At 67.3% G+C, this 56,159-nt stretch carries 49 protein-coding genes and 1 pseudogene (1 of these 50 cut by a window edge); 29 read left to right on the top strand and 21 right to left on the bottom strand.

Annotated elements, in window-relative coordinates; genetic code table 11:
- The 5 genes from DAEP_RS0119675 to DAEP_RS0119655 all read left to right on the top strand — a co-directional run.
- Positions 1–270, top strand: the 3' portion of a protein-coding gene (locus DAEP_RS0119675; RefSeq protein WP_027245883.1) for a Lon protease family protein. 2,166 nt of this gene lie to the left of the window's left edge; 270 of the gene's 2,436 nt are visible here — the last part of the coding sequence; its start codon lies beyond the left edge, outside the window; the stop codon is at positions 268–270.
- Positions 260–1,000, top strand: coding sequence for a hypothetical protein (locus DAEP_RS0119670; RefSeq protein WP_154665099.1), 741 nt, complete (start codon positions 260–262; stop codon positions 998–1,000). Before DAEP_RS0119675 ends, DAEP_RS0119670 begins: the two co-directional genes overlap by 11 nt.
- 77 nt (positions 1,001–1,077) lie before the next feature.
- Positions 1,078–1,587: a hydrolase gene (locus tag DAEP_RS0119665; protein ID WP_008558681.1), complete on the top strand. Its 510-nt coding sequence runs from the start codon at positions 1,078–1,080 to the stop codon at positions 1,585–1,587.
- 24 nt (positions 1,588–1,611) lie between these two features.
- Positions 1,612–1,983 carry a hypothetical protein gene (locus DAEP_RS0119660; protein WP_008558676.1) on the top strand — a complete coding sequence of 124 codons (372 nt, stop codon included), beginning with the start codon at positions 1,612–1,614 and terminating at the stop codon, positions 1,981–1,983.
- Positions 1,984–2,035: 52 nt separating this feature from the next.
- Entirely contained in the window at positions 2,036–2,983 is a 948-nt protein-coding gene (locus DAEP_RS0119655) for a 1-phosphofructokinase family hexose kinase (protein ID WP_027245881.1), read from the top strand.
- On the opposite strand, the gene ppsA is transcribed toward DAEP_RS0119655, so the two are convergent.
- From ppsA to DAEP_RS0119635, 4 genes are all read right to left on the bottom strand, one after another.
- Positions 2,980–5,361 (bottom strand): phosphoenolpyruvate synthase, encoded by a 2,382-nt coding sequence (gene ppsA, locus DAEP_RS0119650; RefSeq protein ID WP_027245880.1) that lies wholly within the window; start codon positions 5,359–5,361, stop codon positions 2,980–2,982. The two genes, DAEP_RS0119655 and ppsA, sit on opposite strands and share 4 nt — an antisense overlap.
- 133 nt (positions 5,362–5,494) lie before the next feature.
- Entirely contained in the window at positions 5,495–5,884 is a 390-nt protein-coding gene (locus DAEP_RS0119645; RefSeq protein WP_036760909.1) for a c-type cytochrome, read from the bottom strand.
- 158 nt (positions 5,885–6,042) lie between these two features.
- On the bottom strand, positions 6,043–7,665 hold the full coding sequence (locus DAEP_RS0119640; protein WP_036761309.1) for a Na/Pi cotransporter family protein: 1,623 nt from the start codon (positions 7,663–7,665) through the stop codon (positions 6,043–6,045).
- Positions 7,666–7,936: 271 nt separating this feature from the next.
- Complete coding sequence (locus tag DAEP_RS0119635) at positions 7,937–9,505, bottom strand: 4-hydroxyphenylacetate 3-hydroxylase N-terminal domain-containing protein (RefSeq protein ID WP_027245878.1); 1,569 nt, start codon at positions 9,503–9,505, stop codon at positions 7,937–7,939.
- Positions 9,506–9,686: 181 nt separating this feature from the next.
- Here DAEP_RS0119635 and DAEP_RS0119630 point away from each other — a divergent pair, with 181 nt between their 5' ends.
- The 5 genes from DAEP_RS0119630 to DAEP_RS0119610 all read left to right on the top strand — a co-directional run bounded on the left by DAEP_RS0119630 (position 9,687) and on the right by DAEP_RS0119610 (position 13,878).
- Positions 9,687–10,253, top strand: a complete 567-nt coding sequence (locus tag DAEP_RS0119630) for a riboflavin kinase (protein WP_027245877.1) — start codon at positions 9,687–9,689, stop codon at positions 10,251–10,253.
- Entirely contained in the window at positions 10,250–10,771 is a 522-nt protein-coding gene (locus DAEP_RS0119625; protein ID WP_027245876.1) for a flavin reductase family protein, read from the top strand. Before DAEP_RS0119630 ends, DAEP_RS0119625 begins: the two co-directional genes overlap by 4 nt.
- 33 nt (positions 10,772–10,804) lie before the next feature.
- On the top strand, positions 10,805–11,674 hold the full coding sequence (locus tag DAEP_RS0119620) for a dioxygenase family protein (protein WP_027245875.1): 870 nt from the start codon (positions 10,805–10,807) through the stop codon (positions 11,672–11,674).
- A 71-nt stretch (positions 11,675–11,745) separates the two neighbouring features.
- Entirely contained in the window at positions 11,746–12,924 is a 1,179-nt protein-coding gene (locus DAEP_RS0119615) for a muconate/chloromuconate family cycloisomerase (protein ID WP_027245874.1), read from the top strand.
- Between the two features lie 51 nt (positions 12,925–12,975).
- Positions 12,976–13,878: a LysR family transcriptional regulator gene (locus DAEP_RS0119610; RefSeq protein ID WP_008558684.1), complete on the top strand. Its 903-nt coding sequence runs from the start codon at positions 12,976–12,978 to the stop codon at positions 13,876–13,878.
- Positions 13,879–13,906: 28 nt separating this feature from the next.
- On the opposite strand, the gene DAEP_RS0119605 is transcribed toward DAEP_RS0119610, so the two are convergent.
- From DAEP_RS0119605 to DAEP_RS0119595, 3 genes are read right to left on the bottom strand one after another with little or no spacing between them, the layout of a single operon-like run.
- Positions 13,907–14,749: a 3-oxoadipate:acetyl-CoA acetyltransferase gene (locus DAEP_RS0119605; RefSeq protein ID WP_027245873.1), complete on the bottom strand. Its 843-nt coding sequence runs from the start codon at positions 14,747–14,749 to the stop codon at positions 13,907–13,909.
- Positions 14,746–15,603 carry an alpha/beta fold hydrolase gene (locus tag DAEP_RS0119600; RefSeq protein ID WP_027245872.1) on the bottom strand — a complete coding sequence of 286 codons (858 nt, stop codon included), beginning with the start codon at positions 15,601–15,603 and terminating at the stop codon, positions 14,746–14,748. Before DAEP_RS0119600 ends, DAEP_RS0119605 begins: the two co-directional genes overlap by 4 nt.
- Positions 15,600–16,118, bottom strand: a complete 519-nt coding sequence (locus DAEP_RS0119595; RefSeq protein ID WP_342665826.1) for a hypothetical protein — start codon at positions 16,116–16,118, stop codon at positions 15,600–15,602. The genes DAEP_RS0119600 and DAEP_RS0119595 overlap by 4 nt, the downstream gene beginning before the upstream one ends.
- Positions 16,119–16,332: 214 nt before the next feature.
- Here DAEP_RS0119595 and DAEP_RS0119590 point away from each other — a divergent pair, with 214 nt between their 5' ends.
- Both DAEP_RS0119590 and DAEP_RS0119585 read left to right on the top strand, forming a co-directional pair.
- Positions 16,333–17,406 carry a hypothetical protein gene (locus DAEP_RS0119590; RefSeq protein WP_027245870.1) on the top strand — a complete coding sequence of 358 codons (1,074 nt, stop codon included), beginning with the start codon at positions 16,333–16,335 and terminating at the stop codon, positions 17,404–17,406.
- Between the two features lie 585 nt (positions 17,407–17,991).
- Positions 17,992–18,441, top strand: coding sequence for a hypothetical protein (locus DAEP_RS0119585; RefSeq protein ID WP_208855462.1), 450 nt, complete (start codon positions 17,992–17,994; stop codon positions 18,439–18,441).
- Positions 18,442–18,495: 54 nt separating this feature from the next.
- On the opposite strand, the gene DAEP_RS0119580 is transcribed toward DAEP_RS0119585, so the two are convergent.
- Together DAEP_RS0119580 and DAEP_RS0119575 are read right to left on the bottom strand one after the other, a co-directional pair.
- On the bottom strand, positions 18,496–21,045 hold the full coding sequence (locus tag DAEP_RS0119580; RefSeq protein WP_027245868.1) for a DUF3131 domain-containing protein: 2,550 nt from the start codon (positions 21,043–21,045) through the stop codon (positions 18,496–18,498).
- Complete coding sequence (locus tag DAEP_RS0119575) at positions 21,042–24,464, bottom strand: trifunctional glycoside hydrolase family 18/polysaccharide deacetylase/glycosyltransferase family 2 protein (RefSeq protein WP_027245867.1); 3,423 nt, start codon at positions 24,462–24,464, stop codon at positions 21,042–21,044. The genes DAEP_RS0119580 and DAEP_RS0119575 overlap by 4 nt, the downstream gene beginning before the upstream one ends.
- A gap of 671 nt (positions 24,465–25,135) precedes the next feature.
- Between DAEP_RS0119575 and DAEP_RS0119570 the strand changes: the two genes are divergently transcribed.
- The 3 genes from DAEP_RS0119570 (at position 25,136) to DAEP_RS0119560 (ending at position 27,412) form a co-directional block, all read left to right on the top strand.
- Positions 25,136–26,047: a calcium-binding protein gene (locus tag DAEP_RS0119570; RefSeq protein ID WP_027245866.1), complete on the top strand. Its 912-nt coding sequence runs from the start codon at positions 25,136–25,138 to the stop codon at positions 26,045–26,047.
- 140 nt (positions 26,048–26,187) lie between these two features.
- Positions 26,188–26,691: a DUF995 domain-containing protein gene (locus DAEP_RS0119565; protein WP_008558622.1), complete on the top strand. Its 504-nt coding sequence runs from the start codon at positions 26,188–26,190 to the stop codon at positions 26,689–26,691.
- Between the two features lie 274 nt (positions 26,692–26,965).
- Positions 26,966–27,412, top strand: coding sequence for a hypothetical protein (locus DAEP_RS0119560; RefSeq protein ID WP_008558634.1), 447 nt, complete (start codon positions 26,966–26,968; stop codon positions 27,410–27,412).
- Positions 27,413–27,474: 62 nt separating this feature from the next.
- On the opposite strand, the gene DAEP_RS0119555 is transcribed toward DAEP_RS0119560, so the two are convergent.
- Positions 27,475–28,317, bottom strand: coding sequence for a universal stress protein (locus DAEP_RS0119555; protein ID WP_008558664.1), 843 nt, complete (start codon positions 28,315–28,317; stop codon positions 27,475–27,477).
- A 226-nt stretch (positions 28,318–28,543) separates the two neighbouring features.
- Here DAEP_RS0119555 and DAEP_RS23065 point away from each other — a divergent pair, with 226 nt between their 5' ends.
- Together DAEP_RS23065 and DAEP_RS0119545 are read left to right on the top strand one after the other, a co-directional pair.
- Positions 28,544–29,098, top strand: coding sequence for an Hsp20/alpha crystallin family protein (locus DAEP_RS23065; protein ID WP_008558636.1), 555 nt, complete (start codon positions 28,544–28,546; stop codon positions 29,096–29,098).
- A 54-nt stretch (positions 29,099–29,152) separates the two neighbouring features.
- Positions 29,153–29,569, top strand: a complete 417-nt coding sequence (locus tag DAEP_RS0119545; protein WP_027245865.1) for a CBS domain-containing protein — start codon at positions 29,153–29,155, stop codon at positions 29,567–29,569.
- Between the two features lie 11 nt (positions 29,570–29,580).
- Here the strand turns inward: DAEP_RS0119545 and DAEP_RS0119540 are convergent, their stop codons facing one another.
- Positions 29,581–30,333: a Crp/Fnr family transcriptional regulator gene (locus tag DAEP_RS0119540; RefSeq protein WP_027245864.1), complete on the bottom strand. Its 753-nt coding sequence runs from the start codon at positions 30,331–30,333 to the stop codon at positions 29,581–29,583.
- 370 nt (positions 30,334–30,703) lie between these two features.
- Here DAEP_RS0119540 and DAEP_RS0119535 point away from each other — a divergent pair, with 370 nt between their 5' ends.
- Entirely contained in the window at positions 30,704–31,129 is a 426-nt protein-coding gene (locus DAEP_RS0119535; RefSeq protein ID WP_008558646.1) for a DUF2267 domain-containing protein, read from the top strand.
- 39 nt (positions 31,130–31,168) lie between these two features.
- On the opposite strand, the gene DAEP_RS0119530 is transcribed toward DAEP_RS0119535, so the two are convergent.
- Positions 31,169–31,696 (bottom strand): universal stress protein, encoded by a 528-nt coding sequence (locus DAEP_RS0119530; protein ID WP_027245863.1) that lies wholly within the window; start codon positions 31,694–31,696, stop codon positions 31,169–31,171.
- A gap of 243 nt (positions 31,697–31,939) precedes the next feature.
- Between DAEP_RS0119530 and DAEP_RS0119525 the strand changes: the two genes are divergently transcribed.
- Complete coding sequence (locus DAEP_RS0119525) at positions 31,940–33,655, top strand: SulP family inorganic anion transporter (protein WP_027245862.1); 1,716 nt, start codon at positions 31,940–31,942, stop codon at positions 33,653–33,655.
- Between the two features lie 51 nt (positions 33,656–33,706).
- Here the strand turns inward: DAEP_RS0119525 and DAEP_RS0119520 are convergent, their stop codons facing one another.
- From DAEP_RS0119520 to DAEP_RS23060, 4 genes are read right to left on the bottom strand one after another with little or no spacing between them, the layout of a single operon-like run.
- Entirely contained in the window at positions 33,707–35,089 is a 1,383-nt protein-coding gene (locus DAEP_RS0119520) for an MBL fold metallo-hydrolase RNA specificity domain-containing protein (protein WP_027245861.1), read from the bottom strand.
- Positions 35,090–35,113: 24 nt separating this feature from the next.
- Positions 35,114–35,944: a universal stress protein gene (locus DAEP_RS0119515; RefSeq protein ID WP_027245860.1), complete on the bottom strand. Its 831-nt coding sequence runs from the start codon at positions 35,942–35,944 to the stop codon at positions 35,114–35,116.
- A gap of 28 nt (positions 35,945–35,972) precedes the next feature.
- Positions 35,973–36,326, bottom strand: a complete 354-nt coding sequence (locus DAEP_RS0119510; RefSeq protein WP_027245859.1) for a hypothetical protein — start codon at positions 36,324–36,326, stop codon at positions 35,973–35,975.
- Positions 36,326–37,594 carry a sulfite oxidase gene (locus tag DAEP_RS23060; RefSeq protein WP_084204475.1) on the bottom strand — a complete coding sequence of 423 codons (1,269 nt, stop codon included), beginning with the start codon at positions 37,592–37,594 and terminating at the stop codon, positions 36,326–36,328. The genes DAEP_RS0119510 and DAEP_RS23060 overlap by 1 nt, the downstream gene beginning before the upstream one ends.
- 248 nt (positions 37,595–37,842) lie before the next feature.
- On the opposite strand from DAEP_RS23060, the gene DAEP_RS0119500 reads away from it, so the two are divergent.
- Genes DAEP_RS0119500 through DAEP_RS0119490 form a run of 3 tightly spaced genes read left to right on the top strand, consistent with a single transcriptional unit; the run spans position 37,843 to position 42,656 of the window.
- Complete coding sequence (locus DAEP_RS0119500; protein WP_027245858.1) at positions 37,843–38,838, top strand: HlyD family secretion protein; 996 nt, start codon at positions 37,843–37,845, stop codon at positions 38,836–38,838.
- On the top strand, positions 38,835–41,531 hold the full coding sequence (gene rbbA, locus DAEP_RS0119495; protein ID WP_027245857.1) for a ribosome-associated ATPase/putative transporter RbbA: 2,697 nt from the start codon (positions 38,835–38,837) through the stop codon (positions 41,529–41,531). Before DAEP_RS0119500 ends, rbbA begins: the two co-directional genes overlap by 4 nt.
- Positions 41,532–42,656, top strand: coding sequence for an ABC transporter permease (locus DAEP_RS0119490; protein WP_027245856.1), 1,125 nt, complete (start codon positions 41,532–41,534; stop codon positions 42,654–42,656).
- Here the strand turns inward: DAEP_RS0119490 and DAEP_RS0119485 are convergent.
- The gene (locus tag DAEP_RS0119485; RefSeq protein WP_008558683.1) at positions 42,653–43,060 is read right to left on the bottom strand and encodes a universal stress protein; all 408 of its coding nucleotides are present in this window, start codon (positions 43,058–43,060) and stop codon (positions 42,653–42,655) included. The two genes, DAEP_RS0119490 and DAEP_RS0119485, sit on opposite strands and share 4 nt — an antisense overlap.
- 104 nt (positions 43,061–43,164) lie before the next feature.
- The gene (locus DAEP_RS23055; protein WP_036760903.1) at positions 43,165–44,691 is read right to left on the bottom strand and encodes a bifunctional aminoglycoside phosphotransferase/ATP-binding protein; all 1,527 of its coding nucleotides are present in this window, start codon (positions 44,689–44,691) and stop codon (positions 43,165–43,167) included.
- A gap of 135 nt (positions 44,692–44,826) precedes the next feature.
- Here DAEP_RS23055 and DAEP_RS23050 point away from each other — a divergent pair, with 135 nt between their 5' ends.
- From DAEP_RS23050 to DAEP_RS0119450, 6 genes are all read left to right on the top strand, one after another.
- Complete coding sequence (locus DAEP_RS23050; RefSeq protein ID WP_051337470.1) at positions 44,827–45,921, top strand: thiamine pyrophosphate-dependent enzyme; 1,095 nt, start codon at positions 44,827–44,829, stop codon at positions 45,919–45,921.
- Positions 45,914–46,894 (top strand): alpha-ketoacid dehydrogenase subunit beta, encoded by a 981-nt coding sequence (locus DAEP_RS0119470; protein ID WP_027245855.1) that lies wholly within the window; start codon positions 45,914–45,916, stop codon positions 46,892–46,894. Before DAEP_RS23050 ends, DAEP_RS0119470 begins: the two co-directional genes overlap by 8 nt.
- Positions 46,885–48,003, top strand: a complete 1,119-nt coding sequence (locus DAEP_RS0119465; protein WP_036760901.1) for a dihydrolipoamide acetyltransferase family protein — start codon at positions 46,885–46,887, stop codon at positions 48,001–48,003. Before DAEP_RS0119470 ends, DAEP_RS0119465 begins: the two co-directional genes overlap by 10 nt.
- 63 nt (positions 48,004–48,066) lie before the next feature.
- Complete coding sequence (locus tag DAEP_RS0119460; protein ID WP_027245853.1) at positions 48,067–49,170, top strand: Glu/Leu/Phe/Val family dehydrogenase; 1,104 nt, start codon at positions 48,067–48,069, stop codon at positions 49,168–49,170.
- Between the two features lie 93 nt (positions 49,171–49,263).
- The gene (locus tag DAEP_RS0119455) at positions 49,264–49,698 is read left to right on the top strand and encodes a DUF4405 domain-containing protein (protein ID WP_051337469.1); all 435 of its coding nucleotides are present in this window, start codon (positions 49,264–49,266) and stop codon (positions 49,696–49,698) included.
- A 118-nt stretch (positions 49,699–49,816) separates the two neighbouring features.
- The gene (locus DAEP_RS0119450; RefSeq protein WP_027245851.1) at positions 49,817–50,662 is read left to right on the top strand and encodes a universal stress protein; all 846 of its coding nucleotides are present in this window, start codon (positions 49,817–49,819) and stop codon (positions 50,660–50,662) included.
- Between the two features lie 7 nt (positions 50,663–50,669).
- Here the strand turns inward: DAEP_RS0119450 and DAEP_RS23045 are convergent, their stop codons facing one another.
- The 3 genes from DAEP_RS23045 to DAEP_RS0119435 form a co-directional block, all read right to left on the bottom strand.
- Positions 50,670–53,288 (bottom strand): cation-translocating P-type ATPase, encoded by a 2,619-nt coding sequence (locus DAEP_RS23045; RefSeq protein ID WP_036760898.1) that lies wholly within the window; start codon positions 53,286–53,288, stop codon positions 50,670–50,672.
- Between the two features lie 141 nt (positions 53,289–53,429).
- Positions 53,430–54,740 (bottom strand): type II toxin-antitoxin system HipA family toxin, encoded by a 1,311-nt coding sequence (locus DAEP_RS0119440; RefSeq protein ID WP_008558635.1) that lies wholly within the window; start codon positions 54,738–54,740, stop codon positions 53,430–53,432.
- The gene (locus tag DAEP_RS0119435; protein ID WP_027245850.1) at positions 54,740–54,991 is read right to left on the bottom strand and encodes a helix-turn-helix domain-containing protein; all 252 of its coding nucleotides are present in this window, start codon (positions 54,989–54,991) and stop codon (positions 54,740–54,742) included. Before DAEP_RS0119435 ends, DAEP_RS0119440 begins: the two co-directional genes overlap by 1 nt.
- Before the next feature lie 178 nt (positions 54,992–55,169).
- Between DAEP_RS0119435 and DAEP_RS0119430 the strand changes: the two are divergent.
- A pseudogene (locus DAEP_RS0119430) lies at positions 55,170–56,159 on the top strand (mechanosensitive ion channel family protein); the annotation flags it as partial.

The raw sequence follows: 56,159 nt of genomic DNA, 5'->3' as shown, positions 1-56,159 counted from the left end.
CAGGGGGTGCTGATCCCGGCCGCCAATGTGCGCAACCTGATGCTGCGCCAGCGGGTTGTCGATGCGGTGGAGGCGGGCCGGTTCCGGGTCATTCCGATGACCAGCGTGACCGACGGGCTGACGGTGCTGACCGGGCTGGAGGCGGGCGTGCGGGGGGCGGACGGGACCTATCCGGAGGGCAGCCTGAACCGGCGGGTGGAGGACCGGCTGCAAGCCTTTGCCGACATCCGCAAGTCCTTTGCAAAGGAGGCTGGCGGCGATGCGAAGTGATGCGGAAAAGGCGGGGCAGGGGGGGCGTCTGAGGGTGATCCTGGGCGCCAGCTGCTATCCGGATGCGGAGGCGGCGCTGGCGCTGGCGCTGGATCTGGCGCGCCAGACGGGGGCGGAGCTGCACGGGGTGTTTGTCCGCGAGACGGCGCTTCTGGCCGCGGGATATGCGCATTCGCGGGTGGTGTCCTACTCGGGGCAGCGGGAGACCGGGCTGACCGCGGGCGCGCTGGCCCGGGCGTTCCAGGCGGATGCCCGGCGGTTCGAGGGGCTGCTGGCGCGGCGGGCCAAGGCGGCGGCGCTGGTCAGCTCGTTCAGCGAGGCGGAGGGGCATCTGCAGGAGGAGCTGCGCCGCTTTGCGGCGGCGGGTGATATCCTGATTTCCGGGTTCAAGCCGATCCTGCCCGCGTCAGGCTGCATTGCCGTGATCCTGGCGGAAGGGCAGGCGGTGCCGGGCTTTGCGCTGCGGCTGGCGCGCAGCGCCCGCAAGCCGCTGGTGGCGCTGGTGGCCTGCGCGCCGGAGGCGCAGCCCGGCCCGGCCGCCGCGCCTGCCTGGCCGCCGGGCGATGTGGCGGAAACCCGGCTGTGCGCAAGGCCGGAGGTGCTGCTGCGGCAGCTTGAGCATATGAGCCCGGTTGCGGTGATCGTGGCGGCGCCGCTGGCGGGGCTGCCGCCGCCGGCCCGCATCCAGGAGGCGGCGCGCTGCCCGCTGGTCCTGCGCAGCGGCGGCTGAGGATTGATGCAAATCATTTCGGCGCGCCGCAGCGGCCCTAGACTGGCGGCGGCACGGGAGACCGGGAGGAGAGAGGCATGGAGACCAATTGCCTGCCAAAGATGGACATGAGCGACAACACCACCGGCTGCTGCCCCAGATTCAAGCCGCAGGGGTGGGACGGCCGCCACCTGCATTTCGAGAAAAAGCCGTTTGTGCGCGCGAAAACGCGCAGCCTGCTGCATATCCCGCTGAACATGGGAACGGTCTTTGCGCGGGTGCAGAAGCATATCGACGACGCCGGCGCGCAGGACCCCGAGGGCTATCTGGTCCTCAGCCGGGATCTGTCGCAGGCGGAAGCGGAGCATTTCTTTGCGGTGACCGGAAGGGTGCCCGGCGAAGAAATGAAGGAGATCACCGGCGACTTCCTGACCCGGGTGTTCGAAGGCCCGTACCGCCGGGCCAGAGACTGGATGCATGACATGGAGGTTGCCGCCGAAGCGGACGGCAAGATCGCGGGGCGCATCTACATGTTTTACACGACCTGCCCCAGATGCGCCCGGGCCTATGGAAAGAATTATGTCATCGGCGTCGCCGAGATCATTTAACGCGTCACGCAACGGGAGGTTGTTATGCAAGACCCGGAACTGGAAATCCTGATCGGCCGGCTGGAGAGCCAGCCGGATCTGACCCTGGCGGATTTCGACGGCGTGCTGCATGCGCTGGCGTTTCTGCTGCCGGATGCGGTGCCGGACGATGAGCACGCGGCGCAGCGGATCAGCACCGCGGACGGGGCGATGCATGTGGCCGACGACGCCTTTCCGGATTGGGACGTGCATATCCGCGGCCGCGCCTATGGCAAGCACGGGCGCTGGCATTGCACCTTGCGGGAGAACGACGCCCGCGACAATGATGCGGCGATCGGGGTGGGCCAGTCGCCGGTTCTGTCGCAGGCGATCCTGGCGGCGGTGCTGCGGCTGGCGATGATCCTGAAGACGGAATGACCATGCGCGGCCCGGTTCGGCGGCCCTGCGTGCTGCCAGGGAAAGGAAGCGGATGTCCCGGATTCTGACGATCACATTGAACCCGGCGGTCGATCTGGCGACCTCGATCGAGCGGGTGGTGGCGGGCCCCAAGCTGTATTGCAAGGCACCGCGGGTGGATCCCGGCGGCGGCGGGGTGAACGCGGCCCGCGCGATCCGCAGGCTGGGCGGCGAGGTGACGGCGCTGGTCGCGGTCGGCGGCGCCATGGGCGAGCAGCTGTTGCAGCTGCTGGTGGCGGAGGACGTGCTGGCGGTGGCGGTCCATGTGCCGGGCGAAACCCGCCAAAGCTTTGCCGTGACCGATGAGACCACCGGCGAGCAATACCGCTTCAGCGTTCCGGGCGAGACGATGACGGCGGAGGACGGCGCCCGGCTGCTAAGCGCGATTGCGCAGGCCGCGCCGCAGGGGGGCTATGTGGTGCTGAGCGGCGGCGTGACGCCGGGGCTGGCCGATGATTTCCCGTATCAGGTGCTGGAGGCGGTTGCGCCGCGCACGGGCAGGCTGGTGGTCGATACCTCCAAGGCGGCGCTGGCGCATCTGCTGGCCGCGCCCGGCAGGCCGGTGCATCTGCTGCGGCTTGACCAGCGGGAGGCGGAGCAGGCGGCGGGGCACCCGCTGGCGTCGGTTGCGGACAGCCTGGCGTTTGCCCAGGACCTGATCGCGCGCGGCGTGGCGGAGATCGTGGTGGGCGGGCGCGGGGCCGAAGGCTCGGTTCTGGCCACACGGGAGCAGCGGTTTTTCTGCCGCGCGCCTTTGGTCGAGGTGCAAAGCAAGATCGGGGCAGGGGATGCCTTTACCGGGGCGCTGACGCTGGCGCTGTCGCGCGGCGCGGCGCTGGATCAGGCGCTGCGCTGGGGGGTGGCCGCGGCCAGCGCCACGGTTGCGACCGAAGGCACCGCGCTGTTTGAGCGCGGTGCGGTGGAGGCGCTGCTGCCGCAGTGCGAGGTACAGGCGGTCTAGCCTGCGTCCTCGGCCTTGGCGGCGTTGCGCAGGACCTGGACGAAGCTGTCGGGGGTGACCGAGATGCTGTCGATGCCGAACGCCACCAGGCGGCGGGCATAGTCCGGGTTGTTGCTGGGCGCCTGGCCACAGAAGCCGACCTTGGACCCCGCCTTGTGCGCCTCGCGGATCACCGTTTCGATCATCCACAGCACTGCCGGGTCGTCCTCGCGGAACAGGTCTGCCAGCGCGCCGGAGTCGCGGTCGATGCCGAGTGTGAGCTGGGTCAGGTCGTTGGAGCCGATGGAGAAGCCGTCGAAGCGTTCGGCGAACTCCGCCGCGCGCAGGACGTTGGAGGGGATTTCGCACATGACGTAGACCTCCAGCCCGTCCTGGCCGCGTTTCAGGCCGTGCTCTGCCATCACCGCCAGCACCTTGTCGGCTTCTTCCGGGGTGCGGCAGAACGGAATCATCACGATCACGTTCCTGAACCCCATCTGGCCGCGCAGCCGGGCAATTGCCTGGCATTCCAGCGCGAAGCCGTCGCGGTACTCATCTGAGTAGTAGCGGCAGGCGCCGCGGAAGCCGATCATCGGGTTCTCCTCTGCGGGCTCGAAGGCTTGACCGCCCAGGAGGTCGGCATATTCGTTGGTTTTGAAATCGCTCATCCGGATGATCACCGGCTTGGGGTGGCAGAAGGCGGCGATGCGCGACAGGCCGCGGGCGAGGCGGTCAACGAAGTATCCGGTCCTGGGGTTGTAGCCTGCGGTCAGCGCCTCGATGGCGGCGCGGGTTTTTGGGTCGGTCACCTGATCGAAGCGGGCCAGCGCCATCGGGTGGACGCGCACCGCGTTGCTGATCACGAATTCCATCCGCGCCAGCCCGACGCCGTCCACCGGCAGCCGCCACCAGCGCAGCGCGGCGCCGGGGTTCGCGAGGTTGAGCATGATCTGGGTCTTGGGGCGGGGCAGGCCGGCCAGCGACTCCTCGGTGACGGCGATCTGCGACAGGCCTTCGGTCACCACGCCCTGTTCGCCGCCGGCGCAGGAGACGGTGACGTCCTGCTGGTCGTGCAGAACCTCGGTGGCGTTGCCGCAGCCGACGATGGCGGGCAGGCCCAGCTCGCGGCTGATGATGGCGGCGTGGGAGGTGCGGCCGCCGTGGTCGGTCACGATGGCGGCGGCGCGTTTCATCACCGGCACCCAGTCCGGATCGGTGGTGCCGGTCACCAGCACCGAGCCGTCCACGAAGCGGCCTATGTCATCGGCGCTTTCGATGATCGACACCCGGCCCGCGACCGCGCCGCTGCCGACGCTGAGCCCGGTCAGCAGCACCGGCCCCGGATCCGTCACCGCGTAGGAGCGCAGGGTGCCGGGGGCGGCGCGCGACTGCACGGTTTCGGGGCGGGCCTGGACGATGAAGATCGGGCCGCCGGCGCCGTCGCGGGCCCATTCCATGTCCATCGGGCAGCCATAGTGGTCCTCGATCACCTTGGCCTGGCGGGCGAGGGTCAGGATTTCCGCGTCGCTGAGCACGTATTGCGCCCGCTCGGCCTTGGAGGCGGGCACGTTGCGCGGGCTGCCGTCGCGGTCCTGGATCATCTTGACGGCCTTGGCGCCCAGCCGTTTTTCCAGGATCGGGGTCAGGCCGGGGGTGCCGAGAAAGGGTTTGAAGACCTGGTATTCGTCCGGGTCCACGGCACCCTGCACCACGTTTTCACCCAGGCCCCAGGCGGCGTTGATCAGGACCGCATCGGGAAAGCCGGATTCGGTGTCGATCGAGAACATCACCCCGGCGCCGCCGGTATCGGCGCGCACCATCTGCTGAACCCCGACCGACAGCGCCACCTGCATGTGGTCGAAGCCGTGGATCCGGCGGTAGGAGATCGCCCGGTCGGTGAACAGCGAGGCAAAGCATTTGCGGCAGGCCTCCAGCAGCGCCTGTTCGCCGCGCACGTTCAGGAAGGTCTCCTGCTGGCCTGCGAAACTGGCCTCCGGCAGATCCTCGGCGGTGGCGCTGGAGCGCACGGCGACCGGCAGGTCCGGCTGTCCCGCCGCGGCGCTGAGGCTGCGGTATTGAGCGAGGATCGCCTGCGCGGTGCGGGCGGGCCAGTTTCCGGCCAGGATCAGCGAGCGGATCGCCTTGCCCGCCTTGGGCAAGTCCGTCCGGCCTGCGTCCAGCGCGCCGAGCTGCTGGCGGATCCGGGCCTCCAGCTTATTGGCGGACAGGTAATCGCGGTAGGCCGCGGCGGTGGTGGCGAACCCCGGCGGCACGCGGATGCCCTTGGCGCCGAGCGCCTGGATCATCTCGCCCAGAGAGGCGTTCTTGCCGCCGACCAGGCCGGTATCGGCGCGGTTCACCTGGTCGAAGCTGATCACGGGCGGGGCGGGGTGGGGCATCTGGTGTCTCCGGTCCTGTGCGGGCCGGTCCATAATGCCATGAATCGCTGCGCACCGATTGATGCCGCTCAATCGGCGCGGGGCTGGCAAGGCCCGGCGCCGCATCATCCGCGGGAGTGCGGACAGGTCCGGGTTATTCGGTCTGCACCGATTGCAGATAGGTGATGAGATTGGCCAGCGGCAGGCCGGTCATCATCGGCTGGCCGCTGGGCAAGGCCAGCGCGACCTGCTGGTCGGAGTCCAGAACCGGGCCGAACAGCGGCATCTCGCCGCCGTGGGCGAGCACCGGCGCGCGGCCATCGACCTGGCGGGCGACGGCCTCCAGCGGGAAGGTGCCGCCGTTGCGGGCCGCCAGGCGGGTGAGGTCCGGTGTTTCGATGGCCAGCATCTCTGCCATCGGGCCGTTTCCGGTGGCCTCGCGGCCATGGCACTGCCAGCAATAGGTCCGGTACAGATCCCGCCCGTCCTTCGGGTCCGGCTCCTGCGCGCTGGCGGTGCCAGCGGCTGCACATATCAAGATCATCGCGCGAAAGAACACTGCTTTTCTCCTTCTCTGCCGCCCCGTGGCTGCCTCTGTGGCTGGGGCGAGTATAGCGGGCTGCGGCAGGGCGCGGCTTTAATCTGCCTCAAGTTCCTGCGCCGCCGCCAGGCGGCGGACCGGTGCGGGCCTCGGTGCGGGTCTCAGTCCAGGCCTGCATCCAGCCGCGCCTCGTCGCCGCGCGCGGTGCCGAGGTCCGCGGCTGCATTGCTGTCCAGCAGGTTCAGATGCACCCTCATGCGCCACAGGTGATAGGCCACCCGGTGCAGCCAGCGGACCGCATCGAGCCGCGTCCAGGCGATGTCGTCGGGCAGGGTGCCGTCCGCGGCCTCGGAAATCAGCCGGTCGCGTTGCGACTGCTGCTGGGCCCGCATGAGGCGGCGGAGGCGGTTCAGGGTGGTTTCGCAATGCTCGGGGCGGGTGACGTCCTCGAAGCCGGCGGTGGCCAGGGCCAGCACCCGCGTCAGCCGCCGCAGCCGCCGGTCCTTCGCCAGCTCGCTGATCCGTTCGGTCTGGGTGCAGCGGTAGAGCAGCCGGTCCAGATGGTCGAGGATGTGGTACATGCCCTTGATTGCGCCAAACTCGGGACTGGTGCTGGCGGGCAGATCGATCCTGTCGAGATAGGCACGGGTGTCCGACACGGCGGCGGCGAGGCGGTCGCGCCGGGCGCTGCTGGCGCCCGCGGCAGCGCCGCCGGTGAGGGATCGGAGATAGTCGACGGCTGCCTTGGCAAGACGGTCGACCGTGGCCTTGGCGGCGGCGGTGGCGGCGGCCGGGTCCTGCAGGATCAGGTGGTCCAGCGATTGCGTCAGCGCCGCGCCGCGGTCCGGGATCAGAACCTCGATCAGCCGCGCGAAGGGGCGCGCGAAGGGCAGGATCAGGATCACGCCCACGAGGTTGAAGAGGCTGTGGAAGGCGACCAGGGCGGTCAGCGGCTGTGCGGTCCCGTGCCAATACGCCACCGCGGCGGCAAACGGCCCGAGCAGGAAGAACGCCATGGCGCCGGTCATCAGGTTGTAGACCACATGCGCAACGCCGGTGCGCCGGGCCATGGTGCCGCCGCCCAGCGTCGCCAGAACCGCGGTGAAGGTGGTGCCGACGTCCATCCCGATGACCAGCGCCGCCGCCTGCGGGAAATTCACCGCCCCGGCGCTGAGCGCGGCCAGGGCGGTGGCGACCCCCGCGCTGGAGGATTGGGTGACCAGGGTGATCAGCACGCCGAGGGCCACCAGTTTCAGGCGGCCTGCCCAGCTGTCGGGGGGAAAATCGGCGGGGGTGACGATGCCCTGAAACGCGTCGAGGCCGGATTTCATCTGCTCGATGCCGATGAAGATCAGGCTGAAGCCCGCCAGCGCCTGGCCGAGATAGGAGACCTTGCGTCTGCCGGACAGCGCGAGCAGGGCGCCCAGCAGGACCACCGGCAGCATTGCCTGGCCGAGGTCGAGCTTGAAGCCCAGGATGGCGACCAGCCAGCCGGTCATCGTGGTGCCGATGTTGGCACCGAAGATGATCCCCAGCGCCTGCGGAAAGGTCAGCAGCCCGGCGGCGACAAAGCCGACGGCGGCGACGGTGGTGGCGCTGGAGGACTGGATCGCCGCGGTGGTCACCGCGCCGGTTGCCGCGCCGGTGGCGGGGGTGGAGGTGAAGCGGCCGAGAATGCTGCGCAGGCGGGCCCCGGCAAGTGTCTTGAGACCGCCGGTCAGCAGCAGCATTCCGATCAGAAAGAGGCCGATGCCGCCAAGCGCCGGCAACACATCCCAGTACATCTGCACCAGAGTGCCAGAATTGCGGCGGCTCAGCAATTCCGGCGCCTGCCGCCCGGTTGATGCGGGGTTGAACGGTGCGCCCGCTGCCGGGCGTAAAGGTTTCGGGCGAAGGATGCAGGGTGGAAGCTGCGAGCCTCGAAATCGCGAAACCCGCCATGCCATCCTGCGGCGCAAGGCCGAGGCCCCGCGGAGGCTGTCCGGCGGCACCAGGTTCTGTTGGATGGAGAAAGGGCCGCCTCTGTCTGCGGGGCGGCCCTTTGACCTGTGGAAATCAGCCGAAGCCCTGAAGCATTCCGCGTCCGACGAGGCTGATGTCGTCGGGGTTGATCAGGTCCTTGCCGGTCCAGCCGGACAGGTCGTATTCGCCCATGCATTGCGACACGAAGCCCTGCAGGTTGGCGAGATCGCCGTTGGCGGTGGCGTTCAGCAGGGTTTCGATGCGGATATTTTCGTAGTTGCCCGCGTAGTTGCGCTCGTAGAGCTCATGCCGCCCGCCGAACTCGGTGCCTATGGCGTCCCAGAGCAGCTTGAGCAGCTTGACCCGGTCGATGGCCGCGTAGCCATTCGAGCCGCGCACGAAACGGTCGAGGTAGGGGCGGATCGCATCGCTTTCGAAATCGGCGGCCGAGGAGGGCAGATAGATCAGTCCAGAGGCCACATGCCGTTCGATCAGCTCCTTGATCCGCCCATAGGCCATCGGCGCGAAGACGCGGTAGGCGAGGCCGACGTTGGTGTTGGGCAGATTGTAGCCGTCCGTGCCCTCCCAGGGGACCGGCGATTTCACCATGGCGTCGGACAGCCCGTGGAACAGATTGCGCCAGGCCAGCACCTCGCCCACCGCGGTTTGCACGCCGCGGAAATCCTTCGACCCCGTCGCCTCGACCGCCATGGAAAACAGCCCGGCGATGAAATCGAGCTTCACAGACAGCCGCGTCAGCCCGTGCAGGGTAAAGCGCGGCACGAAGCCCGAGGCGGGGAAGAACTGGTTGATCTTATCGGTGTCGCCATAGACGAAGATGTTCTCCCAGGGGACCAGCACCTTGTCGAAGACCAGGATCGAGTCGTTTTCATCCATCCGCGAGGACAGCGGGTAGTCGAACGGCGATCCGGTTGCGGCGGCGTTGAATTCATAGGACGACCGGGCAATCAGCTTGACCCCTTCGGCGTCCATCGGCGCGGTGAAGATCAGCGCGAATTCCTTGTCCTTCACCGGAATGCCGTAGTGGGCGATGAAGTTGTAATGGGTCAGCGCCGACCCGGTGGCAACCACCTTTGCCCCCGAGACGATCAGCCCGGCGTCAGTTTCCTTTTCCACATGCATGAACACGTCGCGGACCTCCTCGATCGCGCGGTCGCGGTCGATCGGCGGGTTGACGATGGCGTGGTTCCAGTAGTCCAGCCGGTTCTGGGTCTTGTTGTACCAGTTCAGCGCATTGCCGGCGTATTCGCCGTAAAAGCCGCTGTTGGCGCCCAGGGTGCCGAGGAAGGCAGCCTTGTAATCAGGCGACCGGCCCATCCAGCCGTAGGAGACCTTTTGCAGCTCGGCCACGGCGTCGCGGCTTTTTATCAGGTCCCCGCTTGTCTTCGAACCCAGGAAGAAAGGGTGCGTGACATTGCCCGAGCCGTTGTCGGCCTGCACGCCGATCACATCCTTGCGTTCGTGGAACTTGTCGTACCAGCGCGCCACCATGCGGGCGGAATTGCGGAAGGCGGGGTGCTTGGTCACGTCCTTCACACGTTCGCCATAGATATAGATTTCGCGGCTGTCCTGGATGCTTTCCAAGAACTCCTGTCCGGTGAAAACCTCGGTCCTGGAACCGGGAAGGGCGTCTTTGGGCATGGTCTTTTTCCTCCGATGAAGCGACGGAACGGCCAGTGTGCCATCCGCCGGGATGGCCCTGATCCTGCGTTTCTCATGGCCGGTGCGGCTAGGTATGACAGCATACCGGTGCGGGTATCGCGTCCGGCCGCCCGGCGCCGCTAAGGTCAGGCCAACCGGCAGACCGGAGGAGGAGGCCGCCATGTTTGACCAACCCGACCTGACGCACTGGCATCGCGATGTGCCGTCACTTGGCGCAAGCGTCGTTACGCTGGGTGCGTTCGACGGCGTGCATTCCGGCCACCAGGCGCTGATCGCCGGCACGGTGAGGAGAGCCCGCGCCCTGGGCGTGCCATCGGTGGTCTGCACCTTCGATCCGCCGCCCAAGGTCTTTTTCGGCCGTGCCGCGCAGCTTTGCCCGCTGGCGGAAAAACTGGCCCGCATCTCGGCGCTCGGCCCCGATCACGTCGTGGTCTTTTCCTTCGGCGAGGCGCTGCGGTCCCTGTCCCCCGAAGCCTTCATGGCCCGGCTGGCCCGCCTGCGGCCGCAGGAGATCCGCGTCGGCGGCGATTTCCGCTTTGGCGCGAAACAGGCGGGCGGCGTCAGCCTGCTGGCGCGCCGCTTCGACGTTCATATCCAGCCGCCGGTGCGCTGCGCCGCGGGCGAGGTGGTATCCTCGACCCGTATCCGCGGCCTGCTGGAACAAGGCCTCACCGCCGCTGCGGCAGCGCTTCTGCGCCCCGGCCTCAACCCGGAGACACCCGCATGACCCGGCCTGACCCCCGCCAGCTTCGCGATGCCTGCGGCCTGTTCGGCACCGGCGTCAACGTCATCGCCACGCGCCATGCCGATGGCGACCACGGGATGACCGCCAATGCCTTCATGTCGGTGTCGCTTGATCCGCCGCTGATTTGCGTCTCCATCGGGGAACGCGCGAAGATCCTGCCGCACCTGCAACAGACCGGGCGCTTCTCGGTCAGCACGCTGTCTGAAAACTCCGAGCGGCTGGCCTGGCACTTCGCGGGACGCCCGGTCGAGGGGCTGTCCAATCCATTCGAAGATCTCGACCGCCTGCCGGTGATCCGCGGCGCGCTGGCGGCCTATGCCTGCGACATCGTCAACGAGGTGCAGGCGGGCGATCACACGATCTTTATCGGCCGCGTCCGGAAGCTGGCAACCGATCCCGGGGCGCGGCCGCTGATCTTCTACAAGGGCAGTTTCGGCGCCATCGCCGGCCAGGCTCCGGCACCAGAGCTTTGCGACCCTATCGCCGAGGCGATCTGGTAACGCCCAAGACACACGCAAAAGAGGAGAGAACCGATGCGCAACATCACCCTGGACAACATCACCGAGGCCGTCACAAACGCGATGAAACCCGATATCCCAGCCCGCAACCGCGAGATCATGACCTCGGCGCTGAAGCATTTCCATGCCTTCGCCAAGGAAGTGAACCTGACCCACGGCGAATGGCTCGAGGGCTGCGAATGGATGCGCCGGGCGGGCGAGATTTCGAGCGATGCGCGCAATGAATTCATCCTGATCTGCGACATCCTCGGGGTCGAGGTGCTGGTCGACATGCTCGGCAATCAGGTCACCGAGGGCGAAAGCGAAAGCACCGTGCTGGGCCCGTTCTACCGTGAGAACCCGCCGGTTCTTCCCAAAGGCGCCAGCATTGTGCAGAAGGACTTCGAGGGTCAGCAAACCGTGCGCGTGTCGGGCCGCGTGCTGGATACCGGCGGCAATCCGATCGAAGGCGTGCAGATCGACGTCTGGGAGGATGCGCCGAACGGGCTTTATGAACAGCAGGACCCCGATCAGCCGGATTACAACCTGCGCGGCCGTTTCCTGACCGGCGCCGATGGCTCCTACGACTTCGTGGGCCTGCGCCCCGAGCCCTATCCCATCCCCTATGACGGCGCGGCGGGCGAGTTGCTGAACTACATGGGCCACCATCCGATGCGCCCCGGGCATATCCACTTCATGATCACCAAGCCCGGCTACAAGCCCCTGATCAGCCAGATCTACGACAGCGAGACCGAGTATCTCGACAACGACGCGGTCTTTGCCGTCAAGGAGAGCTTGATCGGCGACATGAAACCCGCGCCCGACGGGGCCGGCACCGACCTGGTGATGAGCTTCGATTTCCGCCTCAAGCCCGAGGCCGGGGCCCGCGCCGCGGCGGCGAAGTAACCCGTGCCTTCCCCTGGGGCGCCCGCGGGGCGTCCCTCGGGGCTTCTGCATCCATTACCAAGGAGAACCCAATGGCGTATTCCGCCGCCGAAGGTGCCGGCACCCTGCCGCAGGGGCAGGATCTGAACCGAGAGACCGCGATCCGCGAGATCCGGGCCCAGATCGTCACCCTGCCCAGCATTCGCGCGCACCGCCTGTCCAACACCGAGTTCAGCACCCGCGAGTTTGTCCTGGTCCGGGTGCGGCTGGCGAACGGCATCGAAGGCATCGGCGAGGCGGCGGTTCTGGGCGGGCCGCGATGGGCCGAGGAATCGGTGGAATCGATCCAGTCTGTGATCACCCGCTACCTTGCGCCCGCGCTGGCCGGCTGTCCCGCCGCGCAGCCCGCCGCGGTGGCGGCGCGCATGGCCCGGGCCGCCTTTCGCAACAATTCCGCCAAGGGGGCCATCGAGGCCGCGGTCTTTGATGCCCTCGCGCGCACGCTCGGGGTGCCGGCGGCAACGTTCTTCGGCGGAGCGGTTCGCGACCGGGTGCCGGTGCTTTGGGCGCTGGCCTCGGGCGATGCCGACCAGGAGGCCGAGGAGGCCCGCGCCAAGCTGGCCGCCCGTGAACACCGTGATTTCAAGATCAAGCTGGGCTTTGACAGCCCCGAGGCCGACCTGCGCCGTCTGCAGAAGCTGCGCGAGGAGGTGCCGGGCATGCGCCGCCTGATCGTCGACGTGAATCAGGCCTGGAGCGAGGCGGACTGCCGCCGCTACCTGCCTGCCTTGCAGGAACTGCAGGTCGACCTGATCGAACAGCCGCTGCCCGGCGACGATTTCGAGGGCATGGCGCGGGTGGCCGCGCGCAGCCCGATCCCGCTGATGGTTGACGAGGCGGCCTTTACCCACCGGGAAATCACCCGGGCCGGCACCATGGGCTGCGGCAGCGTCTATTCGCTCAAACTGGTCAAGAGCGGCGGGCTTATGGCGCTGTCCCAGGCGGCGAGGGTCGCGGAAAGCAGCGGTATGGAGCTTTACGGCGGCTGTCTCCTGGAAGGCTCGATCGGGGCGGCCGCGCATCTGGCGGTGTTTGCCGCATTGCCCCGCCTGCCCTGGGGGTGCGAGCATTTCGGCCCGCGCCTGCATGTCTCCGAGATCGTGCGCGACCCGCTGGTGATCGAGGATTTCCACTTGCGCGTGCCGCAGGGGCCGGGCCTTGGCGTGCATCTCGACGAAGACCGCCTGCGCGACGCCCTGCGGACATCTTAGAGCTTGTCCTGCGCGGTCGGGCGGCAAATGATGACCGAGGGGAGGAAGGCCATGGATTTCAGGCGATTGAGTTATTTCGTGGCAGTGGCTGAAGAGCTGCATTTCGGCCGCGCCGCCACCCGGCTGGGCATCGCGCAGCCGCCTCTCAGCCGCCAGATCGCGCAGCTTGAGTCCGATCTGGGCGTGCTGCTCTTCGACCGGTCGCGCAGCCAGATCCGCAGGACCCAGGCCGGGGATGCCCTGCTTAAGCGCGGGCGTGACATCATGGATCTGGTGGAGCGCGCCGAACGCGAAGTGCGCCGCATCGGCGAAGGCGCTGCGGGCCGGTTGCGCATCGCCTTTGTCGGCACCGCGAGCCACGGAGTCTTGCCCGAACTGATCCGCGAGTTCCGCAATGCGTATCCCGACATCGAACTGGCGCTGTCGGCGATGAACAATGCCGAGCTGAAGACCGCCCTGATCGCGCGCCACATCGACGTGGCCTTCGCCCGCCCGGCGCTGAGCGACGAAGAGATCCGCTGTTTTCCGTTCCACGAAGAGCCGCTGATTCTGGCTGTTCCCGCCGAGTCCGGACTGGCCCGCGCCGGGGAATTGCGCTTGGCCGGGCTGAAGCGCGAGACCTTCGTGCTCTATCCGCGCCGTCCCCGGCCCAGCTTTGCCGACCAGATCCTCGACGTGTGCAAGAAGGAAGGCTTCATTCCTGCCAAGGAGGTCCTGGCGCAGGATTTCCAATCAGCGATTTCGCTGGTCTCGGTGGGGGTCGGCATTGCGCTGGTGCCGCGCTCGGTGTCGTTGTCGCCGCGCCACGGAGTCGTGTACCGCGACTACACCGGGCACAATCCGGGCACGACGATTTCCCTTGCCGTGCGGCAGGACAACCAGGGGGTGCATACCCAGAACTTCACCTCCCTGGCCAAGAACTTTGCCCGCAGGATCCAGAAGGAAGGCCGGTGACCGCCGGCGCAGAGCGCGCCTGGCGTTTTCAAGCCGCGGCCGTTTGATGCAGGCCGAGGATGGCGCGGGTCTCGGCTGGGGTTGCCACCGGACGCTGATGCCGGGCGCAGAGCGCCGCCGCCCGGGCCACCAGTGCGGCATTGGACGGCGCCAGGGTATCGCGGTCCAGCCGCACGTTGTCTTCGAGCCCGGTGCGGACATGGCCCCCCGCCCGGATCGCCCAGTCGTTCAGCTCGATCTGGTGCCGTCCGATGCCGGCGGCGCACCACGGCGCATCCGTGCCGAACAGGCGGTGCATGGTCTGCACGTAATAGTTAAACACCTCCCGGTCGGCGGGCATGGCGTTCTGCACCCCCATCACGAATTGCACGTAGGGCCGGTCGCGCAGGCGGCCGTCCTGCCACATCCGGTGTGCCATCAGGATATGCGACAGGTCGAAGGCCTCGATTTCGGGCCGTATCCCGTATGCGGCCATTTCCGCCGCCAGCCAGTCGACCAGCTGAGGCGGGTTTTCGTAGACCCTGGCCGGGAAATTGTTGGATCCGACCGAAAGCGAGGCCATGTCCGGCTTCAGCGGCAGCATCCTGCCGCGGTCCCGGCCGGCGCCCGACCGGCCGCCGGTAGAGAACTGGACCACGATGTCCGGGCAGTGCTTGCGCAGCCCCTCCAGCAGGCGTGCAAAACGCTCCGGGCTGGAACTTGGGGTGCCGTCGGGATTGCGCACATGGACATGGACGATGCTGGCCCCCGCCTCATGCGCCGCCTGGGTGCTTTCCACCTGCTCCCCGATCGAGACCGGCACAGCCGGATTGTCGGATTTCTGCGGCAGGGACCCGGTGATGGCCACACAGATGATGCAAGGGCTGCTCATGCAACCGCCTCCCGCTCTGCCGTCATCCGCGCGAGGGCGTCGATGAAGAAGGGCCGGAACCCCTCGGGATGTTCGCTCATCGGGAAGTGGCCGAGTTCGTCCATGACCGTGCAGGTCGCGCCCGGGATCGCCGCGGCAGTGCGTTCCGCGTCTGCCGGCGTGCAGGTCAGGTCATAGGCGCCCACCAGCAGATGCACCGGGGTGCGGGCCGTATCAATCCGGTCCAGCCGTCCGGTCAGGCTGTCGTCGCGGGTGTAGAAGCTCAGGTCCCCGCGGAACACACCCGGGCCGCTCGCCATGAACATCCAGAGCGTATTCCAGCGCTCGGTCTCGGGCGCGTAGGGCGAGATATTGGCCGAAACCAGCGCCGCGCCCATCTGCCCGCCATGCGCGTCGGGCCGGTCGAACCAGTCGATGTCATACCAGGCGGGCTGGAAATCAGAGGCCTCGATGGCGATGAATCCGGAAAACCGTTCGGGATGAAGCGCCGCCAGTTGCAGGGCGATCCGTCCGCCCATGGAGCATCCGGCGAGGACGGGACGCTCCAGTCCAAGGGTTTCGCAGACGGCCAGAACCGTCGCGATGTACGTCCCGGTGGTCAGCAGGTATTCCTCCCGCTCGAACCCCTCGGGCGGGAGCGACTTGCCGTGCCAGGGCATATCGAAGGCGATCAGCCGGTGGCTGCGGGTCACGGCGGCATCGTTCATCAGGTGCCGCCATTGCCGGGTGTCGGCACCCGCCGTATGCAGGCACAAGACGGGACGGCCGGATCCGGCCTCTTCGAAATAGATCCGCTGCGGGCGGCCTTCGATCTGGACGGTGGCATAGCGCCCGGTGATGGGTTCGATACTCATGCCGCCGCCTCTCCGCGTCCGAGGGCGAGGAATTCCTTGAAGAACCGCAGGTTCTTGACCAGGCTCAGGATGTCGCCGTCGATGCGCGCCCGGTCGATCTTGACCAGGCCGAACAGGTCGTGAAATCCGGGCGCGGGCCGTGCCGTCCAGAAAGCCCGCAGCGCCGCGGCGTCGGTCCTGACAGCGAAACGCCAAGCGGTCTTGCGGCTGGGCCCCGCCTCCACGCGAACCAATTCGCCCTTCTCGAAATGAAGGTAATATTCCGCCTCGTCGACCTGCAGCAGGACCGTTTCGGAGAAAAGCCGCCCCAGCCTGACAAGATGCGGTGTCCGGCCGAGCGCCTGCTGCATCGCTTCAATTTTTTCGAGCACATCAATCTCCCTGACTGGTCCGGGAGCATGTTCGCTGTTGTCCCGGTCTGCGGCAATGCCGCGCCCGGTATCGCGCGATACCGCATTGACCGGTCTGGTTCTGAGACCGGCACCCCGCTTCCGGGGCCAGCTTTCCGGGGCCACCACTGTGCATGAGGGCGGGGCCGGGTGCCTGCCGGTGGTCCCGAACGCGGCAATCCGGTTCTGCTTGCCGGTCTCTTGCGCTTGGCGGGGCTGGACCGGCCTGTGCCCGGTTCCTTCACGCTGCGCCGCCTGCGGAAGGCGCGGCCCGATGCCCGGAGCCGGGGAACGCGGCGCTGGCTTGCCGCGTTGAGGTCCGAGACAAAAGGAGATTGGCATGAATAAGTTCGTGATCGGCGGCGCCGTGGCGCTTGCCCTGGCTTCGACATCCCTGTCCGCGGCCCCGTTCCATGCGCAGGGCGGCTTCGCCGGCTTCGGCATGGCGGACGGCGAGCAGATCTGGCTCGCCAAGGGCAACAACGGCAACGGAAACGGCAAGGGCAATGGCAACGGGGGCGGCAGCATGAAGCGCGCCGAGAAGGGCAAGGGCAACCCCGGCAACGGGAACGCCAATGCCGGCAATGGACACGCCAAGCCGGGCCAGGGAAACGATCACGCCGCCAGCGGCAAGCCTGAACATGCGGGCGGCCCCAAGCCCAAGCAGAGCGGCGCCGGTGCCAGGAACGCACCCGAAGGGAACGGTGGCGGCGCCAAGGACCGCCGGGCCTTCACCGCGGCAGAGCGTGAAGAAGCCGTGCGCCGCATCGTTTCGGCACCGGCGCCGGCGGGCCGCGACATGGCGCGCGTCGCGGGTGCGGCGGCGCTCGCCCTGGCAACCCCGCAGCTGCTGGCGTCCGGCATCCCGGACGATGAGCTGATCATCTACAGCAATTGCCCGCCGGGCCTTGCAAAAAAGGATCCGCCTTGCGTGCCGCCCGGCCTGGCCAAGAAAGGCGTGACCTTTGACGAATGGGCCTCCTACGGTCACGATGGGTACGATGAGATCTGGGTGAAGCGCCGCGACGCCTGGCTGAGCGCCGAAGCCGGTGCCGATCCGGACCCCGGGCTTCTGCTGCTGCAGTCGGACCAGGTTGCGACGCTCTTCGGTCTCGATCCCGCGCCTGATGGCCAGCGGTATGCTCTGATCGACGGTATGCCGGTCCTGCTCGACGAGGAGGATTACACCTCGCTGCTTCTGGTGAACCAGATGGCACAGTTGGCAGACCTGGAGGCCGGGGTGCCGATTGCCCCGACAGCAGCCCTGACGCAGGAGGAGCTGATCAGCCTGTACCGTCTTCCGCAGCCGCGCGCAGATGAGAGTTACGCCGTGCTGAACGGGCAGCTGGTGAAGCTGAACCAGTCGGAATACGAGCTCCTTCAGATGCTCCGCATTGCGCGGGCTGTTCTGTAAGCTTCCGGGCTGACAAGCAACGGGCCCCTGATTTCTTCCGGGCCTGAGCTGTGACTGGAGCAGCCGCCGCAATCGCGGCGGCTGCTTTCAGGTCTGCCGGAAAAAATGCGGCAGCCGCATGTCTTCCGCTCGCCCGCGCGGACTGTGTGCCTGGCGGGCCGTCACCCGCGCCCGCACCGATAGCTGCGGATTTGCGGGAAAAAACTCCCTGCCATTAACCCGGTGTTTTTAAACGCAACATGCCTTCCGGCAGGATTTTCCGCCCTTGATCCTTCGGGGTTGTTAAAATTTTCCATTTGTTTTTAACCCCTTATTACCTTATCCTGTGCATATTGCAGCTGTTGGCAGCTGCGATTTCAAACTGCTCTGCAGCTTCCTGGGTACTCAGTTAAACAGGATGACAGTATGACTTACAAAGTTTCCAGAATTGCGCTTTTTGCCGGGACATTGCTTGCTGCAGCAGGCTGCAGTGTCCAGGACAGAGCAAGTGACAGCCTGAACGGAATGCACAGCACCCGGCTTCTGGTTGACGAGAGCGTGGCTGCGGGAGTGCGTGGCGGTGCTGCGTACAGTGCGGAACAAACCATGAACGCATTCTTAACGGGCTACAGCTATTGGGACAATACCCCGCGCGGCTCGGCACAGATTGCCCGCCCGGTGATCCACCGGCAGGCAGGCGGGACCGGCACCTACGAGGACCCGGTGACGCTTGCGGTCGGACATGTGAAACGGAACGGCCGCAGCTACATGGACTACCCGGCAGGCACCAAGTTCTACATCAAGAACCTGCAGCGATACGCGATTGTCGAGGATCTGTGCGGTGACGGGCCGAAACCGCAGGCCGGACCGTGCCACAGCGGCTATCAGGGCCACGACTGGCTGGATATCTACGTGGGCGGCAAGGGCATCAATGAAAGCTGGGTTGACAGCTGCATGAACCGCATCACCGGTATCCAGCCGGTTATTGTGAACCCGAGGCCAGGTTACCCGGTGTCGCCGGGAGAGATTGCTGCCAGCGGATGCGCCACGTTTTGAAGCAAAGCTGCTGTGCAGACGGTTCCCGGTCCGCGTCTTGCCTGTTCGGGCCAGTCAGCCTGAACCGGCAAGACGATGCGCAATCGCCTGAAGGATAACGCCGTTGGTGTTCAGATCCGTATAGGCCTCGGTCGGACGCCCGGTTTTCAAGTAGATGCTCGACGCAAAACCGTTATTGGTCCGGGCAATATTTCTGGTGAAGCTGACCAGTTTTTCGGAGTAGTCATGCGGCTGATAGGCCGACCAGAGAAAGGCAGCCTTGCTGCTGAGAGCGAGGTTCTCTGCGCGGAACCCGGGCGTTCTGTACTCCGGCTCCTGACCGACGGTGTCAAAGGCCCAAGTGCGCTCCTGCGCATCCAGCTGCAATCCCTGGTAGAGAAACCAGGGCGCCTTGTCGATTGGCCCTTCCGAGACGCAGATGAGCCTGCCTGTTTCGCGGAAATCCTCCAGCTGCGCGCCGAACAGCACGTCAGCCAGATAGGCGCTTTCCTGCGACATCCCCAATTCCATCGCCTCAAGCAAAAGAGGCTCCGCGCCGATCGGCCCGATCCTGGCCGCAGCTTCAAGCAGGGCCATCTGCCCGTCGGCTGCCGACCGGCTGGCAAAGACCTCATAGGGGGACTTTGCGGACACCCCCCACCGCCGGAAGGCCAAGGCCGAATAATGGGCGCTGTGGGACACGTATGAGGTCTTCAATTCCCCGTCTGTGACGGAGTGAATTTCGCCGTCGATGATCACCTTCCGAAGGTCCCAGGAGCCGACAAGCGCCTCCAGCTGTTCGCCGAAATTGCTGTTGCGGCGCAGGTTGTCCAGGGCGGCGAGCAGCCGGCCCGCGTCGGAGCCGTCAAAATTCTTGTTGCCCCACTTGCGGCGGTCGGTCCGTATCCACCCCTGCGGCAAGTGGCGGCCCTGCGACGTCCGGCCTGCGATATTGGGCAGGATCTTGCGAATGGCAGCCGCGAAACCCTCCTGGCTGATCAGGCCGATCTGTTTTGCCGCCAGAAGCCCGTTGATGTGGCTGCCGACGTCCCACATCGTGACGGCCTCGTGATGCCGCCCGCCGGGCGCGAAATCCACGGTCGCCGGGCACAGCCCGGTCCCAGGGTCGGTGAATTTCTCGAAATACCGCCAAGCCACGCGGGCATCTTCAAGCAGCGCTTCGCGCGCGGCATCCCCCAGGCGCGGGCGTGTTTTTACCAGCTCTGGCGCAGTGGCAGCCGTCTTCCGGTAGCGGGCGGGCAGCGGTCCCGCGGGCGCAACGGTCCGGGCGAACGCCTCAAGCCGGAGAAACTGCGTCCCTTCACCGGCGGCCATGTCTTGCAGAAGGCCTTCCAGTGCGCGCCGCTCCGGCGGGAATGCAATCGCGCCCGGCGTCAAGAAAATCACTGCGTCTTCAGTTCCGGACGTTGCAGATTGAAATGCCTCCACCACGCCGCTGCCGCTGATGACGCGGCGCGGGAATTGCAGGAAACCCGAGCGCCCCAGCCCCTGCGGTCCGGCCGCGTCCGCGGGAAAGGTCACGCCGATGCCTGGCCCCAGCGGCCGGGCCGTCCGGATTTTGGCGGTGCTCCGGTCTTCGATATCAATGGGGAACATGCCGGGCTGCCCGGTGTCAGCCTCGGCGTCGCCATTCTGAAAACCGGTCCGGACCCAAAAGCCGCTGCCATCCCGTTCCGCATCTCCCGCCCCGGTCGAATAGGGGATGCCTGCCGCCTTCAGGAACTCTGTAAAGGCGGAATACGCGGATGCCTGATCGCGGTCGTCCGTCTGCGGCTGCAGCACATGCAGGCATACCACACGCTTGAACCCGTAGCTGTCGCGCAGCTGGATGTCCGTCACCGGCAGCAGAGACAGATCGCCATCCAGCTCTTGTTTCGAAAGCGCGCTGGCGAACCGCTCCGCAGCTGTCTCCAGCTGGTTCAGAGGGATGCCGGAGATGTCCTGGGCTGAAATGTAGAGAATGTTCTGGCTGGCCGGATCGCCGGCAGGCGCCGCATCGCCATGGAACTCCGTAAGGGACTGCACCGTGCCGCCAAATAGCCGCACAACACCGTTTTCCCAAGTCTCCGAGCGGACCGGAGCCGACTGCCCCGGAACCGACAGGAGATTGAGGAAGCCAGCGGAGCGCACCCCCCGCGGGCCAGCGGGGGCATCCTGATCCGCACACGCGATTGTCTGCATGAGGCGGCGCGTGTTTCGGGCGGACACCGCCGGCAGCAGCATGGTTTGCAGGGCAGAGCGGGCATCATGGGCGGCCCGGGCCTGAAAATGCTCGGAAAGCGAGGACAGCTCCGGAATGTAGGGCACAACATCCAGACCGTTCCTGCCGAGCATATACCCGTTCAGCACCTGTGCCAGCTTGCTTTGCGCAGGGTAGGGCCGGCCGTGCTTGTCAAACGGATTGACGAGGCAGGCCAGCGGCATGTTCCGGTCGAGAAACGCATCTATCACCGTAATAAGATGCGGGATCGAGACGTCTTCGGTGATGTTTGTCACAACCGGAAACGCCTGCGCCGGAAGCTGCCACAGCGTGGACGCGGCGCCCTTGCCCGGCAGCAGCGCCAGACCGGCCGCCGCCGATTTCAGAAAGGATCTGCGTTTCATGTGTTGCCGGCCACCAAACCGTAATCGCGCCCGTGACGTTTGACGCTACCCCAGTTGGCTAAACGTCCGGTTACGGCCCGCAGGATCGAGCGGATGACCGAAAAATACAGGAGCGGGCGGTACGCCAGCCTTTGCAGCGGGAACAGCAGCAGGGACCAGTTGCTTTCGTCCTTGTCGGTGGTGATCGCAATGGCGGCGATCAGCAGCTCCAAGGCCGGCAGCGCCAGAAAGGCCCAGAGGTACTGCGTTGTTTGCACTTGCTGGGTGCTGCCGACATCGCCTGTCCAGCCGCCTGCCATGAGGTTGTAGAGCATAAAGATCACGAACAGGTCTGCGATCGGGGCCAGCAGCGGGAAGACATAGCCGAACACGAACATGTCCGAAATGGACACCAGGCCGATCGAACGGCCTTCGATGATCGCGCGCTTATGCTTCCAGGCGCTTTGGAACATGCCCAGCGACCAGCGGAGCCGCTGCTTCAGAAGCTGGCCCACATTTTCCGGCACCTCGGTGTAGGCCTTGGCTTTCGGCTCGAACACGACATTGTAGCCCGCCCGGTTCACCTGAATTGTGAGGTCGGTGTCTTCGGTCAGGGTTTCCTCACTGAAAAAACCCGCCTTCCTCAACGCTTCGACCCGCCACGCGCCAATGGCGCCGGGGACCACCAGGATACCGTTGATCAGGTCGAAGGCTTTTCGTTCGATGTTCTGGGAGGTCGCGTATTCAAAAGCTTGCAGGCGGGTCAGCAGGTTCACGCGGTTGCCTGCGATGATCTTGCCTGCCACCGCGCCGGTTTTCGGGTCTGCGAAATGCCTGACGAGATGAGTGATCGCGTCTTTGCAGACTTGCGTGTCCGCATCGATGCAAACAGCAAACTCTGCGTCTGTGCTTTGGATGGCCCTGTTCAGCGCGCTCCATTTTCCCTGGTTCGGCTGCGAGATCAGGCGCACCTCGCTTTTGTGGCCGAACTTCAGGACCTCAAGCAGCGTATCATCGGTCGATCCATCGTCCACCACGATGATTTCCAGATTCTTGTAACCGCTCGCACGGACGCTTTCGATGCTTTGGGCAATCACCTTTGCTTCGTTATGAGCGGGGATCACCACGGCAACCTTCGGCTGCCGCTGCAAAGGCGTGAACCGTTCGCGGCGGTTCAACAGCGCCAGGATCAGAATGCCGGCCGAACGGAGAAGGCCGATTGCAAGCACCACCCAGAAAACAACCACGACCGCCTGTTGCGCCACCCAGACCATCGAGAACGAAACCCGGTCAAAGACCGGAGAGCCGCCCTGGGCAACGGGCATCAAGGCCGCGCGGTTGGTGCCCAGCAGATCCGCGAGCGTCGTGAACTCATAGCCTTTTGCCCGGAGCGAGCGGATAATCGGGCGGACGGCTTCGACAGTCGCGGTGCGGTCCAGACCGCCATCGTGCAGAAGGATGACATTGCCGTTGCCCTGCTCCACCTCGCCGATCACATAGTTTGCGATCTGCCCGCTGTCCCAGCCTTCCCAGTCCTTGGGGACAATTTCCATGCCTGCAATGGTGAACCCGCGGGCTTCGGCAGCCTCCAGCGAGGCGGCACGTTCTGCGCTGATCGGTCCGCCGCGGCGCTGAAACGGCTCGCGGTAGAGCATGGTTTTCCGGCCGGCCGATCCGGCCAGGATCTTGTCCAGAAGCGCAAATTCCAGATCGACACGGGTCTGGGAGATCTGGTCCATTCTCGGATGGGAAAAGCTGTGCGCGCCGACCTCGTGCCCCTCATCGACCATCCGGGCGACCAGATCGGGAGAATTCATGACGCTGGTGCCAACGACGAAGAAGGCGCCGGGCACCTGCTCTTCCTTCAAGATGTCCAGGATTTCCTTGGTGAACCTCTCGTGCGGGCCGTCATCGAAGGTCAGCACAAGCTTGCGCCGTTCGGGCTTGCCGTACAGCTCGATCGAATACGGCTTGGGCAGCCGGCTGTAGGTCTGGTCCGTGATCAGCCCGGTTTGCGCCTCGAAGGTCAGCTGGCGGACACCGGCCGATGCGCGCTGGCCGATACGGATGAAGGCTCCCTGTCCCGTGTAATCGACAAAGTTGTCGAGCTCGGCAACGGCAAGTTCAGCTTGCAGAACATCCTTGGCAGCATTCTGATGCTGCAGGACTTTCCAGATGCCGGGGTCCTCCTGGCCAAGCGACCAGACAGCGACATTGGCAATGCCAAGCTCTTTCAGGCGGAGCAGCTGGTTGTGCGCGGAGGCGGCATCGAGCATCCAGATCTTGCGCTGCTGCCCCTCTGCGTCCCGGTAGCGGCTGAAGCTGTTGGAGGATTTTGCGCTGAAGCGCAGGTCCGCTCCGGCGGCGCTCATTCTCTGCATCGCTTCCGAATAAGACAGGCGCTCAGGCTTTGATGAGCCGGAGGTCCACTCGACGGCGAAATTCCCGATCGCGACAACCAGCTTTTTTGCACCGATGGCCTGCACCGCCTCGGCTGCCGCATCCTCAATCCAGTTGTACGGGGCAAGCGGGCCAGGCACGGATTCCGCCCAGGGCTCCTGGAAGAGCTTCAGGATAACCTGATCAAACAGACCGGTCAGATCCGCATCCTTCCACTCAGCCTGGCCGCCTGCAAGAATGGTGCAGGCTGTCAGCCCGCGAGAGCGGAATGTCTCAGAAAAGCGCGCCATCAGCGGTCTGAGGCGCTGGAAGGCTTCCGGGTTCAATCCGGTGAAATCCAGGCAGGCCCCTTGGGCGTTCAAGGCGGCCACAGCGGCGGCCATGCCTTCGGCAAGGGGGGCCGCTTGCGCAGCATCAGCGACCTTTTCCAGAAAGGCCTCTTCTTTCCTTTTCTCTCCCAGCTGGATGGCCGGCAGAAGCTGCGGACGCAAAGCGGCACCGGAAATGTATTCTTCGACAGAAATCCGGGTGTCCTTGCTGATCAGGGACACCGCAGGGCGGTCCTGTTCCTCGACGATGCTGATCCATTCCGGCACAACCACGCCCAGTTGGCCGCAGCTGTCTTCCAGCGACAAAAATGCCCCCTCTGACGACACCGGCACGTGGCCGAAGACGCGGGGATCCCCCGGGTCTGCCATCGCCGAAAACACGGGCTGTTTGAGCCCTGTTTCGCAGGCGGGCGCTGCCTGATCGACCGGTGACGCCGACGCCAAATGGGTCAGCTCGTGCTGACCGCTGCTGTCCCCGGCTGGATGAACATGACTGCGGTCGTCGCGGTAAAAGGGGTTCAGTTCACGCAGCGCGGACTGCAAGGAGAACGAACCGTCAAGAAACAGGATCGCCCAGCACAGGACAGCCGTGACCAGCGCGATGACCACAGCCCTGGCCCGGCGCGCCCGGATCCGTTTCGGGTCGTCGAACACTTTGCGGGACGACTCGACGGTTTCCAGCCTGTCCTGATGAAAGGAAAACCGTTTCAATCAAGCCCCCTCCGAATGCAGACGCACTGCACTCCGAGAGCTGGCAGGCACACACCTGCAACGCACAAAACAACACTATCGTTTGACACGGTCCCCCGACCCCCAAGCAGGCCAGCACTGCTGTCTGATGTGCGCGAAATCTGTCCCCACAGCGGTTGCGCGCAAGAAAAGCAGAGCAGGTTACATGCCGTCCAATTTCCTGCCTGAAGCTGTCTTTGTCAAAATTTCTTCAAATTTTTCCTGAATTTCCTTTGGAGGTGCCGCTTATGAGATAACAATCCCTTGGCCCGAGGGGAATTGTTGAGAAAACCTGATCCAGCGAGTCGCTCTCGTGCCTAGGGTTCCCCCCGGACCCGCAAAGGGACGCAGCCGCTCAATGGCTGCTGATGAGCCAGGCAGCCTTGGGTTTCCGGTGCTCTTTGCGATTAAAAAGCAGACCGGCCGCCAGGCAAAACGCGGCACGATTCTCAGGCCGCAGGCTCTCCGCTGGCGGTTTGCACAGAGAACAGTTCAGAACTTGGAAACAGTTTCGGCTCTCAGGCCGCTTTGGCCTCAATAGTCTATTCAAATTCGGCCTTTAGGCGGGATTTACTGAAAATTCATTGTTTTTTCCCGGGCCTGTTCTACCGGTATAGCCACGATGAAATTTTCACAGCAGAAAGACACATGCCATGGCTAACGCATTTATCGGCGGCTTAAATGGCGCGCCGACTCTGAACAGACTCCTGGCATTCGAGAACTTCGATGAGTCCGCGAGCACTGAAATCGACAGCTTCTCGATCGAGATGACTGCCCTTGACGGCTCTGTTCTGACGCTGACGGGAAATTTCACCAGCACACTTCAAAGCGACTGGGAAATCTATTCCCTGTCCTACTCCGACGGTGACACGTCGCTGGTCTCGATTTCGGGCTTCGCACTTCCCTACGCGGAATATGAGGCGATGAGCGGGCAGCAACTCGTGCGGAGACTGTTTTCCGGAGATGACGACATTTCCCTGAACCTCGGAACCGGTCTCGAAATCCGGTCGCGGGGCGGAAATGATATTCTCCGTCTTGGCGCCGGCAACGACACCGCATGGGGCGGCGCAGGCAACGACACGCTGACAGGCGCGGGCGGCGATGACCGGCTGCTGGGCGGCGGCGGACGGGATCTGCTGCAGGGCGGAGACGGCAGTGATGAACTCATTGGCGGAGGCGGGCGCGACAAGCTGGCCGGCGGCTCTGAAAACGACACCCTGCTTGGAAACAAGGGAAACGACAAGCTGTTTGGCGGCGCCGGCAACGACACCCTGCGCGGCGGCAGCGGGCAAGACACCCTGAAAGGCGGGCAAAGCGATGACCTGCTTACCGGAGGGGCTGGCGCTGATGTCTTTGTGTTCAGCCGGAACGATCACACGGACGTCATTACCGACTTCGAAATCGGAATTGACAAAATCCACGTGAAAAGCGGAGCGTCCGGCATGAACGGGGTGGATTTCGACCAGCAGGGCGAGGATGTGTTCGTCTACTTCGGAAATGTCACGATCACGGTGCAGAACACGACCGTCGAACAGCTCGACGACGCGTCCAACTTTCTGTTCTGAAGAAGCCGCGTCCCGGCAGCGGCCTTGGCTTGAAAGGCGAGGGCTTTGTGCCAGGAAGCCATGCGGGGCGAGGCAAGAAACACGCAAGATTCCAGGGCGGCCTTTGTTGACCGCCTGCTGTTAACCGTAGGAGATTTTACATGAAATTGGCTGCGAAACTCGCCGCAACTGTCCTTCTGGGCGCCCTTCCGTCGCTTGTTCTCGCGGATCCGAAACCTCGCAGCGCCAAGCCCGCCTCTCCGCAACGCATCGCGGAGATCTATGCCGGAAAGACTGATATCTGGGCCGAAGGGTGCAGCGGCGGCATATACTATGCCCCCAACCAGCAAGCCCGCGCCTGGTGCGGCGAAAACAGTGAAAGCCTGGGCGCCGGGGAATGGAAAATCGACCCGCAGGGCAGCGTCTGCCATCAGCTCTCCTGGTACTGGCCAAACGGTGGCCAGGCCGGAAAAAGCCTTGGCGATCAGACCTGTATTTCCCACGTGGTTGACCGCTGGGGAACCGTTTGGCGCAGCTGGCCCAATGATCCGGAATGGTGGCCGCTGGCCGGAAAGAATTCCGGGATCAAAAAGTATTCCGGGATGAAAAAGGGCTACAAATTCCAATCCAATGTCATGGAAACCCGTTCCAAGCTGGGGTTGTAACCAAAGCCTTCCCGGCGGGATCGAACCGGTTCAATCGCTCGCATCCGCGCAAAGGGGACAGGGCCGGGCAATCCGGCAGGGGAGGGCCGCGAGAGAGCTGCCCGAACCTGCGCCCCGCCTGTCCCCGTTGCGGTGCCCGGCGCCTGAAGACGTTGAGCGGTTTTTCGCCGGGCTGCGGCCCGTCAGGGCGCGCATTTGATCTTAATTAAAGCGGCCCCGGCGCGCAGGTGGCACAATGCTGGCAAGGTGAAATCCGCTGCGAGGAGATGCACAGATGCCAGCAAAACCGACATACAAAAGTGCGGGAATTTTTGCGGAGGCGCTGAAGCCTTGGCAAAGCGCGATGCAGTTCAACCCGATGTACAAACCGCAGGTGGAGCAATTCTGGAACGTTCAGGAAAAGCTCCTGGATGAAGCGGAAGTCTTTGCGCGCCATTGGTTCGAGCGCCGGCACGAGGCGGCGCGGACGGCGCTGGACGCGGCCCGGACTTTTGCCTCGGACGGCCCCGGCGCGCCGGTTTCGGTGGCCGAAGCCTTTGCGGAATGGCAGCGCCACTCGGCTGACCGCATTGCCGAAGACGGCCAGGAGTGGCTCGGCATGATGTCCCGCTGCGCCCGATACATGAGCGATACCGAAGCGGATGCGGTGGAAGAGAGCATCGGCGAAGCGGTGAAGATGACCAAGAACGCCACCAAGACCACGCAGTCCGACCCGGTCTGAACAAGCCTGAGCCGGTCTGAACCGGACAGCGCCCCGCCGCCCCGCGGGGCGCTTTTGTGCTGTCAGCCGGACATCAGCACCGGGATCCGGGCCTCCTGCAGCACGTGCTCGGACGCATCGCCGAAGATCAGCCGGTGCAGCCTGGAATGGCCGTAGCCGCCCATGATCACCAGATCGCATTCCTGGCTGGCGGCCTCCATCAGAATGCGGATGCCTGGCGGATGCTCGGTGTCCTGAATCTGGCGGACCTCCGCCGTGACTCCGTGGCGGGACAGCACGCGGGCGATTTCATGGCCTTCGGTCGCGAATTTGGCAGCGCGGTGATGCGGCTCCTGGATGGTGACGACCTCGGCAAAGGCGGCGCGCTGCAGGAAGGGCAGGCCGTCGTGCAGGGCGCGGGCCGCCTCGCGGCTGCCGTTCCAGGCGGCCAGGATGCGGGTGCCGACCGGCTTGCTGCCCCAGTCATCCGGCAGCAGCAGCACCGGGCGGCCGCTGTTCACCACCAGATCCTTTTGAAACCCGGCCTGATCGAAGCGTTCCTGCTGCCGGTCGGGCAGCAGCGCCATGATCAGATCGGAGCGCGTGGCCGAGTCCAGCAGCTCGTCCGCGGCGTCCGGCGAGCGGGCCGCGCGCGAGCGCCATTCCGCGGTGCAGCCGGCCTTGTCCGCCGCGGCCTGGAACAGCGTCTCGATCTTCTGGTCCTCTTCCGCGACGCGCTGGTTGAAGTCGCCCAGAACGATTTCATCGGAGGCGATTGCGATGCCGGAGTAGGGCACCAGCGCCTCGCGCGTGTGCAGGCCGGTCAGATGGGCGTCGAACTGCCGCGCCAGACCGCAGGCCGCCGGCAGCAGGTGCGCGGCGGCGAACTCCGACGTCAGGCAGGCAAGTATGGTCTTGTAACTCATGGCTTGGGGGTTCCTTCCCGGATGCGGGCGTCCGCGGGGGTGGCGCCGCCGCGAGGCCTGCCTATGAAATATATCAGATCGCCACGATGTCAGGGGTTGATGCCGGTCAACCCGTGCAGGGCGGGGCCGGCTGCGGCGCGCTTTAACGCTGGTTAATGCGCAGCCAGCGGGCGTGGCGGAATGTTGTGGATACAGCGACTCATCAATTTTCGAAGGAACCCGGACGATGACCGACAAACAGGACCCGAAACCCGCCGAACCGACTGCCAGCCAGGACACCGGCGTTGCCGAGCGCACCTGGGGACCGCTTTGGAACATCCGGGACGAGATCGACGATCTGCTGGAAGATCTGAACGCCGGCAGTTTCTTTGCGCCGCTGCGCCGCCGCAGAAAGGGGCAGGGGCGCCGGATCAGCGGGGCGCTGCCTGAGTTCACCTGGAAGGTGCCGGTGCTGGATGTGATCGACAAGGAGGACGAGCTGAAGCTGTGCGCCGAGCTGCCCGGACTGACCGAGGACGATATCGACCTGCGGGTGAGCGACAGCATGCTGACCCTGCGCGGCGAAAAGAAGGAAGACCGCGAGGAGGGGGACAAGGAAGGCGACTATTACCTGAGCGAGCGGCGGTTCGGCGCGTTCGAGCGCAGCGTGCGGATCCCGGAGGGCATCGACCGCAGCAAGATCGACGCCACCTTCAAGAACGGGGTTCTGACCGTGCGCCTGCCGAAGACGCCGGAAGCCCGCACCCCGGCGCAGAAAATTGATGTGAAACCGGCCTCCTGACGGTCCGGGCGCAGGTGACGGGCAGGCCGCCGGCGGCAGGGAAAGGAGAGGCCCATGCTTGTAGAAGAGATCATGTCGGTTCCCGCACGGTTTGCCCGCCGCGGGGACAGCGTCGCCAGCGCCGCGGAGCAGATGCGCAGCCTTGGGATCGGCGTGCTGCCGGTTGTTGAAGACGATGAGATTGTCGGCGTCGTCACCGACCGGGATCTTGCCCTGGTGCTGGCCGGGCGGGACAGCGCGCTGAACGGGCTGACCATCGCCGCCGTGATGAATGACGGGGTGATCTGCTGCCGGGCAGAGGACAGCATCGAAGCCGCGGCGGCGCTGATGGGGGACCACCAGGTCCGCCGCCTGCCGGTGCTGGATGACAGCGGGCGGCTGGCGGGGCTGCTATCGGTGACGGACATTGCCGTCCATGCGTCGGAGCAGCTGGCCGGCGAGGCCCTGGGCGAGATTGCCGAGTACCGCTGATCCGGCAGGGATTATTCCGGCAGCGGCGTGATTTCGGCCGCCAGCCGCTCCGGCTCCACCCCGGCGATGTCCGACAGGGCGGCCAGATCGGTGATCCGGATATCCATGTGATCGGCGGTTTCGACCAGCCCGTTTCTGACAAAGCGGCGCAGGGTCCGGCAGACGTGGACGGCGGTCAGGCCGGTGAAATCGCCGATATGGCGCTGCGTCAGCGGCAGGTGAAAGGCGCAATTGTCCGACAGGCCCAGCAGCCTGAGCCTGATGCACAGCTCAATCAGCGCATAGGCGATGCGGCTTTCCGCGCTGCCGCGCCCCAGCCGCAGCATGCGCTCCGACAGCCGCGCCCGCTCGGCGGCCTGCACCTGCTCGTTTGCCCGCGCCAGGCGCGGCGATTCCGCCAGCATCCGGTGCCAGACCGGCAGCGGAATGACGGAGATCAGCGCATCGGTGACCGCCTCGATGTTGAGTCCGGCCGTCTTGCCATCCGCCGCAGCCGATTCCGCGATGTCGCCCGGCAGCATGAAGTCGATCAGCTGCACTTCGCCGTTCAGAGAGGATTTCGAGGTGGCCAGCCAGCCGTCGATCACCACGATGACCTTGCAGCTGTGCTCGCCGTCATGCAGCAGGATCTTGTTTGCGGGCACCCGCTGGACGTTCCTGCGGAAACTGTTCAGCGCGGTGTCATCGCTGCCGAAGTCCATCGCGCCAATCCGCAGGCTGGTCACGTTGGTGTATTGTATCGGGATTGCGCCTTGCTGTGTCACTGATACGTTCCCCGCACGAAATGCCAGTAGCGTCCTGATCCGCATACTGTACCGCACAATGACCGGCGGTAGAGTGCTATGGCCCCGCGGTGCAAGTGAGACGATACTGGCGCGAAGCGATTCTGTCGACCGGACGCAGCGCCGCGGCCTTAGCCGGGGTCCGGCCTCAAAGAGCCTGTAATCTGTATTATGGTAATGTTTGATGTGCGTCCTGCCGCAGACGGTGCCGATGTGCAGGTGGACGCGGTGTTCGAACGGATCAGCCCTCCCGGCCGAGCAGGGCCGCTGCGGGCGGCATTGATGCCCATTAATGCGGCCCGCGCCGAAATGGCCGATCCTGACCCCGCACATATCAGCGGGAGGGAAGACGATGGCGACCACGGGTATCAAGGCGCTGGATCATGCGCCGCAGGTTTTTGCCGAATGGCTGAACCAGCTCTGCGAGGATCTTGAATGGCCCGACAAGTCCAGGGCCTATCTGCTGCTGCACGAAACGCTGCATGCGATCCGCGATTTCCTGTCGGTGGACGAAGCCGCCGACCTGGCGGCGCAGCTGCCGGTTCTGGTGCGCGGCGTGTTCTATGCCGGCTGGGACCCGTCCAAGACGCCGGCCAAGCCCCGCAGCAAGAAAGACCTGCTGGCCCGCATCGAGGCGCGCTTTGACAAGGATCCGCTGGACGACCCCGAACGCGCGGTGGCGGCGGTGTTCGACCTGCTGCGCCGCCACGTCTCCAAAGGGGAGTTCGACCAGGTGAAAAACGCCATGCGCAAGCCGATCCGCGACCTTTGGGATTAGGCGGCGCGCGGGCCAAGCTGCCGGGCTACCGGGCGACAATCACTGGGTGACAATCACGGTGCAGGCCGCGTGGTGCAGGACCTTCTGGGAGACGCTGCCCAGCAGGATCTCGCGCACCATGCCCAGACCGCGCCGGCCGATGACGATCATCGCGGCGTTCTCGGTATCGGCGGTTTTCAGAATGGCGTCCGCGTAATCGCCGGCGCAAAGGTGGGTCACCACGTCCCGCGCGCCCGCATCCCGGGCGCGCTGCTCTGCCCAGTCGAGGATCGTCTCGCCCACCGCCAGGATCGCGTTCGCCTTCTCATGCTCCTCTGCCGCGCTGGCAAACAGCCCCAGAAAGTTGGCGGGCTGGCCGCGGGGCGTCAGGTTCTGCGCCGCCGCCACATGCGCGTAGAGCTGTTCTGTCTCGGCGAGCCGCATCATCTCTGCGGGCGGGCGCCCGTGCAGGTAGACGTGCACGATGCTGAGGCCGTGGCCGAGCCTGTCCGACAGCCTGGCGGCAAAGTCCACCGCGCGGTTTCCGGCGTGCGATCCGTCCGTGGCAGCAAGAATTCTGTCAGTCATGGCCAGCCCCCTGTTCTCCAAGCGATTCCCGGAAAATGTAATCCGGCACCGGGCGGGCCGCATTGCCTCGCGTCAACCCCCCGCAGCCAGCTCCAGAGCGCGGCAGCGGCCCGCCGCGCAGGACATCTCAGCGCAGCCCGCCAAGGCCCGTTGCCTTCCTTGCCATGTTCACTAAAGTGCCATGCTCCACCACAGCGCGCCGGGTGCCCGGCCTGATCCGTCTTTCCCGAGGAGAGCACACTGATGAGCCCATTGGTGCGATACCTGCCCATTCTGGACTGGGGCCGTTCCTATACCGGTGCCCAGATGTCCAGCGACCTGATCGCGGCGGTGATCGTCACGATCATGCTGATACCGCAATCCCTGGCCTATGCGCTGCTGGCCGGGCTGCCGCCGGAAGCCGGGATCTATGCCTCGATCGTTCCGATCCTGCTTTACGCTGTGTTTGGAACCTCGCGGGTGCTGGCGGTGGGGCCGGTGGCGGTGGTGTCGCTGATGACGGCTGTGGCGGTCGGGCAAGTGGCCGAACAGGGCACCATGGGATATGCGCTGGCGGCCCTGTCGCTGGCCCTGCTGTCGGGCGTGATGCTGCTTGCGATGGGTCTGCTGCGGCTGGGGTTTCTGGCAAATTTCCTGAGCCATCCGGTGATTGCGGGGTTCATCACCGCCTCGGGCGTTCTGATTGCGGCCAGCCAGCTGAAGCACATTCTCGGGGTGCCTGCGCGGGGCCACACGCTGCCGGAAATGGCGGTCTCGCTGGCCGCCCATGCGGCTGAGACCAATTGGCTGACCCTGCTGATCGGCGCCGCGGCGATTGCCTTTCTGTTCTGGGTGCGCAAGGGGCTGAAGCCGCTGCTGCTGCGGCTTGGCCTGCCGCCGGGGCTGGCAGATATCGCCGTCAAGGCGGGACCGGTTGGTGCAGTGGTCGCCACCACGGTGGCGGTCCAGGCCTACGGGCTGCAAACCCAGGGAGTCGCCATCGTCGGCGAGGTCCCGCAAAGCCTGCCGCCGCTGACGCTGCCCTCGTTCTCGCTGGACCTGCTGAACACGCTGCTGGTTCCGGCGCTGCTGATTTCGGTGATCGGGTTTGTCGAATCCGTCTCGGTGGCGCAGACGCTCGCCGCCCGCAAGCGGCAGCGCATCGACCCCGATCAGGAGCTGATCGGCCTCGGGGCGGCGAATCTCGGGGCTGCGTTCACCGGCGGCTTTCCGGTGACCGGCGGATTTGCCCGGTCGGTGGTGAATTACGACGCCGGGGCCGAAACCCCGGCGGCCGGCGCATTCACCGCCATCGGCCTGGCCATCGCGGCCCTGTTCCTGACCCCGCTGGTCTATTTCCTGCCCAAGGCGACGCTGGCCGCGACGATCATCGTCGCGGTGCTGAGCCTGGTCGATTTCTCGATCCTGAAACGGACGTGGGGGTATTCCAAGGCGGATTTCACGGCAGTGGCGGCGACGCTGCTGATGACCCTGGGCCTGGGCGTCGAGGCCGGGGTGTCCGCCGGCGTGATCACGTCGCTGCTGCTGCATCTCTACAAGACCTCGCGCCCGCATGTGGCTGAGGTGGGCCGGGTGCCCGGCACCGAGCATTTCCGCAATATCCACCGCCACAAGGTGGAGACCTGTCCCGGCCTTCTGAGCCTTCGGATCGACGAGAGCCTGTATTTCGTGAATGCGCGGTTTCTGGAGAACCTGGTGCTTGACCGGCTGGCCCGCGACAAGGATCTGCGCCACGTGGTGCTGATGTGCTCGGCGGTCAATGAAATCGACTATTCCGCGCTGGAGAACCTGGAGGCGATCAATCAGCGGCTGAAGGAGCAGGGGATCGGCCTGCACCTGTCCGAGGTCAAGGGCCCGGTGATGGACCGGCTGGAGAAGACGCATTTCCTGGATGAGCTGAACGGGCGGGTCTACCTGTCGCAATTCCACGCCTGGCAGGAGCTTTCGGCAGCGGCGTGACGGCTCCCTGCGCAACACCTTGGGCGGCACCCGGCAAGACATGCGCCGGGGTCATGCCGGGTTGCCGATGCGGATCGCTTCCAGATGCTCGGGCACCCGGGCGCGGCGGTGCAGCTCATGCGAGATGCGCCGCCTGAGCGTATCTGCGGCCTCCGTTTCGCCATGGGTGAGATAGGTCATGGCAGGCGCCGGGCCGGCCGCCATCCAGCGCAGCAGCTCATCGGCGTCGGCATGGCCCGAGAATGTTTCAAGCTGGGCGACGCGGGCGCGGATCACGTGGTCCTTGCCGAAGATGCGCAGCCGCCGCTCCCCCGCCGCCAGCGAGGCGCCGCGGGTGCCGCCCGCCTGATAGCCCGACAGCACGATCATGGTGCGCAGGCTGCCGCCGAAGTTCACCACGTGATGCAGGATGCGCCCGCCGGTGATCATGCCGCTGGCCGACAGGATGACCATCGGCCCCTCCAGCGTGTTCAGCTCTCTGGACTCGGCCACCGAATTGGTCCGGGCCGGCAGCTGGAAGACGGCGGCGCAGTCCTGCCGGGGGATGCGGTGCTCGGCGCAGTGGCGGAGATAGATATCGGTGGCATCCGACGCCATCGGGCTGTCCAGGAACACCGGAACCCGCGGGATCCGGCCAGCGGCCATCAGGCGCGACAGATGATAGGTGATGCCCTGGGCGCGCCCGACCGCAAAGGCGGGGATCAGCACGATGCCCTTTTGCTTCAGGAACGGGGCCAGGATGCCCGCCAGCTCATCCTCGGGGGAGACGGCGGGGTGCAGGCGGTCGCCATAGGTCGACTCGCAGACCAGAACATCGGCGCCGGGGAAGGGTTCCGGCGGCGGCATCAGCGGGTCGCGGTCCTGGCCCAGATCGCCGCTGAAATGCACCGTCTTGCCGCCGATGCTGACGCGGATCTGCGCCGCCCCCAGCAGGTGGCCCGCGCGGATGAACTCCGCACTCAGGCCGCCGCCAAGGTCCAGCGGCACCCCGAAGGGATGCGTCTTGAACCGGCGCAGGGCGGCGCGGGCGTCCTGTTCGGTGTACAGCGGGCTGGGCCGCTTGTGCCGGGAATAGCCCTTGCGCCGGGCGTGCTGGGCCTCCTCCTCCTGCAGGCGGCCGCTGTCGGGCAGCAGCAGCCCGCACAGGTCGCGGGTCGGCGGCGTGCAATAGACCGGCGCCTGGCAGCCCGAACGGATCAGCGCGGGCAGATAGCCGGAATGATCCAGATGGGCATGGGTCAGCAGAATGGCGGTGATCGAACCGGGGCGCACCGGGAACGGCTTGCGGTTGCGCCGCCTCAGCTGCTTATAGCCCTGGTACAGCCCGCAATCGACCAGCACCCGGTGCCGCCCGGCCTCGATCAGGTAGCGCGAGCCGGTGACCGTTCCCGCGGCCCCGAGGAAACGCAGCCTGGCACTGTCTGGCGGCGGCATGGCGGCCTCCCCTCTTGCGGTGGCTTACCTGGAGAACAGGACCGGCAGTTTCGCATGGGCCAGGAGCTCGCGGGTGGCGGCGCCGATCACGAAATCATAGGCCCAGGAATGCCCGAAGGCGCCGGCGGCCAGCATGTCGGCGCCGCATTCCACCGCCACCTTCAGCAGCATGGTCCCGGTGTCCTGCGCGGTGCGTTCGCGGTTGATCAGCGTCACCGGGTGGCCGTGCCGGTCAAAGGCGGCCGCCATGTCCTCGCGGCAGGTCAGCCCGTCGCTGCCGTCGCCGACGTGAAGGATGGACAGGGCAGCCCCCGGCTGCGCCAGGGCGCGGGCGTCATGGGCGGCGCGCACGGCTTCGCGGGTGTTGCTCCAGCCGATCAGGATATGCGCGCCGACGGGGGCCGGGGTCCAGCCTTGGGGCAGGACCAGCACCGGGCGGCCCGAGCGGCGGATCAGCTGCTCCTGCAGCTGGCGCTGGCTGTACCTGGCGCGCTGCGGCGGGCATTGCGCCGCGATCACCAGATCCGCGGCGGCCACGTTGTCGAGCAGGAACTCCTCGGCGCTCTGGCTGCCCAGCGGCTGCTGCCGCAGATCATAGGGAAAATCGCGCCCCGCCGCCGCCGCTTCAAAGGTATCGGCGGCAGCGTCCGCCTCGGCCTGCTGCCATTCGGGCACATAGGCCGCGCCATAGCTGACCAGGCCGCCCTCGGTTCCGGCAAAGGGCACCTGTGCTTCAAGGGGCATCACGCCGGTCAGATGGGCGCCGCTGCGGCTGGCCATATCCGCGGCAAAGGGCATGAGCTGCTGCGCGTCTTCAGCCGAAAACAGCGCAACCGCCAGGGACTTGATCGTCATCGGATTACTCCTTGCTGTGATAGGTGTCTTACCGGCGCGGAAAGTTCGGCCGGTCCGTGTTGTAATGCGCGGCGAGGTAATCGAGGATGACGTCGCGCTCGGCAGGGTCCAGTTCGGCCATGCCCTGCTCCTCGACCATCCAGTCCAGCAGATCCGCCCAGCCCGCGCGGGTCTTGCCCTGCTGGGCGATGATCATCTCGGAATGGCAGGCGGTGCAGGCGTAAAAGGTCTCCTCTGCCCCCTCCTCCGCGACCAGCTGGCCGAATTCCGCCTCGTCCGCGGTGCCCGGCACCGCCGCCAGCGCGCAGCCTGCGGCGGCCCAGGCAGCCAGCCGCAGGCGTGCCGGGCGGGCGGCGGTGCGGGATGCGCCCTGCCCCGGCATCAGCCGGCCCGCAGGCCGACGCGGTGCATCCGGTTGTTCAGATACCCCTTGGGATTCCAGTCGATGGCGAACCGCTGCATCTCCCCCTCGCTGTCGGTGGCGCGGGCCCAGATCTCGTAATAGCCGGCCACCGGGAAGCGCACCGTTGCGCGCCAGTTCTGCCAGGCGCCATCGTTGACGGGCGGGTCGAGTTCCGCCGCCTGCCAGCTGGCCCCGAAGTCATAGGAGATATCCAGCCTCTCCACCGTGCGGTCGCCGGACCAGGCGTGGCCGCGCACCTCCGTTTCCATCCCGGACGCGGCGCCATTGGCAGGGAAGGTGATCAGCGATTTCACCGGCATCCGCTCGATGATGCGGAAATCCTCCTCGGGCACGTCGTCGCCGGGCGCGACCGGATAGGCGGGCACGCGGTAGGAGGTGCCGGTCATCTTCGGCCCGTCATGCACCTGGTCGCGCAGCTCGATCCGGGTCAGCCATTTCTGCGAGCAGGAGCCGGGCCAGCCCGGCACCACCAGCCGCAGCGGCGCGCCGTTCATCGGGTGCAGATCGGCGCCGTTCATCTGGAAGGCGATCAGCACGGTGTCCGTCAGCGCCTTGGCGATCGGCAGCCCGCGCGAGATCGGCAGCTTGTCCGGATCGCCCGACAGATGGGTGTCGGCGCCGTAATGCGCGGTATAGACCACGTTGTCCTGCACCCCCGCCGCCTGCAGCACATCGCGCAGCCGCACCCCGGTCCATTCCGAGCAGGCCACCGCGCCATAGGTCCACTGGTTGCCGCTGGCGGGCGGATCGAAGAAGGCGCGCCCGTTGCCGCCGCATTCCAGCGCCAGCGCCAGGGTGACCACCTCGAACCGGTCCCTGAGATCGGCTATGGACAGCTCCAGCGGGCTGTCGGCGAAGCCGTCGACCGTCAGTGTCCAGCCCTCCGCGCTGGTGTCGTCGGGGGCCAGCCCGTTGTTGCGGATGAAGTGCCGCGCCGTCGGGGTGACCGGATCATCCAGCAGCTCCGGCGGGGTTTCGGCATTCAGCGGCCGGTCGTTCAGCAGCGTCAGCCCCTCCTTGCCCGCCAGGCCGTTTTCGCTGGCCATCGCGGCGGGAAAGAACCCCTGCGGCAGGTTCCGGTGAAACGGAACCGCCAGCCCCGCTGCGGCGCCGAGGCCCGCAAGCCCCGCGGTTTTCAGGAACCGGCGGCGGCCGGGGCCGGGTTCGGCCTTTGCCTGCGCGGCTGCGGGGGCCGCCTTGCCGTTCGAATTGTCCTTCGAAGCCATGTTGCCATTCCCTTTGCTTGCAGGCCCCACCGGTGCCGGGCCGTGGCTTGCGGACCTGCCGGCCGGACCGGCCTCCGCTGGAAGCTGATGCGGCCATTTGACCACGCGCCTGGCGCAGGCGCATTGACTGCGGTTAAGGGGCGGCCCGCGTGCGGTGCCGCGCTTGAGGGGGCTTGATCCAGAACAAGTCATCCCGCCGGGGATCGGCCTAAGCTTGGCGGATGGTGTGAAGGACCGGGCGCTTGGCGATGCAAAAGAAGACAGGCGCGGTATTTGCCGCGGCAGCTGTGCTGCTGGCGGGCGCCGCAATGTATTTTTACGTTTCCGGAAATGGCGCGGAGCTGCCGGGCGGCTTTGTGCAGGGCAATGGCCGGATCGAGGCCGAACAGGTGGAGATCGCCCCCGCCAGGGCCGGCCGGGTGGCGCGGGTCATGGCGGCAGAGGGCAGCCTGGTTGCGGCGGGCGACGTTCTGGTGGTGATGGACACCGATGAGCTGTCGGCGGCGCATGACCGGGCCAGGGCCGAAGCCGCGCTGGCGCGCCAGACCAAGGCCGAGGCGGAGGCGCTGGTGGTGCAGCGCCAGAGTGAGCACCGCCGCGCCGAGCATGAGCTGGAGCGCGCCACCGCGCTCTTGGCCGGGCACAACATCTCTGAGACTGTCTTTGAGGAGCGCGACACCGCCCATTCGGTGGCCGAAGCGGTGCTGGGCGCGGCGCGGGCGCGGGTCGCCACCGCCGACGCCGGGATCGCCGCGGCGGAGGCCGAGGTGCGCCGGATCGCGGCGCAGATCGAGGACAGCACCCTGACCGCGCCGATGCCGGGCCGGGTCCTGTACCGGCTGGCGGAGCCGGGCGAGGTGGTGGGCGCCGGCGGGCCGATCCTGACGCTCTTGAGCCTTGAGAACATCTATATGGAGGTGTTCCTGCCCGCCCGCGAGGCCGGGCTTCTGCCGATCGGCGCCGAGGCCCGCATCGTGCTGGATGCGCTGCCCGATTACGCCATTCCGGCAACCGTCACCTTTGTCTCGCCCGAGGCCCAGTTCACCCCCAAGCAGGTCGAAACCCTGAGCGAGCGCGAGCAGCTTGTGTTCCGCGTCCGCGTGCGCATCCCGCAGGATCTGGTGGCGGCGCGGATCGAGCATGTGAAGACCGGCCTGCGCGGCGTGGCGGTGATCCGGCTGGACCCGGACCAGCCCTGGCCCGAAGCGCTGGACCGGCGCATCCCGCCTGAGCTGTTCGAATGACCGCCGCGGCAGGCCCTCCCGGCATCCGCATCGCGCAGGTGAGCCACCGCTACCGCAAGCTGACCGCCCTGGACACGGTCACGCTGGATCTGCCGCCGGGCCGGCTGGTGGGGTTCATCGGCCCCGACGGGGTTGGCAAGTCCACCCTTCTGGGCCTGATCACCGGCGCCAAGAAACTGCAGTCCGGGTCGATAGACGTGCTGGGCGGCCCGATCGGCAACGCCGCCCACCGGCGCCGGGTCTGCTCCGCCATTGCCTTCATGCCGCAGGGGCTGGGCCGCAACCTCTACCCGGAACTGTCGGTGCGGGAGAACCTGGAGTTTTTCTCGCGCCTCTTCGGCCAGGGCGAGGAAGAACGCGAGATCCGCATTGCGGCGCTGCTCTCAGCCACCGGGCTGGCGCCTTTCGCGGACCGGCTGATGGGCAGGCTGTCTGGCGGCATGAAACAGAAGCTGGGCCTGTGCTGCGCCCTGATCCACGACCCCAAGCTGCTGGTGCTGGATGAGCCGACCACCGGCGTCGATCCGCTGTCGCGCCGCCAGTTCTGGGCGCTGGTCAGCGCCATCCGCAACCAAAGCCCCGGCCTCTCGGTGCTGGTTTCGACCGCCTACATGGAGGAGGCGCAGAGTTTCGACTGGATCGTCGCCATGGACGCGGGGCGGGTGCTGTTCCAGGGCCCGCCGGAGGCGCTGAGAGGCGCCGCGCCCGACCTGGAAACCGCCTACCGGCAGTTGCGGGCGCATGGGGAGCCGCTGGCGATCGAGGTCGCAGCGCCCGCGCACCGGGTCAGTCCCGAGCCGGTGATCACCGCCCGCGGGCTGACCCGGCGCTTCGGCGATTTCGTCGCGGTGGACAGCGTCGATTTCACCATCGGGCGGGGCGAGATCTTCGGCTTTCTGGGCTCCAACGGCTGCGGCAAGTCGACCACCATGAAGATGCTGACCGGCCTTTTGCCGATCAGCTCCGGCACAGCGCAGCTGTTCGGCAAGCCGGTTGACGCCCGCAACCGCGCGCTGCGCCGCGAGATCGGCTATATGAGCCAGGCGTTTTCGCTCTATGGCGAGTTGAGCGTGCAGCAGAACCTGCAGCTTCACGCCCGCATTTTCGGGATCAAAGACCGCGAGGCGCGGGTTGCGGAACTGACCCGGCGCTTTGGCCTTGCGGCGCACAGCACCACCCTCGCCGCCGCCCTGCCGCTGGGCATCAAGCAGCGACTGTCGCTGGCGGTTGCGGTGATCCACCGCCCGCGGGTGCTGATCCTGGACGAGCCGACCTCCGGCGTCGATCCGGAGGCGCGCGACATGTTCTGGGCATTGCTGGTTGAGCTGTCGCGCAACGAGGGCGTGACGATCTTCGTCTCCACCCACTTCATGGGCGAGGCGGAACGCTGCGACCGGGTGTCCTTCATGCATGCGGGCAAGGTTCTGGCCGAAGGCACCCCCGAAGACCTGATGGCCGCCGAGGCGGCAGACAGCCTGGAGGAGGCGTTTATTTCCATCCTCAAGGCCGCCGATCCCCCTGCCCCGGTCGCCGCGCCGGTGACCGGCGTGCAGGCCGCCCGCGCCAGCACGGGCGGCGGCCTCGGGCGCGCCCTGGCCTATGCGCGGCGCGAAACGGTGGAGGTGCTGCGCGACCATGTGCGCCTGGCCTTTGCCTTCCTCGGCTCGGTGATCCTGATGCTGGTGTTCTGCTTCGGCATTTCGCTGGACATCGACGAGCTGGACTATGCCGCGCTCGACCTGTCGCAAAGCCCCGAAAGCCGCGCCTACCTGGCGGAAATCTCCGGCTCCCGCTACTTCCGCCCCACCCCGCCGCTGGCCAGCGCCGCCGAGGGCCGCAGCCGGCTGGTCTCGGGCGAGGTGTCGCTGGTGGTTGAGCTGCCGCCCGATTTCGGGCGCAAGCTGCGCGCCGGTGAACCGGCGGAGGTGTTGGCGATCGTCGATGGCGCCATCCCCTTCAAGGGCGAAACGGTCGAGGGCTACGCCGCCGGGCTGCATCAGTCCTTCCTGAGCGCTCAGGCCGCCGCCAGCGGTGTCCGCCAGCCCGAAATCGCCCGGATAGAGCCGCGGTTCCGCTACAACCAGAGCTTTGAGAGCATCGCCGCCATGGCGCCTGCGATGCCCGCGATCCTGCTGATCATGCTGCCCGCGGTGCTGATGGCGGTCAGTGTCGCGCGGGAAAAGGAGCTGGGCTCGGTCGTCAATTTCTACGTCACGCCCACCACCCGGCTCGAATTCCTGATCGGCAAGCAGATCCCCTATATCGTGATCGCCTATGCCAACTTCCTGCTGCTGGCGGCGATGACCATCGTGGTCTTCGGGGTGCCGCTCAAGGGCGACCCGCTGCCCTTGGCCCTTGGCGCGCTGCTTTATGTCTGGGCCGCCACCTCCTACGGGATGCTGATCGCCACCATGACCTCCAGCCAGGTGGCGGCCACCTTTGCCACCGCCATCGCCTCGGTTGTGCCGACGATCCAGTTCTCCGGCCTGCTGCAGCCGGTCTCGACGCTGGAGGGCGGCGCCCAGACCATCGGCTCGCTGTGGCCGTCCTCCTATTTCCTGCATCTGAACGTGGGCGCCTTCACCAAGGGGCTGGGCTGGGAGGCGCTGCTGCCCGACATTCTGGCGCTGGCCTGCTTCGGCCCGGTGTTCACCCTGCTGGCCGCGCTGTCGCTGCGCGCGCAGGAGAAGTAGATGCAGCGGCTGTCCCGGATATTCTGGCTCGGCCTCAAGGAGATGATGAGCCTGCGCCGCGACTGGGTCATGATGGCGCTTCTGGTCTGGTCCTTCAGCCTGTCGCCGGTGCTGGAGGCGACGGGCGTGGCCACCTCGGTCAACAACGCCTCGATTGCCTTCGCGGACGAGGACAACTCGCCCCTGTCGCGCAAACTGGCGGAGGCGTTCTTTCCGCCGGAATTCCAGCCGGTGGTGCAGATCGCCCCCGGCACCGGCGCCGCGCGGATGGATGCGGGCGACTTCCTGTTCGTGGTGGCGGTGCCGCCCGGCTTTGAAAAGGACCTGCGCGCCGCCCGGGTGCCGGAAATCCAGGTGCTGATCGACGCCACCGCGATGGAGCAGGCGGGCATCGGCGTGCATTACATCACCAGCATTCTCAGCACCGAAATCCGCCGCTTTGCCATCGGCGCCGATCTGGCCGCGCCGCAGACCCTGGGCATCATCATCCGCAGCGCCTTCAACCCGAACCGCGACACCGTGCGCTTTTCCGGCATCAACGCGCTGATCGGCCAGATCATGTGGCTGACCACGATCCTGACCGGTGCCGCGATGATCCGCGAGCGCGAGCACGGCACCATCGAGCATCTGCTGGCGATGCCGCTGTCGCCGTTTGACATCGCGGTGGCCAAGATCTGGGCCAACGCCGCGGTGGTGCTGGTTGCGGCCGCGCTGTCGCTGGCGTTTGTGATGCAGGGTTTTCTGGGCATCAGCATCGCCGGGTCCAAGATCCTGTTCCTCTGCGGCACGGCGCTGTTTCTGTTCACCGCCACCGCGCTGGGGGTGTTTCTGGCGACGGTCGCGCGCTCCATGGCGCAGTTTGCGCTGCTGGTGATGCTGACGATCCTGCCGATGCTGATGCTGTCGGGCGGCGAAACCCCGGTCGAAAGCCAGCCCGGCTGGCTGCAGGCCGCCACCACGCTCCTGCCGTCGCGCCATTACATGTCCGCCAGCCAGGCCATCGTGTTCAAGGGCGCAGGCTTTGAAACCGTCTGGCCGGAATTCCTGTGGATGGCGCTGCTGGGCGCGGCGCTGCTGGCCACCAGCCTCTTGCTGTTCCGCCGCTCGGTGGCGCAGGACAGCTAGCGGATCACAACCACGGTGCAGGCGGCGTGGCGCACCACCCGCGCCGCCGTCGATCCCAGGAAGTAATCCTGCAGCCCGGGCCGGTGCGACGCGATGACGATGCAATCGGCGCCATGCTGGTCGGCGTAATCGGTAATCGCGCGTCCGGCATGGCCGGTGACAACCACCGCCTTGACGTCTTTCACCCCGCCCAGATCGGCCTTGAGCGACGCCAGCATCTCGTCATGGGTATGTTCCAGCAGACCCTCCGGCAGCTGCTGCACCACATAGCCGGGAATGGCTTCGGCCACGGTCAGCGCGGTGATGCTGCCATCGCTGCCCGCCAGCAGCCGGGCGGCCTCCATCGCAGCAGCGGTATCGGCGCTGTGGTCCGGGGCAATCGGGACAAGGATATTCTTGTACATCGCGGTCCTCCTTAATGCTGGCTTCAGGCTACCCCGGCGAAGGCGGCGCTGCATTGATTGGAGTCATACGGCGGCTTGGGGCCTGTCCTGCGGTCTGCGCCCGGTCACGCCTTACCCAGCGCGGCCTCGACCAGCCCGGCCACCTCACCGGCTTCGCCGCCGCAGGCGATCCGGGTCCAGCCTGCGGGGTCCGCGGCGCGCTTCAGCTGCGCCCGCAGCACCTGCGCGTCGGCATCCGAGGCATCGCCTGTGCGCGCAGCGATCCGCTGTTCCAGCACCGCCGGGTCGCCCTGCAGCCAGATCCCCGCGAACGGAACCCGCAGCCGGTCCGCCAGCGCCTGCGCCCGGTCGCGGAACTCCGCCTCCAGAAAGGTCGCATCCAGAATGACGCTGTGGCCGGCGCGCAGGGCCTGCTCCGCCAGCTCCAGCAGACGGGCATAGACCCTGGCGGTCACGTCCGGGCCATAGCCCGCGGCGGGCAGCCGATCCAGCGGCGCGGCACCCAAAAGCGCCTTGCGCTCCACATCGCTGCGCAGATGCACTGCGCCGGGCGCGGGCCGCAGCAGCGGCGCGACGCGCGCGGCAACCGTGGTCTTGCCGGTGCCCGACAGCCCGCCCACGGCCACCAGCCGCGGCGGCGCGGCGGCAAGGCAGTCTGCCGCCAGATCCAGATAGCTGCGGGCCTCCCCGGCAGCCGCTTCGCTGCCGCTCCCGGCCATCCCCTGCACCGTCACCATCGCCCGGATCGCGGCCCGCAGCGCCATGAACAGCGGCAGTGCAGCCAGCCCGCCGAAATCCCCCGTCGCCCGCAAATAGCTGTTCAGCGCCGCATTTGCCTGCGCCGCCGCGCCCCGGTGCAGCAGATCCATCAGCAGAAAGGCGAAATCATAGAACACGTCGCAGGTGCCCAGCCGCTCATCGAACTCCAGCGCGTCAAAGGGCACCACCCGGCCGCCGATCAGCACCAGGTTCCGCAGGTGCAGATCGCCGTGGCAGCGCCGCACCAGCCCCGCCCCGGCCCGTTGCGACAGCAACGGCGCTGCCGCTGCAAAGGCCCGCCCGGCGGCCTCCAGGAAGGCGTCCACCCGGCCGCGGCCCAGCACTTCCTCCATGCCGCCAAGCGCCTCCCGCAGTTCCTCCACGATTTCCCCGATCAGGGCGTCCCCGCCGGCGCCGCGCCGCGCCGCCTCCGCGTGATAGGCGGCCACCGCAGTGCCCAGCCGTCCGGCCAGATCAACCGTCAGCCCGCCGCGATCGGCAATATGGCTCAGCTCCGCCTCCCGCGGGAACCGGCGCATCCGCAGGACGTATTCGGCCGCCGTTCCCGCGCCATCCAGGGCCAGCCGCCCCGACGGCTCCCGCGTGACCGCGATCACGCTGTCATAGATCTCGGGCGCTGCCGGGGCATTCAGCGCCAGCTCACGCTCCAGCACCGCCTTGCGCGCCGCCAGCGAGGAGAAATCCAGATAGCTGTAGCGCACCGCCCGCTTGATCTTGAACGCCTGGCTGCCGGTCAGGAACACATGCGCGGAATGGGTCGTGATCACCTCGACGGGCGCCTCCGCCCCGTGCACCGACGGCTCGCTCAGAAAGGCCACCACTTCTGCCTGCTGGGTTTCATCCGGTTGCATCGCCTCACCCCCAAGAAAGCCTAGCAGCCCCGCCGCCGCGCCGCCTTGAGCAAGGTCAAGCCGCGCCGCGGGCGTGGACAGTGCGCGCCGCCGGCCTAATTTTATAAGCGGCACTACACTTGCAGGAATGCCGCAATGCCGCAGAATGCTGACCAGCACGGCACAGCGGCCGGGCTGGCCGCAATCCCCTTCACCCGGTATCTGTCCGCGCAGGGGACGGTGCAGGGCTGCTTGCCGGATTTCGCCAAACAGCGGACAGAGCTGACCGCGCTCTATGCCGGGATGCTGCGCACGCGCCTGTTCGACAAGAAGGCCGTCGCCCTTCAGCGCACCGGGCGGCTGGGCACCTTCGCGTCCTCGCTGGGGCAGGAGGCCGCCGCCGTCGGCATTGCCGCCGCGATGCGGCCCGAGGATGTGCTGCTGCCGTCCTTCCGCGAACAGGGGGCGCAATTCTGGCGCGGCGTGCGGATGGAGGAATCGCTGCTCTACTGGGGCGGCGATGAGCGCGGCTCGGATTTCGCCGGTCCGCGGCAGGATTTCCCGGTCTGCGTGCCGGTCAGCACCCAGTACCCCCAGGCCGTGGGGGTGGCGCTGGCCTTCCAGCTCAGGGGCGAGGCGCGCTGCGCGGTGGCGGTTGGCGGCGACGGCTCGACCTCGCGCGGGGATTTCCACGAGGCGCTGAACATGGCCGGCGTGTGGACCCTGCCGGCGGTGTTTGTGATCAACAACAACCAATGGGCCATATCGGTGCCGCTCAGCAGCCAGACCGCAGCCGCGGCCCTGGCGCAAAAGGCGGTCGCCGCCGGGCTGCCGGGCGAACAGGCCGACGGCTGCGACGTGATCGCGGTGCGGGACGCAGTGGAACGCGCTCTGGCGCGCGCCCGCAGCGGCGGCGGCGCCAGCGTGATCGAATGCATCTCCTACCGGCTGTCCGACCACACCACCGCCGACGATGCCGCCCGCTACCGCGACGACGCCGAGGTCAGCAGGCACTGGGCGGCGGAACCGCTGCGCCGCCTGCGCAAGCACCTGCAGGACGCACACGGCTGGACCCGGCAGGAGGAGGAGGCGCTGAAGGCCGAGATCGGGTCCGAGGTCGAAGCCGCCGCCGAAGCCTATCTGGCGACGCCGCCGCAGCCGGACACGGCGGTTGCGGATTATCTCTATGCCGGGCTGGCGGGCGCTGTGCCGCCGATCCCCGCGCAACCGGCGGAGGCCCGCGATGGCTGAGATGACCCTGGTCGAAGCGGTGCGCGCCGCCCTCGCCCGCGCGATGGAGGACGATCCCGCCGTGCTGCTGCTGGGCGAGGACATCGGCCCCGACGGCGGCGTGTTCCGCGCCACCGAGGGCCTGTGGCAGCGGTTCGGGCGGGACCGGGTGCGCGACACGCCCTTGTCCGAGGCGGGCCTTGCCGGGGCGGCAGTGGGGCTGGCGGTGCAGGGCTTCCGCCCGGTTGCGGAGATCCAGTTCCAGGGCTTCATCCACCCGGCCCTGGACCAGATCGCCAATCACGCGGCGCGGATGCGCAACCGCACCCGAGGCCGGCTGACCTGCCCGCTGGTGCTGCGCGCGCCCTACGGCGCGGGGGTCCGCGCGCCGGAGCATCACTCCGAAAGCATCGAGGCGCTGTTTGCCCATATCCCGGGGCTGAAGGTGGTGATCCCCTCCTCGCCCGCGCAGGCCTATGGCCTGCTGCTGTCGGCGATCCGCGACCCGGACCCGGTGGTGTTTTTCGAGCCCAAGCGCCTCTACCGCGCCAGCCGCCAGGAGGTGGCGGAGGACGGCGCCGGGCTGCCCCTCGGCCGGGCCAGCCTGCTGCGGCAGGGCCGCGACCTGACCCTCGTGACCTGGGGCGCTTCGGTCAAGGAATGCCAGGAGGCGGCGCAGGATCTGGCGGAGGGCGGCATTTCGGCGGAAATCCTCGACCTGGCGACGCTGAAACCCTATGACGCGCCCGCGGTTCTCGCCTCTGTCCGCAAGACCGGGCGCTGCGTGATCGTGCACGAGGCCCCGCGCACCGGCGGCTTTGGCGCCGAGATTGCTGCCTGCATCGCCGAGCAGGCGCTGGAGGCGCTGCTGGCTCCGGTGCGCCGGGTTGCCGCACCTGACATCATCCCGCCGCTGGCCCGGCTCGAACACCTCTACCTGCCCGGCGCCGCCCAAATCACCGCTGCCGCCCGCGAGGTGATGTCATGGCACTGAAACGCTTTGTCCTGCCCGATTTGGGCGAAGGGCTGGAGGAGGCTGAACTGCTGGAATGGCACGCCGCGCCCGGCGACCGCGTGGTGGCAGAGCAGCCGCTGGTGTCGGTGGAGACCGACAAGGCCGTGGTGGAGATCCCGGCGCCCTGGCCGGGCACGCTGGTCAAGCAGTTCGTGCAGCCCGGCAGCCTGATCCAGGTGGGCGCGCCGCTGGCGGATTTCGACACCGGCGCAAGGCCGGACCGCGGCGCGGTCGTCGGCGATCTGAACGCAGCCGCCGCGTCCCAGTCCGAAACGCTGGCCGCGCCCGCTCCGGCGGCGGCAGGCCCGGCAGGCCGCGTGCGCCCGCCGCCGCCCCGGGCCATGCCGGCCGCGCGGGCGCTGGCTGCCCGGCACGGGCTGGCGCTGTCCGGTGTCGCCGGCAGCGGTCCCGGCGGCACCATCACCCGCGCCGATGTCGAGGCGCTGATCCCCCCGGAAGAAGGCGAACTCCTGTCCGAACAGCGCCGTGCCATGGCGCGCCGGATGGCCGAGGCCGGGGCGCAGGTGGTGCCCGCCACGCTGCACGACCAGGCGGCGGTCACCGCATGGACCGGCCCCGGCGTGCTGCTGCGGCTGGTGCGGGCGGCGGCCGCGGCGGCGGCGGCGGAACCGGCGCTGAACGCCTGGTACGACGCCGGAACCCAGATCCGCGAGCTGCACCGCACAGTTGACCTGGGGATCGCCGTGGACACCGCCGCGGGGCTTTACGTGCCGGTGCTGCGCGATGCCGGGCAGACCGATACCGCTGCCCTGCAGCGCGAAGTGCAGCGGCTGACCGGCGCCGCGCGCCAGCGGCGGCTGCAGGCCGCGGATCAGGCGGGGGCGACGCTGACCCTGTCCAATTTCGGCCCGCTCGGCGGCCGCCATGCCACCCTGGTGGTGCGGCCGCCGCAGGTGGCGATCCTGGGGGCGGGGCGGATCTTCGATGCCGCCGCCTGGGGGCCAGAGGGGCCGGAGCGGCAGCGGGTGCTGCCCCTGTCGCTCACCTTCGACCACCGCGCCGTCACCGGCGGCGAGGCGGCACGGTTCCTGGCCGCCGCAATTGCCGATCTGGAACGCCCGGACTGAGGGCAGGCGCCGGACACCGGACACTGAACACCGAAAACGGGACACCGAGAACCGGGGGAGACGATGACAGAACGCTTTGCCTATGCGGATGATCTGGGGCCCGAGCAGCTCATCGAGCTGACCGGCCCGCACAGCGGCCTGCGCGCGATTGTGGTGGTGGACAACACCGCCGCAGGCCCCGCCATCGGCGGCTGCCGGATGGCGCCGGACGTGACCGCCCGCGAATGCGCCCGGCTGGCCCGGGCGATGACGCTCAAGAACGCCGCCGCGGGCCTGCCGCATGGCGGCGGAAAATCGGTGATCGCCGCGGACCCCGGGATGCCGTCGGCGGACAAGGAGCGGCTGATCCGCGCCTTCGCCCGCGCCATCCGCACCACCGGCAGCTATATCCCAGGCCCCGACATGGGCACCGACGAAACCGCCATGGCCTGGATCCGCGACGAAGGCACCCGCGCCGTCGGCCTGCCGCGGGAGCTGGGCGGCATCCCGCTGGACGAAACCGGCGCCACCGCGCATGGCCTTCTTGCGGCGGCCCGTGCGGCAGAGGCGGCCGGAATCCTCTCCCTCAAGGGGGCGCGCGTCGCCATCCAGGGCTACGGCGCAGTCGGGCGCTGGTGCGCGCACCGGTTTGCGGCCGCCGGGGCACGGATCGTCGCGGTCGCGGATTCGCGCGGCGGGGCGCTGCTGCCGGACGGGCTGGACCCCGCGCGGCTTGATGCTGTCAAAGCCGGCGGTGAAAGCGTCGCCGCCTATCCCGGCGCCGCAGCGGCGGACAGCAGCGCCGTCATCACGGCGGATTGCGATATTCTGGTGCCCGCCGCGCGCCCGGATGCCATCCGCGCCGGCAATGCCGATGCCATCCGCGCCCGCCTGGTGCTGGAGGGGGCCAACATCCCCGCCACCGAAGAGGCCGAACAGCGCCTCCACGCGCGCGGGATCACCGTGGTGCCGGATTTCATCGCCAACGCCGGCGGCGTGATCTGCGCCGCGATGGAGCTGCGCGGCCTGTCCGAAAGCGCTGCCTTTGAAACCATCTCCAGCCGCGTCTTTGCCAACACGGCAGAGGTGCTGGCGCTGGCCGCGCAGGACGGCACCCTGCCGCGCACCGCCGCGCTGGCGCTGGCCCGCCGCCGGATCAGCAGGGCGATGGGCTTCCGCAGGCGGTGATCCGCCGCCCGCCCCTGCCCCGGACTTATCTGGATCAAAGCGCTCCCCTCTCTCCCGGGATAGACTCCGGCTGACCCGACCGGAGGCCCCGACATGTCCAACACCGATGCACCCCCTCACATTAAGGGCAGGCTCACAGCCCGGGCCCTGGCCGTCTTTGGCGTGACCTTCTCCTTCGCTGCCATTCTCCTCAGCGGCGGTCTTTTGCTGTTCGCGCCCAAGGGCAGGATTTCCAGCGCCACCGGCTGGCAGGCTCTGGGGCTGGACCGGCAGGGCTGGAGCGATCTGCACATCGTCCTGGCGGTGCTGTTTACAGGCTTCTCCCTGTGGCACGCAGCGCTGCATCTGCCGGTGTTCAAGTCCCTGCTCTGGGGCAGCGGAACCGCGCCTCAGGGCCACCGCACCGAGGCGCTGATCGCGCTTGCGGCGGTTCTCGCGCTGGCCGTGCTGACCCTTTTGCAGCTGCCGCCCGCCAGTTGGCTGCTCGACCTGAACGGATACTTCAAGCATGTGTTCTGGGCCCGCTGACCCTGCCGCGCCGCCGCGCCGGATTGATCAGGATCATGGCATCCCGGTGCGGACGTGATCTACTGATGCAGGCGGCGCGCCTGCCCGCCTGCCGCGTCCCAGCGTCCGGAGGCCCGCAATGCAACGCAGAACAGTGCTGTTTACACTCGGAAAAGACACCCCCGACGCGGCGGTGGCCGCCGCCGCAGAGGCAGCCCGGGACGAGCAGGCCTATCTGGCCTGCCTGCTGCTGGATAAGCTGCCCGGCCGCCCCTATTTCATCCTCGGCACCAGTGCCTTTGCCTCGGCGGCGATGCCCGAAGATTGGATCGACCGCCTCAACACGGCCCGCACCGCCGCGCAATCGCGGGCTGCCGCGATCGCGGAGATGCTGTCGCGCTGCGGCTGCGCCGGGGATGCGCAATACGCGGTCTGCACCGGCGCCGAGATGCGGCTGCACGCGGCGCAGCGCGCCAAGACCTGCGATATCGTGCAGATGGCAGCGGGGCTGGGGCACGACGGCGAGGTGTTCCGCGACGCCCTGCACGGCGCGCTGTTCCAATCGCCCGCGCCGGTGATCCTGAACGGCAGCCCGTTTGCAGCCTATGAGCGCGTCTTTCTGGCCTGGAACAGCAGCCTGGCCGCCTCCCGTGCGGCCCATGCCGCCCTGCCCTACTTGCGCAAGGCCCGCGAGGTCATCATCGGCTGCTTCGATCCCGACATCACCGAACAGCGCGACGGCGAGGATCCGGGCACCGATGCCGCGGCCTGGCTCAGCCACCACGGCTGCACTGTCACCGTCTCGCAGTATCCCGACAGCGGGGCCGAGATCGGCCGCTTCATCCAGTCGCGCGCCAAAGAGGCCGGGGCCGGCCTCGTCGTCATGGGCGCCTACGGCCACTCCCGCCTGCGCGAGGCGGTCTTTGGCGGCACCACCAGAACCATGATCGAACAGGCAGAGCTGCCGGTTCTGCTGGCGCATTAGACCGGTGTCAGGCCGCCGCGGGCACCGCGCGGCTGCGGCGGGTTCTGAGGTGCCACAGCGTCTTGAGGATCTCCGGCACCAGCAGGATCGGCAGCACCAGGAGGCCGATCAGCATCCATTCGCCGCTGCCCAGCGGCACCGTGTGCAGCAGCGCCTGCAGCGGCGGCCAGTACACCGCCGCCACCTGCGCCCCGATGGTCACCGCCAGCGCGGCCAGCAGGAACGGGTTGCTGAAAAAGCCGATCCGCCAGCACGGCAGATGCAGCGAGCGGAAGGCAAAGACGCTGGCCTTCTCAAACACCACCATGGCGGTGAAGGCGGCGGTGCGGGCCAGATCCTCGTTGCCGTCCAGCAGATGCAGGAACAGCCACAGGCTGGCCAGGCCGGTATAAAGCCCCAGCGCCAGAATGGTCGCAATGCCGGCCCGGCCCAGGATCGGCGTGTCCTTCGCGCGCGGCGGGTGCTCCATCTGGTCCGGCTCGCCCTTCTCCAGCCCCAGCGCCACCGCCGTCACCCCGTCGGTGACAAGGTTCATCCACAAAATCTGGGTCGCGAGGAAAATCAGCGGCCCGCCGATCAGGATATTGATCAAGAGCGCAATCACCTCCCCGGCGTTCGAGGACAGCAGATAGCGCACGAACTTGCGCACATTGGTGAACTGCCGCCGCCCCTCGCCGATGGCCCGCACGATGGTGGCGAAATTGTCGTCCAGCAGCACCAGGTCAGAGGCATCCTTGGCCACATCCGTCCCCCGCACCCCCATCGAGACGCCAATGTCGGCCTTCTTCAGCGCCGGAGCGTCATTCACGCCGTCGCCCGTCATCGCCACGATCTGATGCTGGTCCTGCAGCGCCGACACGATCCGCATCTTGTGGGCGGGCCGGGTGCGGGCAAACAGCACCTCTTCCCGCAAAAGCTGGCTCAGCGCCGCCTCGTCCAGGGTTTCCAGCTCCGCCCCGGTGACTGTCCGTGCGGCAGGCAGGCCCAGCTGGCCCGCAATCGCCTGCGCGGTCAGCGGGCTGTCGCCGGTGATCATGATCACCCGGATGCCGGCAGAGCGGGCGGCGCCGATCGCGGGCCGCACCTCGGGCCGCGGCGGGTCGATCAGGCCGGCCAGCCCCAGAAAGGTCATGCCCTCTTCGGCGATGGTCCCGCCGTCCGCCGCGCCCTCGGCCAGGCCGATCACCCGCAGCCCCTCCCCCGCCATCGCCTCGTAGGCGGCGGTGATGGCAGCCGCCTCCTGCGCGCCCAGCTTCCGCGGGCCGTCCTGGGTCAGCACCTCAGTGCAGATGCTCAGCACCTGCTCCGGCGCGCCCTTGGTCAGGACCTTCGCCGCGCCGCCGCGGCGCACCAGCACGCTCATCCGCTTGCGCTCGCTGCTGAACGGGATCTCCGCCAGCACCGTGTCCGGCGGCGGCGGATCGGCCCAGCCCTTGTAGCCGAGGGTGACCAGCGCCCCCTCGGTCGGGGCGCCGGTCATCTCCCAGTGACCGCCCTCGCGGTGCAGGCTGGCATGGGTGCAGGTCAGCCCGGCTTCCAGCAGCGCTGCCAGAACGGCATCGTCCCGGGCGCCAACCACCGCGCCCTCAAAAGCGATATGGCCCGCCGGGTCATAGCCGGTTCCGGTCACCTGATAGCTGCGGTCCAGGGTCCAGACCTGGGTCACCGTCATCTTGTTTTCGGTCAGCGTGCCGGTCTTGTCGGTGCAGATGACCGAGGCCGCGCCCAGCGTCTCCACCGCCTGCAGGCGGCGCGCCAGCGCCTGCTGGCGCACCATCGCCGCCGCCCCCAGCGCCAGGGTGATGGTGACCACCGCAGGCAGCCCCTCGGGCACCATCGCCACCGACAGCGACAGGCCGGTCATGAACATCTCCGCAACGCCGCGCCCCATATAGAGCCCAAGGCCCAGGATGGCGGCGGCAATCGCCAGCGCGGCAAACCCCAGCTGCCGGGCCAGGCGGCCCAGCTGCACCTGCAGGCTGGTCTTCTTGAGACCCACCGATCCGGTCAGCGTGGCGATCTGGCCAAAGGCGGTCTGCGCGCCGGTCGCCGTGACCTCGGCCAGCGCCCGCCCGGCCGCCACCACAGTCCCGGCATAGACCGCGGCGGCATCGCCGCCCGGGGCCTTGTCGATGGGCACGGATTCGCCCGTCAGGGCGCTTTCATCCACCCGCAGCCCGGCGGCTTCCTGCACGGCGGCATCGGCCGGGATGCGGGCGCCCGCCTCCAGGATGACAAGATCGCCGGGCACCAGCTCGCGCGCCGCGATCAGCCGCTCACGCCCGTCGCGCAGCACCAGCGCCTGCGGCGACAGCATGTTGCGCAGGCTTTCCAGCGCGGTCTCCGCCCGCCATTCCTGCACGAACCCCAGCACCCCGTTCAGCCCGATCACCAGCCCGATCGCCAGCGTGTCGGCATATTCGCCGAGGGTAAAGGCGATGATCCCGGCCACGATCAGGATCACCACCAGGAAATTGCTGAACTGGCGCAGGAACACCACCAGCGGCCCGGTCCGCCCGGGCCTTGGCAGCTCATTCCAGCCATGGGTTTTGCGGGCGGCCTCCGCCTGCTGCTGTGTCAGCCCGGTCAGGGCCGGGCCGCTGCCCTGCTGTTGCGTCTCTGCCATGTGCTCTGCTCTCTGGCTCCGGTCACCGGCAGCTGAATTCAGCTTCCCCTGCCAGCCGCCTCTGTCAACTGCCACGTCACGCTACCGAGTTTGCCGCGCCTTTGGCCATGCGGCGTTTGATGCCCGCCCGCGAACATCCCCTCACACCGCGGCCAGCAGCCGGGGCAGCCGCTGATCAAACCCGCGCTTCACCGAGGCCGCGAGGGCTTCGGGAAATCCTTCCGGCATCTCCGCCAGCGCAGCGGCAAAGGCCGCCTCCCCCTGCGCGGCGATCTGACCGAAGACCTCTGCGATCTGCGCGCGGGAAAAGCCCGCCGCCAGCCCGGTCTCGGCAAAATGCCGCCCCATGATGTCCGGCACCCGGTAATGCCGGTTCTTGCCCGCCCGCATCGCCAGCTTCATGTCCTTGGCCTGCAGCTGCCCGGCCTCCAGCGAGGGCTGCACCGTCAGCACATCGTACAGCGGCGTCATGGTAAACCGCCCGCCCGGCATCAGCGCAATGCTGAAGTTCTTGGCATGGCCGTCGGTCGCCCCGATCAGCCAGAACAGCACCGCCGCCTTGAAGAAATGCGCCCGGTCGCGCAGCGGCTCGTCGCTGCCCTGAAGCAAGGCGCAGATCTCGGCGATGCCGGGGCCGCCCTCGTTCTGGTATTTGCGTGAAGGCGGCACCGACAGCGCCTGGCAGCAGTCCTCCTGCGGCAGCCGCAGCAGCCGCCCGTCGCGCGTCCGCAGACGGTCGAAGCGTTCGATCACCAGCGCCTTGGTGCCCGCAAACTCCGCAATCTCCGTCCGCGCAACCGGCAGAGCGAACCCCGCCATCAGCCGCAGGCAGAAATGCTCGTTCTCGATACTGTCGGTCAGGTCCATGCCATTGGGCAATGTGCCGATCGCAGGCTTCAGGATATGCGTGGTCGGCGTCGTGCCCGAGGGCTCGATCCATTGGCCGCCGTGAAACAGCAGCGCGGTCTTCTCCTGCGCGCCCGCAACCGAAATCCGGAAATCCCGCTCCCGCCGGATCCCCAGCGGCGTCCGGCCCAGATCGCGCAGCAGCGCGGCAATCTCGCCGTCGCTCAGCGGCGTGCCGGTCAGCGTGCCGCTGTCCTGCGGCAGCTCGCCTTCGGGCAGGAACTGCAGCGCCCCCACGCAGTCCCGCCCGATCCGCGCCAGCAGGCTGTAGGCGTCCAGCCCGTCCGCGCCGACCCGTTCGGCCACCCGGCGGCGGATGCTGTCATTGTCGGGCAGCAGGTTGTCGAACACCGCAATCACCGGCGGCCCCGCATAGCGGTCCGGGCGCAGCGGCAGGGAGCGCGAGACCGGCAGCGCGTTCTCCCACGCCAGCCATTCCGGCGCATAGGCAAAGACAAACGCCCCGTCCGGCCCGCGGCAGAACTGCCCCGCCTTGCGGCCGTTCATGTAAACATCCAGCGGCGCATAGGTGCGCTTGCGCCCCATCAGAAGATATCCTCCAGTTCGCCCGGCTTCATCTTGCTGCGCGGCGCGATGCGGAGTTCCAGATCAAGCGCCGCCAGCAGGTCGAACACCGTCTCCAGCTTGGCGCCGCTGCTGCTGGTCTCGATGCTGGACACCGTGCGCTGCCAGACGCCCGCGCGGGCCGCCAGTTCGCCCTGGGTCAGCCCCTGCGCCTTGCGCGCATTGCGCAGCGCGGTGCCGATATCCTTGGGGGTGCGGGCAATCTGATCCATGGTGATGGCTCCTTTCCCTGTGAATATGATCCTCGGATCATAATACGTCAATATGCACTGCGGATCATAAACAGGAAATATGCCGTCAAGATCATAAAGCCGAAGAATGATCTCCAGATCATACCGCGCGGCGGAGCCCCCGCCGGAACCAAACTCCGGCCCGCTGCGTTGATCTGCCATGATAAAAACGCTGCTGCGGTTCCTGGTTCCCTTGCTTCTGATCGCTGCGCCGCTGACGGCGCAGGACAAGACCGGGTGCGACAGCAGCCGATGGTATTGCGTCTCCGGCCTGAACACGGGCCTGCCGCAGCCCTCCACGCTGATCAACCGCGACACCCCCCGCGCCGCTATCGAAAGCCTGATTGCCGCCGCCCGCGAAGACGCCTGGGCCGAAGCCGCGCATCTGCTCGACCTGTCCGGCATTCCCGAGGCGCAGCAGCCGGCCGCCGGTCCGGAACTGGCGCGGCAGCTGGAAACCGTGATCAGCCGCAAGACGGTGATCGACTGGGATATCATCCTCGACCGGCCCGACGGGCTGGACGCGCGCGCCTCCTCCGATCAGGCCATGGCCGGGGAACCGCGCAAGTCGCTGCTGCTGTGGACGCTGGAGCTCGACCACCGCCCGGTGGCGATCCGGCTGAACCGCATCAAGCCGGAGGACGGCGCCGCCGTCTGGGTGTTCTCCCGCCAGACCGTCGGCAACATCCCGGCCCTGTTCGCCCGCTTCGGGCCGGGCCGCTTCGAAAAGATGCTGCCGGACGCGCTCAAGGAAGACGCCGCCTTCGGCTTCAAATGGTGGGAGGTTCTCGGCCTGCCGCTGCTGCTCGCGCTCTCGGCCGGCGCCGGCTGGCTGGTGTGGAAGGGCACCGGCTGGGCCGCCCGCAAGGTCTCGCATCAGGTTGTCACCGACACCCTGCTGTCGGTCCGCGGCCCCGCCAGTATCGGCAGCGCAACGCTGGTGGCGCTGGCGATCGGCTCCTATGCCTTTGTGTTTTCCGGCCAGATCAGCACCATCCTGCCGCCGCTCGCATGGCTCGGTCTGGCCGGCTCCGGCCTGTGGCTCGCCATCAACAGCGTCGAGGCGGTTCTGGACCGGCTCACGTCCTTTGACGATACCGACCTGACCCAGCGCCAGGAGGATCACAAGCGCACCATGGCCACCCGGCTC

Origin of the sequence: Leisingera daeponensis DSM 23529, assembly GCF_000473145.1 — a bacterium.
Taxonomy (GTDB): Bacteria; Pseudomonadota; Alphaproteobacteria; order Rhodobacterales; family Rhodobacteraceae; genus Leisingera; species Leisingera daeponensis.
Note: the sequence above shows the minus strand (reverse complement) of the source record. Positions and strands in the feature narration are given on the sequence as shown.

Coding starts and splice junctions, on each gene's coding strand:
- DAEP_RS0119565 (WP_008558622.1), top strand. CDS start 26,188: ATGAAATTGGCTGCGAAACTCGCCGCAACTGTCCTTCTGGGCGCCCTT.
- DAEP_RS0119525 (WP_027245862.1), top strand. CDS start 31,940: ATGAGCCCATTGGTGCGATACCTGCCCATTCTGGACTGGGGCCGTTCC.
- DAEP_RS0119570 (WP_027245866.1), top strand. CDS start 25,136: ATGGCTAACGCATTTATCGGCGGCTTAAATGGCGCGCCGACTCTGAAC.
- DAEP_RS0119580 (WP_027245868.1), bottom strand. CDS start 21,045: ATGAAACGCAGATCCTTTCTGAAATCGGCGGCGGCCGGTCTGGCGCTG.
- DAEP_RS0119520 (WP_027245861.1), bottom strand. CDS start 35,089: ATGCCGCCGCCAGACAGTGCCAGGCTGCGTTTCCTCGGGGCCGCGGGA.
- DAEP_RS0119490 (WP_027245856.1), top strand. CDS start 41,532: ATGCAGCGGCTGTCCCGGATATTCTGGCTCGGCCTCAAGGAGATGATG.
- DAEP_RS0119450 (WP_027245851.1), top strand. CDS start 49,817: ATGCAACGCAGAACAGTGCTGTTTACACTCGGAAAAGACACCCCCGAC.
- DAEP_RS0119470 (WP_027245855.1), top strand. CDS start 45,914: ATGGCTGAGATGACCCTGGTCGAAGCGGTGCGCGCCGCCCTCGCCCGC.
- DAEP_RS0119665 (WP_008558681.1), top strand. CDS start 1,078: ATGGAGACCAATTGCCTGCCAAAGATGGACATGAGCGACAACACCACC.
- DAEP_RS0119515 (WP_027245860.1), bottom strand. CDS start 35,944: ATGACGATCAAGTCCCTGGCGGTTGCGCTGTTTTCGGCTGAAGACGCG.
- DAEP_RS0119530 (WP_027245863.1), bottom strand. CDS start 31,696: ATGACTGACAGAATTCTTGCTGCCACGGACGGATCGCACGCCGGAAAC.
- DAEP_RS0119670 (WP_154665099.1), top strand. CDS start 260: ATGCGAAGTGATGCGGAAAAGGCGGGGCAGGGGGGGCGTCTGAGGGTG.
- DAEP_RS23050 (WP_051337470.1), top strand. CDS start 44,827: ATGCCGCAGAATGCTGACCAGCACGGCACAGCGGCCGGGCTGGCCGCA.
- DAEP_RS0119590 (WP_027245870.1), top strand. CDS start 16,333: ATGAATAAGTTCGTGATCGGCGGCGCCGTGGCGCTTGCCCTGGCTTCG.
- DAEP_RS0119640 (WP_036761309.1), bottom strand. CDS start 7,665: ATGTACTGGGATGTGTTGCCGGCGCTTGGCGGCATCGGCCTCTTTCTG.
- DAEP_RS0119605 (WP_027245873.1), bottom strand. CDS start 14,749: ATGAGCAGCCCTTGCATCATCTGTGTGGCCATCACCGGGTCCCTGCCG.
- DAEP_RS0119485 (WP_008558683.1), bottom strand. CDS start 43,060: ATGTACAAGAATATCCTTGTCCCGATTGCCCCGGACCACAGCGCCGAT.
- DAEP_RS0119535 (WP_008558646.1), top strand. CDS start 30,704: ATGGCGACCACGGGTATCAAGGCGCTGGATCATGCGCCGCAGGTTTTT.
- DAEP_RS0119545 (WP_027245865.1), top strand. CDS start 29,153: ATGCTTGTAGAAGAGATCATGTCGGTTCCCGCACGGTTTGCCCGCCGC.
- DAEP_RS23055 (WP_036760903.1), bottom strand. CDS start 44,691: ATGCAACCGGATGAAACCCAGCAGGCAGAAGTGGTGGCCTTTCTGAGC.
- DAEP_RS0119645 (WP_036760909.1), bottom strand. CDS start 5,884: ATGATCTTGATATGTGCAGCCGCTGGCACCGCCAGCGCGCAGGAGCCG.
- DAEP_RS0119660 (WP_008558676.1), top strand. CDS start 1,612: ATGCAAGACCCGGAACTGGAAATCCTGATCGGCCGGCTGGAGAGCCAG.
- DAEP_RS0119655 (WP_027245881.1), top strand. CDS start 2,036: ATGTCCCGGATTCTGACGATCACATTGAACCCGGCGGTCGATCTGGCG.
- DAEP_RS0119555 (WP_008558664.1), bottom strand. CDS start 28,317: ATGAGTTACAAGACCATACTTGCCTGCCTGACGTCGGAGTTCGCCGCC.
- rbbA (WP_027245857.1), top strand. CDS start 38,835: ATGACCGCCGCGGCAGGCCCTCCCGGCATCCGCATCGCGCAGGTGAGC.
- DAEP_RS0119615 (WP_027245874.1), top strand. CDS start 11,746: ATGGCGTATTCCGCCGCCGAAGGTGCCGGCACCCTGCCGCAGGGGCAG.
- DAEP_RS0119435 (WP_027245850.1), bottom strand. CDS start 54,991: ATGGATCAGATTGCCCGCACCCCCAAGGATATCGGCACCGCGCTGCGC.
- ppsA (WP_027245880.1), bottom strand. CDS start 5,361: ATGCCCCACCCCGCCCCGCCCGTGATCAGCTTCGACCAGGTGAACCGC.
- DAEP_RS0119500 (WP_027245858.1), top strand. CDS start 37,843: ATGCAAAAGAAGACAGGCGCGGTATTTGCCGCGGCAGCTGTGCTGCTG.
- DAEP_RS0119560 (WP_008558634.1), top strand. CDS start 26,966: ATGCCAGCAAAACCGACATACAAAAGTGCGGGAATTTTTGCGGAGGCG.
- DAEP_RS23065 (WP_008558636.1), top strand. CDS start 28,544: ATGACCGACAAACAGGACCCGAAACCCGCCGAACCGACTGCCAGCCAG.
- DAEP_RS0119630 (WP_027245877.1), top strand. CDS start 9,687: ATGTTTGACCAACCCGACCTGACGCACTGGCATCGCGATGTGCCGTCA.
- DAEP_RS0119610 (WP_008558684.1), top strand. CDS start 12,976: ATGGATTTCAGGCGATTGAGTTATTTCGTGGCAGTGGCTGAAGAGCTG.
- DAEP_RS0119455 (WP_051337469.1), top strand. CDS start 49,264: ATGTCCAACACCGATGCACCCCCTCACATTAAGGGCAGGCTCACAGCC.
- DAEP_RS0119625 (WP_027245876.1), top strand. CDS start 10,250: ATGACCCGGCCTGACCCCCGCCAGCTTCGCGATGCCTGCGGCCTGTTC.
- DAEP_RS0119510 (WP_027245859.1), bottom strand. CDS start 36,326: ATGCCGGGGCAGGGCGCATCCCGCACCGCCGCCCGCCCGGCACGCCTG.
- DAEP_RS0119465 (WP_036760901.1), top strand. CDS start 46,885: ATGGCACTGAAACGCTTTGTCCTGCCCGATTTGGGCGAAGGGCTGGAG.
- DAEP_RS0119460 (WP_027245853.1), top strand. CDS start 48,067: ATGACAGAACGCTTTGCCTATGCGGATGATCTGGGGCCCGAGCAGCTC.
- DAEP_RS0119585 (WP_208855462.1), top strand. CDS start 17,992: ATGAACGCATTCTTAACGGGCTACAGCTATTGGGACAATACCCCGCGC.
- DAEP_RS0119600 (WP_027245872.1), bottom strand. CDS start 15,603: ATGAGTATCGAACCCATCACCGGGCGCTATGCCACCGTCCAGATCGAA.
- DAEP_RS23060 (WP_084204475.1), bottom strand. CDS start 37,594: ATGGCTTCGAAGGACAATTCGAACGGCAAGGCGGCCCCCGCAGCCGCG.
- DAEP_RS0119440 (WP_008558635.1), bottom strand. CDS start 54,740: ATGGGGCGCAAGCGCACCTATGCGCCGCTGGATGTTTACATGAACGGC.
- DAEP_RS0119635 (WP_027245878.1), bottom strand. CDS start 9,505: ATGCCCAAAGACGCCCTTCCCGGTTCCAGGACCGAGGTTTTCACCGGA.
- DAEP_RS23045 (WP_036760898.1), bottom strand. CDS start 53,288: ATGGCAGAGACGCAACAGCAGGGCAGCGGCCCGGCCCTGACCGGGCTG.
- DAEP_RS0119620 (WP_027245875.1), top strand. CDS start 10,805: ATGCGCAACATCACCCTGGACAACATCACCGAGGCCGTCACAAACGCG.